The organism is Streptomyces sp. NPDC052773 (assembly GCF_044547145.1).
Classification (GTDB): Bacteria; Actinomycetota; Actinomycetes; order Streptomycetales; family Streptomycetaceae; genus Streptomyces.
Genome location: NZ_JBITZX010000006.1, coordinates 450,443 through 493,343, shown reverse-complemented (window position 1 = coordinate 493,343; position 42,901 = coordinate 450,443). Strand labels below are relative to the sequence as shown.

Genomic DNA, 42,901 nt, shown 5'->3' with positions numbered 1-42,901 from the left:
GCCTTCTGGCAGCGGGCGAACGCGTTCTTCACCGCCCACGGCATCACCGTCGAGCGAGTCCTGACCGACAACGGCTCCTGCTACAAATCCAAGCTGTTCACCCAGACCCTGACCGCGGCCGGCATCGTCCACAAGAAGATCCGGCCCTACCGGCCGCAGACCAATGGCAAGGTCGAACGGTTCAACCGGACCCTGCTGGACGAGTGGGCCTACCTGCGGCCCTACACCAGCAACACCGAGCGGACCGAAGCCCTGGCACACTTCCTCCACACCTACAACCACCACCGCTGCCACACCGCACTCGACGGACACCCGCCAATCAGCCGCGTAAACAACGCTACGGGTCAATACACCTAGGTGACACCCCGACGAGAGCTCCACCCCGGCAGCGTCCATTGGTGGACCGAATCGGACCGGGACGACCCGGACCCGGAGTTCCACACTCACACTCGCCTCTACGCCGATCGGCGCCGCTGGCGACACGGCTGCGCCGATGATCTGCTGCGCGCCGTCGCCGACGAGGCGGTCATCGAGGCATCCTCACCAAATCCCGCGCGTACTCGACGACATATGCGGCGCTGCGCGCCGACCGAGCTAACTACTTGGGGAACGTCAACGTGCCTGATCCGGTGATCGAACGGCACTGGCGCTATGTCGGGTCCGGACACACACCCGGCACGGCCCTCATCGCAAATCGGCATTGCCGAGGATCTCGTTGCATCCCGCATTGCAGCTCGTGAGCAAGCCCATCTGCTCAGGGGCTGCCCATGACACACGTCAGCGCCCGCGAATGGGGCCGGGAACAAGCGAAGAGAGCGCCAGGGTGGAGTGAGGAGCGATGGCGTCGCATCGCCAGGATTCTGGGAGTCGAACTGCTCGAGGAGCTGCCGAGAGAACGACAACGCAAACGTCGATTGTGCGACGAATGAGAAGTGGGGGTGGGGCTGCGGATCCCATTCCAGTCCTGAACTGGGGCCGCATACCCACCCCCTCATGGCCACCAGTCCCTGAGCCACGGACACGGACAAGGCGACTCTCAGCCGTCCGTCCACTTGAGGACAAGGAGGTCCGGGTTGAAGGGGCGCCTTCCCCCTCCTCCGACCGGTAGAACGATCACTGCATGTAGCGCCTCACGGATGAGTGCCCGCTTCTGCGCCATGTCGAGTTCGCCCGAGAACCAACGCTCCCGCACGTTCGCCGTCACCTTCGATGCTCGTTGAACACGCAACGCGTGCTCGGTGCGCTCCTTACGCAACTCCTTGATGCGGACCTCCATCTTGTGGTTCTCGGGGAAGAACAGCTCGTCTGAGATCAGGTCCTCCTGCCACTTCTGGAGCATGGTCCGCTGCTTCTTCGTGAGTCGCTCCAGCTCCTCTGCCCCACTCCACTCGGCGTCGCCTTCCTGTTTGACAGCGGCGCGCTCCTCCAGCTTGGCCAGGACAGCCTCCGTAACGTACTCATCGACCTTCACGCCGTTCCGTCCGCTGCCGCCGCAACCACCCATGGAGCGGGCAGGGCACTGATAGACAAACCCGCCGGAGAGATCGGGCCGCGTACTCACACGCATGGGGGCGTTGCAGATCTGTCCATCTGGCTTGGGCTTGCCGCACCGCAGGATCCCCGTCAGCAGGTGAGAGGGCGTCCGGTAGTCCGTCACAGTCCCATCGGCTCTAACGTTCGACTTGATCCTCGCCGAAAAGAGGGCATCGATCGCCATCCATTCCTTCGGCGTGATGATTGGCTCCCACTGGCCCACTACGGGAATGCCATCGGCGTCCCGTACCAGCTCCCCGTTGTGACGTCGCCATCCGCACAGGCGGGGGTTCCAGATCGCTAGCTTCAGTGACCGTGCAGTCCATGGATTGCCGTGGACAGTCCGTACGCCTTCCTCGCGCCACTGCAAGAGGATCGAGTGCAGCGACTTCCCAGCGATCACGTCGCGGGCCGCTTGGGCTAGCCGCTCCGCCTCCTCAGGACGCAGCGTCCGCTTGTCGTCGTTCCAGCCAAAGGGGCGCTTACCACCCACTGGGATGCCCAACTCTGCCCGCCGACGGTGCGAGCGGCGCGTTCGGCGCCTGATCTTGCGCACCTCCGCCTTGGAGATGACGACGCCGAACAATCCCATCGACTCGACGTCCTCGTTGTAGAGATCCTTGAGTCCCTTAGCGTCCGCGTACACCCGGCCGTCTTCGTACGTCAGGGCGTCCACGAACCGTTCGTAGTCGCCCACCCGCCTCACCAGACGGTCGTCAGCGACGACGATCGCACCACGCACTGCCTGGCCGTCCGGCAAGCGGCCGGCCTTCAGTGCCTTGAGCATCGCTTCGAAGTCCGGCCGGACAAGGTCGGCCTTCGCTGCCGAAAGATCGTTGTCTGTGTAGTAGTGCACGATCCGGCATCCCACCGCGGCTGCCGTGTCGTCGTTGACCTTGTGCTGGTCCTCCACTCCGTGGCCGTCCCTTGTCAGGTCAGCCGAGATCCTGGCGTAGGCCACCACCGGGACTAAGTGATCGCTGCTGCTCACATCACTCCCGTAGTTCAGCGAGGAGTTCTTACACTGCACTAAGTGCAGCGCTATTACCAGCAGTACTCGGATAGAACCCGGCGGGCTACTGCGGCATCGGCGGCACGGGCGTCTCCTGCCCGATCGGCGTGGCGAAGGCCGAAGGCTGACAGCCCCGGCCGGCCCGGCTTCACCGGCTCGAGGGGAAGGCCGCCGACCTGTGAGGTCGGCGGCCTTCCCGCATGTCGGCGGACGGTCAGATGGTCTGGGTGTCGATCACGAACCGGTAGCGGACGTCGCTCGCGAGCACCCGCTCGTACGCCTCGTTGATCTGCTCCGCGCGGATCAGTTCGATCTCCGCGCCGATGCCGTGCTCGGCGCAGAAGTCCAGCATCTCCTGGGTCTCGGCGATGCCGCCGATCATGGAGCCGGCGAGGGACTTGCCGCCGTTGATGACGGAGAACAGGTTGAGGGAGACGGGCTCCTCGGGGGCGCCCACGTTGGCGAGGGTGCCCTGGGTCTTCAGCAGGGAGAGGTACGCGCCGAAGTCCAGCGGGGCCGAGACCGTCGAGACGATCAGGTCGAAGGTGCCGGCCAGCTCCTCGAAGGTCTTCGGGTCGCTGGTGGCGTGGTAGTGGTCGGCGCCCAGCTTCAGGCCGTCGTCCTTCTTGCGCAGGGACTGGGAGAGAACGGTCACCTCCGCGCCGAGCGCGTGGGCGATCTTGACGCCCATGTGGCCGAGGCCGCCGAGGCCGACGATCGCGACCTTCTTGCCGGGGCCCGCGCCGAACCGCTTGAGCGGGGAGTACAGGGTGATGCCCGCGCACAGCAGGGGCGCGGCCTCGTCGAGCGCGAGCCCGTCGGGGATGCGGACGACGTAGTTCTCGTCGACGACGATCTTCTGCGAGTAGCCGCCGTAGGTGGGCTCGCCGTCCTTGCCGATGGCGTTGTACGTGCCGATCATGCCGCCGCCGGTGCAGTACTGCTCCAGACCGGCCTTGCAGTTCTCGCACTCTCGGCAGGAGTCGACCATGCAGCCGACGCCCACCCGGTCGCCGACGGCGAACTTGGTGACGCCGGGGCCGACCGCGGCGACGACGCCCGCGATCTCGTGGCCGGGGACCATCGGGAAGATGGCCTCGCCCCAGCCCTCGCGGGCCTGGTGGATGTCGGAGTGACAGATTCCGGCGAACTTGATGTCGATCAGGACGTCGAACTCGCCGGGCTCCCGCCGCTCGATGGTGGTGCGCTCCAGCGGAGCCTTGGCGGAGGGGGCGGCGTATGCGGCGACAGTGGTCATGCCGGGGTTCTCTCCTCGTGGGGTCACTCGCGCCCGGCTGCCTTCTCACCGGACCGCTGGAGTGCGGTCCGGTTCGTTCCGGGCACGCTGACCAGCCTCGCGGAGCGCGCGGGGTTCACCCAGACCACGCTTTTGCGTACGTTCGCCGTGCGTACCACTGGCAGGGTCAGGCTCGTGTGCGTACGACCGTGAATACTGGACGTATGGACGAACAGCTCGAAGCCGCCGTATCCGGGCCCGCAGGCGGGTCCGCCGACGGCCCCGGGGCCGGTCTGGACCGGCGGGCGGAGCTGAGCGAGTTCCTGCGCACCCGGCGGGCCCGGCTGAAGCCGGAGGACGTGGGGCTGCCCGACTACGGGCGGCACCGCAGGGTCCCGGGGCTGCGGCGCGAGGAGCTGGCGCAGCTCGCCGGGGTGTCGGTGGCGTACTACACCCGCCTCGAGCAGGGCAACGGGCGCAACGTCTCCGCGGAGGTCCTGGACTCGATCGCCCGGGCGCTGCGGCTGAACGACGCCGAGCACTCCCATCTCATCCATCTGGCGAAGCCGAAGCAGAACAAGAAGCGGCCGGCGGGGCGCACCCAGCAGGTGCGCGGGGCGCTGGGTCAGCTCCTGGACTCGATGGACGGCGTCCCGGCGTATGTCGTGGGCCGGCGCTCGGACGTGCTGGCGTGGAACCGGATGGCGGCGGCGCTGTTCGGCGACTGGGGCGAGCTGCCGGAGCGGGAGCGCAACTGGGCACGGATGGTGTTCCTGAAGCCGGAGTACCGCGACCTGTTCGTGGACTGGGAGCAGAAGGCGTCGGACGTGGTCGGCTATCTGCGGCTGGACGCGGGCTGCCATCCCGACGATCCGCGGCTGTCCGCGCTGGTCGGGGAGCTGTCCGTGAAGAGCGGGGACTTCCGGCGGCTGTGGGCCCGGCACGACGTCAAGGAGAAGACGCACGGCGTGAAGCTGCTGCGCCATCCGCTGGTCGGCGAGCTGACGCTGTCGTTCGAGACGTTCCGCCTGGGTGACGACCCGGAGCAGTCCCTGGTGACCTATCACGCCGAGCCGGGCTCCCCGTCGGCGGACGCCCTGCGCCTGCTGGCGAGCTGGGGCGCCGACGCGGCGGCCTCGGCGCCGTCGGTCTGACCTCTCACACGAGGAAGACCCCGGCGCCGTCGGTGTGACGACGGCGCCGGGGCCCTCAGTGGGTCACTGGATCATTCGATCACTGGATCGCCTGTCGGCTACTTGCCGTAGTAGGCGTTGTAGATCGAGATCGTGGACTTGTTGCCCTTCTTGTCCGTGATCTTGGCGTGGAAGGAGATGGCCTTCCCCTTCGCCGGGTTCTTCACGGTGATCTTGCCGTTCTTCACCGTGAGCTTCTTCCAGGTCTGGCCGTAGTCGTACGAGGCGTAGACGTACAGCGACTTCAGGTTGGAGCCCTTGGCGGAGCCCTCCACGGTGACCGGGAAGGTGACCTTCTGGCCTGCGGTGACCTTGCCGTCCGCGCCCACGCTCGCGTTGAAGCGGGCGGTGGAGGCGGGCAGCTTGGCCAGGTCGGCGGGCTTCTTGGAGCGGAAGGTCCAGCTCGCGTCGATCCGCGTGGAGGCGGCGGCGACCTTGGTGGTGCGCTTGACCGAGGTGGTCAGCTTGTACGCGGCGTCGCCGGACGGGACCTTGAAGGACTTCTCACCGAACAGCGGGTCGTCGTGCGTGCCGACCTTGGTGCCGTTGCGGTACAGGGTCGTGTTCACCGAGGTGAACAGGGACGAGCCCGGGTTCTTCTTCGAGTCGGCGAACAGCGGCAGGTAGCCGTAGATCTCGTTGCCGTCCCGGTAGAGGCCGAACTCGCTGTTCAGGGTCGGGCCGAACACGGCCTTGTTGACCGTCTTCGAGTAGTCCTGGCCGGCCTTGAAGGACTGGTTCGAGGCGAGCGAGTAGAAGGCCTCGGAGATCGGCCAGCCCTCCGCGTCGACTCCGCCCTGCTGCTCGAACTGCAGGTCCCACTTCACGCCGCCCTGCGCGGACAGGTGGAGCGTGCGGGTGCCCGGCAGCTTCTGCGGGATGGCGATGGACGAGGCCGAGTAGCTGCCCGGCAGCCAGCCGACAGCGGAGATCGCGCCCTTCTTGCCCGGGGTCGGAGCGCCCATGGCGATCTTGACGTTCGCCAGGTCGGCGGCCTTGTAGTGCTTGGTGTAGCCGGTGGCGAGCTGCTTCACCTTGGCGCCGATGGTGGTGTCGTACTGCTCCTTGTCACCCTTGGTCCAGTGGCCGTCCCACTTCTGGGTCAGCGAGCCGTCGGTGATCTGCGGGCCGAGGTGGGCGGTGCGGAAGTTGGCGTAGGAGTCCAGCCACCAGCTGAACCCGTACGAGCCGTCGTTCGTCTCGAGCGTGTATTCCGGGGAGGCGAACTCGGACTTGGCGGCGGCGTCCGGCACGGTGATGTTGACCGGCTTGGCCTTGCGCGCGTCCAGTGTGACCGTGGTGTTCTTGGTGACGCTCAGCTTGGGCTGGGCGAGCCAGTCGGAGCCCTCGGGCTTGTTGGGGTCCTCACCCTCGAAGACGCCGGAGTTGAGGACGTAGCCGCCCTTGGGCACGCGGATGGTGACGGTGCCGTCCGGGTCGTACGGCATGTACCACTTGCCGCTGCCCAGGCCGGAGAGGCCGTCCAGGCTGGCCATGTAGTTCTTCGCCGGGTTCCCCGCGCGGTCCAGGACCTTCAGCGTGACGTCGTAGGACTCGACCTCCCGCTGCACGGCCGCCGCGGTCCGCACCGTCTGGCCGCCGCCCGTCGCCGTCACGTACGCCGAGTAGGCGCCGTCGACGGTGCCGCCGAGCTTGGTGTTCACGGTGAAGTCGACGGAGGCCTTGCCGCCCGCCGGGACGGTGACCTTGGTCGCGCCGAGGGTGAAGAAGCCCGCGGGAGCGGCCTGGCCCTTGGGGTTGGTGGCCTTGGACGACAGGTTCAGGGTGACGTCCGTCGTGCCGAGGTTGCGGTAGGTCAGCTGCTTGGTGACCGGCTTGTCGTCGGTGTGCGGCCACTGCTGCACGCCGAAGCTCACCGAGACCGGCTCGGCGACGATGGTCTGCTTGATCGCCTTGTCGACCTGGATACGGCCCGAGCCCTGCTCGAACGGCGTGTACGCGCCGCCCTTGGTGGACGCGGTCAGCGCGGCCTTGATCTCGGCGCCGGTCCAGTCCGGGTGCTGCTGCTTGAGGATGGCGGCGGCGCCCGCGACGTGCGGGGTGGCCATCGACGTGCCGGAGATGGTCAGGTAGCCGGCCGGCTTCTCGCCGACTTCCTGCGCGATGATGCTGCCCTTGGCCGAGGCGGCGGTGATGTCCACGCCGGGCGCGGTGACGTCGGGCTTGATCGCGCCGTCGCCGAGCCGCGGGCCGGTGCTGGAGAAGTCCGCCAGCTGGTCCTTGTCGTCGACGGCGCCGACGGTGAGCGCGGCGTCCGCGGTGCCGGGCGAACCGACCGACTCCGGGCCGGAGTTGCCCGCCGCGATGGCGAACAGGACGCCCTTCTCGGCGGACAGCTTGTCGACCGCCGCCTCCAGCGGGTCGACCTCCGGGGAGTCCGGGCCGCCGAGGCTCATGTTGATGACGTCGGCGCCCTGCGCGGCCGCCCACTCCATGCCGGCGAGGATGCCGGAGTCGTCACCCGAGCCGTTGTCGTCGAGGACCTTGCCGTTGAGGATGTCGGCGCCGGGCGCGACACCCTTGTACTTGCCGCCGGACTTGGCGCCGGTGCCGGCCGCGATGGACGCGACGTGCGTGCCGTGGCCGAACTTGTCGCCGGCGTCGGTGGCCGCGGTGAAGTTCTTCGACGCGACGACCTGGTCCTTGAGGTCCGGGTGGGTGGCGTCGACACCGGTGTCCAGGACGGCGATCTTGACGCCCTTGCCGTCGTAGCCGGCCGCCCAGGCCTTCGGGGCGCCGATCTGCGCGACGGACTTGTCGAGGGTGACCCGGCGGACACCGTCGAGCCAGACGTGCGCGATGCCGGCCGCGGTGCGGTCGCCGTTGGTCACCGCGTCCCACAGCTCGTGCGTGTCCGCGTACGGCGTCTGCACGGCGTCCGCGTTGAGGGACTTCAGGGTCCGGCGGAGAGTGCCCGCGTCCCGGACGTCGGCCTTCGTGGCGCCGGCGGCGCCCTGGTAGCCGACGATCACCTTCAGGCCCTTCCGCTGGGCCTTGCGGGTGGCGGACTTGTTCAGCTCGGTGACGTCGAACAGCCGCCGGTCGAGCTTGCCGGTGGCGACCAGGCGGGCCGCGTCGGCGGGTATGACGAGCGTGTGGCCGTCGACCTTGCGGATCTGTACGGGTATGTGCTCGCGCCCCTTGGCCGGCTGCACGCCGACGACCCGACCCTTGGCGTCCACGGTGACCCGGTCACCGGTGATCAGGGTGATGTGATGCTGGGATGTCAGCTTGGCGCTGCCATGAGCGGGTTGGACGGGCTTCGCCGAAGCCGGGGTGGTCAGTCCCGCGGCGAGGGCCACGGCGGCGGCGGTCGCGACCGCGGCGGCGCCCGCTCTCTTCACTTGTCTGCGCAAAACTCCCCCTGGAGTTGAGGTACCGGGCGAATTCCCCGTTCACCCGGCCGGGGGTGGTCCCGCACACACGCTCGTGCATCCCCCCGGAACTGGAAGTATGCCGGGGGGTGATCAGGCCCCTCAAGGGAGGGTCGTGTCACGAGTTCGCTATAAGAAACGCTCCGGGTCGGGCGCGTAACGGACGGTTCTTCAGGAGTTGTTCTCCTCGACCGTGATGGTTCCCTTCCGGATCGTCGCGAGCCGCGGGGCCTTCCGCGCCAGGGCGGAGTCGTGGGTGACCATGACGAAGGTCAGCCCCAGCTCCTTCCACATGCGTTCGAGTACGTCCATGATCTCGTCGCGGGTCGACTCGTCGAGGTTGCCGGTGGGCTCGTCGGCGAGCAGCACCTTCGGCTGCTTCACCAGCGCCCGCGCGATGGCCACCCGCTGCTGCTGACCGCCGGACATCTCGCCGGGCAGATGCCCGAGCCGCTCCCCCAGACCGACCGACGCCAGCGCCTCGGCGGCCTGTTCCCGTCGCGCCCGGGGCTTCAACCCGAGCGGTACGAGGGCGGTCTCGACGTTCTCCTGCGCGGTGAGGGTGGGGATGAGGTTGAAGCTCTGGAAGACGAAGCCGATGTGCTCGCTGCGCACCCGGGTGAGCCTGGCCTCGGGCAGCCGGGCCAGGTCGGTGCCGTCGAGGACGACCTCTCCGGAGCTGGGCCGGTCGAGGCCGCCCAGCATCTGAAGGAGTGTCGACTTGCCGCCGCCGGTGGGCCCCTGGATGACCAGCCGGTCGCCGTCGGGGATGGTCAGGTCCACGCCGGCGAGCGCGTCGACGGTCTCCCTGCCGCGCCGGTAGCGCTTGGTGACGGCCTTGAGTTCGTACATGGGTGTGCTCCTGGGAGGGCGTGAAGGGGGTGGTGGGCGTGGCCGTGTGGCGCTATTCGACGCGCCGCAGCGCGTCCGCGGGCCGCAGCCGGGACGCCCGCCAGGCGCCGAAACCGCCGGCGATCAGTCCCCCGGTCACCGCGAGGCCCATCGCGAGGGCGATGGTGGTGGCGCTGACCGGCGCGGTGAGGGCGACGTCGAGGGTGCGGGACGCCGTCTGCCGGCCGGGGCCGACCAGCACACGGCCGCCGCCCGCCCCGCCCATGCCGCCGCCGGTGCCTGCGCCCAGCTGCGCCCGGAGGGTCGGGCTGACCGCCGTCACCGCGTACGCCCCCGCCAGACCCAGCGCGATGCCGAGCGCGCCGCCGGCCAGTCCGTTGACCATCGCCTCGCCGGCCACCTGCCGGGTCACCCGGCCGGACCGCCAGCCCAGCGCCTTCAGCGTGCCGAACTCCCGCACCCGCCGGGACACCGCGGAGGAGGTGAGCAGCCCGGCCACCAGGAACGCGGCCACGAGCACCGCGAGGGACAGCCAGGTGCCGACCTTCGTGGCGAGGTCGGAGGCGGTGGAGAGGGAGCCGGAGACGGTCCCGGCGAGGTCGGCGGAGGTGGTGACCGTCGTACCCTCGATGTTCTTCCGGATCTGTGACTTCACCGCGTCGATCCGCTGGGAGTCGGTCGCCTTGACGTAGATCGTCGTGACCTTGTCCGCCGAGTCGCTGAGTTCCTGAGCCTGCTTCAGCGGGATGTAGAGGCCGGCCGCGGCGTCCCCGCTCTCCGGGGTGGCGATGCCGACGACCTCGAACGTCACGCCCTTGACGGTGACGGTGTCGCCGACGGCGAGCTTCTTCTCCTTGGCGTAGGAGGCGTCGGCGACGGCGACCTCGGCGTCGGTCTCGGAGGGCTCGAAGGTCCGTCCGCCGGTGATCTTCGAAGTGGTCAGCGGGCCGAGGGCCGGTTCGGTGACGTCGGTGCCGTAGACGGAGTAGGTGTTGACGTCGAAGTCGGCGCCGCCGCCCTGAACCCGTCCCTCCGGCTGGGTGGTCGAGGAGCCGCCGGGTCCGCTCTGCCGGCCCCCGCCGGGCTGCTGCTGGAACTGGCCCCGCGTGAACTCGCCGCTCACCTTGACGACCTGGAGGCTCAGCCCGCCCACCGCGTCCGCGACACCGTCCTGTGCGGCGACCTTCCCGACGGTGGAACTCGGCAGGGTCGCGAAGCCCTGGACCATCACCCGGTCGCTGCTCTGCTCCTCGCCGGAGCCCTCCTCCTCGGCGTCGAACCGGAACCGGGGCCGCTGGGCCTGCCCCTCCTCGGCGGGGTCGGCCGCCTTGGTGACGGTCATGTCGGTGCCCAGCCCGTACAGCGACTGAAGGACCTTCTCCTGCGCCCGGCCCATGCCGGAGGACACGGAGTCGACCACGATGACCAGCGCGATGCCCAGTGCGAGACCGGAGGCGACGACGAGGGCCGCCTTTCTGCGGCGGCGCAGTTCGCGCCTCAAGTAGGTGAAGAACATGCGCCGCAAGCTAGGAAGGGCGCGTGATGACGGGATAAGGCAGCGTTAAGAGCGGCATGAGAAGGCCGGAAACGCGCGGATGCCGCCTCCCCGGGAGGGGAAGCGGCATCCGAAGCGGCATCCTCGGGCCGGGTTGAGTCCGCGTCAGATCGCGGAGCCCGCCTTCCACTGCGCCCAGTCCATGTTCCAGCCGTTGAGGCCGTTGTCCGGGGCGATGGTCTTGTCGCCGGTGTTCTTCACGACGACGACGTCACCGATGATCGAGTTGTTGTAGAACCAGGCGCCCGGAGTGTTCGGGTCGTCGGCGCCCTTGGTGTCGGACAGACCCACGCAGCCGTGGCTGGTGTTCACGCTGCCGAAGATGGACTTCGCGCCCCAGTAGTTGCCGTGGATGAAGGTGCCGGACGTCGACAGACGCATGGCGTGCGGCACGTCCTTGATGTCGTACTCGCCCTTGCCGTCGTCGTCGGTGAAGCCGACCGTCGCGCCGTTCATCCGGGTCTCCTTGAACTTCTCGGAGATCACCATCTGGCCCTCGTACGTCTTGTTCTCGGGCGAGCCGGCGGAGATCGGGATGGTGCGGATGACCTTCCCGTCCTGCATGACCTTCATCTGCTTGGTCTCGGCGTCGACGACCGAGACCTGGTTGCGGCCGATGGTGAAGGAGACCGTCTTCTGCTGGACGCCGTAGACACCGTCGGCACCCTCGACGCCGTCGAGCGCGAGCTTCAGGGTGACCCTGGAGCCTTCCTTCCAGTACTCCTCCGGGCGGCAGTCCATGCGGTTGGCGTTGAACCAGTGGCAGGCGACCTCCTGGCCGCTGGTGGTGGAGACGGTGATGCCCTTCTGGACCTCCGCCTTGTTGGTGATCGCCTTGTCGAAGTTGATCGACACCGGCATGCCGACACCGACGGTGGAGCCGTCCTCCGGGGTGAAGCTGCCTATGAAGCTGTTGTCCGGGGAGACCGTCGAGAAGGAGGCGTTCTCGTGCGCCTCCCGCCCGTCGGAGTCCTTCGCGGTCACCGCGATCTTGTAGGTGGTCGCGCGCTCCAGCTGGGCGCTGGGCTTCCAGCTGGTCTTGTCCGCGGATATCTCACCGGCGACGGCCGTGCCGTCCGCGGTGGTCATCTTCACCTCGGTGAGCGTGCCCTTGCTCACCGTCACCGTGGCGGAGTTGTTGATGGAGGCGTTGTTGGAGCCGTCCTTGGGTGTGATCTTGATCTGAGCCTCGGAGGTCTTCTGCGCCGCCGCCTCGTCGACCTTGGCCTGCGAGGAGTCGTTGCCCTCGTTGCCGGAGGCCTCCTCACCGCCGGTACAGGCCGAGAGCACCAGCACACCGCCGAGCAGTGCGGACGCGACCGTCAGGCCCTTGCGCCGCTTACTGTTCGTCATCACACGCTTCTCCATCGTTGCCGATTCCCCAGAACCCCGAGAGTCCCCGTTTACAAGGTTTCAACGCTACGACCGGTTCGTCCCGTTCCACATTCCCTGGATGTGTGGGGCACACCACGTCCGCCGCCGGGCCGGCCGGGTGCGGGTGTCGGTCAGTGCGCCCCTTGAGACGAACGAACCCCGGGCGGCGGTTGCCCCCCGGGGTCACTATTTTTCCCGCGCTTTCCCCGGGCGCCCAGCCGCCCTACGTCTCGTTCGGGTCCTCTTCGTCGTCCTCGTCGGCATCATCCTCGTCGGCGTCCCACTCCGGCGCGTCCGGGTCGTAGTCGACCTGCTCGGCGCTCCAGGAGGCCTGCTGGAGTTCGATCCCCGGCACCTCGCCGACCAGGTCGAACGGGTCCACGAGATAGGCCAGGGCCTCCGCGGTGTCCTCCGTGACGGCACTCTCGGCGTGTACCCGCTCCTCGGCCGGCATATCCGGATCCTCGGCGATCCGGCGCTGCGCGGCCTTGGTGACCGCGTCGGCGTCCGCCACCTCGACGACGAGTTCCACGCGAAGCCGTACAAAACGCGATGTCTCTGCAGTGCTCATGCCCGGAGCGTACGGCCCGGGCGCCCGTGACTTTCCCGTGACCCGCGCCTTTCACTAACATCGCCCCACACGGCCAATTCGCCAGCGCCACAAGGGGATCGATATTCCGTGTCATCCGCTCGCCGTCCGTTGCTGACCGCCACCGCCGCAGGGACCCTGCTGGGCGCTCTGTGGTTCGTCCCCTCCGCCAACGCGACCTCGGACGAAGCGGCCAGACAGCAGGATTCGGCCACCCGGGCCGCCCAGGCCACGCAGACCACCCAGGCCTCCCGGACCTCGCAGTCCGAGCAGGCCGCGCAGTCGGACCAGGCCGCGCAGTCGGACCAGGCCGCGCAGTCCGCGGGGACGGCGCAGGACGGGGTGGTGTCGCTGACGACCACGTCCGAGGGCGAGACCCGGCTCGCCGACACCGGCAGCTTCGACAGCACGCCGTACGTCGTGGGCGGCACGCTCTCGCTGACGCTGGGTGCCGGTTTCGTGGTGTATTCGGTGCGCAGGGAACGTCTTGGGCTGTAGGTCCGGGAAGATAATCCGGCTTGACGTGTTCTTGACTCGCCCTTCATAGTCCGCTCATGAAGAGATCATCGGGCGCGCGACTGGGCGCCACAGCTGTTGTGGGCGCTCTGTCGCTCGCCCTCATCACGGGCTGCGGCTCGGAGTCGGACGACAAGAAGGACTCCGGATCGGGGTCGCAGGCCGAGGCCGCGAAGGCGCTCACCGCGGCGGAACTGAAGGACCTGATCGTCGCCCAGGGCGATGTGGACGGGTTCAAGTTCAGCGCCGTCAAGAAGGCCGACTTCCCGGCCGACAAGAAGGTCATCACGGGCGACGAGCAGTGCAAGCCGCTCGCGTACGTGATGAGCGGTCTGGCCCCGGGCGACGCCGCGGCCGAGACCAACACCATGGCGACGGAGGAGAAGTCGCCCACCGACACCGCCTCGAAGTCGCTGGACGAGCTGACCGAGGGCGAGCTCGAGGACGCGCTCGGCGACTCGATGAACCTGAACGTCACGGTGGTCGGCCTGTCGTCCTACGACGGTGACGGCGCCGAGAAGACGTTCAAGACCGTCTCCGACGCCGTCGCGGCCTGCGCCGGCGGCTTCACCGTCGGCTCCGGCGGCGAGGACCAGAAGTTCACCAAGGTCGCCGAGACGAAGGCCTCGGGCACCGGTGACGAGTCGATCGCGTTCGCCGCGACCGGCGACATGGACGGCCAGCCGGGCGTGGTGCACGGCGAGGTGGTGCGGCACGGCAACAACGTCGCCGCCTACTACACGATGAACATCGGCGCGCTGATGACCGGCAAGGAGTACGACGTGCCGGCCAAGCTCATCGACGCCCAGGCGGGCAAGCTCAAGTAACCACCCACTCATGGAAGGGCCCCGTCCGGTCTGCGGACGGGGCCCTTCGCGGTGCACCGGCGTCAGCGGAGCGGTCCGGTGACCTTCTCCACCGCCGCGACCAGCAGGCCCTCGCGCACGAAGGCGTCGGCCGCCGCGAGGTCGGGGGCGAGGAAACGGTCGGGGCCGGGGCCCTCGACGCCCGCCGCGCGGACCGCGTCCAGGACGGCCCGGGTCGCCGGGGCCGGGGTCAGGCCCTCCCTCAGCTCCACGGCGCGGGTGGCGGCGTACAGCTCGATGGCGAGGACGCGGGTGAGGTTGTCCACGGCCGTGCGCAGCTTGCGCGCCGCGGACCAGCCCATGGAGACGTGGTCCTCCTGCATCGCGGAGGACGGGATGGAGTCCGCCGACGCCGGTACGGCCAGCCGCTTCAGCTCGCTGACCAGCGCCGCCTGGGTGTACTGGGCGATCATCAGCCCGCTGTCCACGCCCGCGTCGTCGGCGAGGAACGGCGGCAGGCCGTGGCTGCGGTTCTTGTCCAGCAGCCGGTCGGTGCGGCGCTCGGCGATGGAGGCTAGGTCGGCGGCGGCGATGGCGAGGAAGTCCAGCACGTACGCCACCGGGGCGCCGTGGAAGTTGCCGTTGGACTCCACCCGCCCGTCGGGGAGGACCACGGGGTTGTCGACGGCCGAGGCCAGCTCGCGCTCGGCGACCAGACGGGCGTGCGCGAGGGTGTCGCGGCCGGCACCGGCGACCTGCGGGGCGCAGCGCACGGAGTAGGCGTCCTGGACCCGGGGGGCGTCGTCCTGGTGGTGGCCGGTGAGGCCGGAGCCCTCGAGGACGGCGAGCATGTTGGCGGCGGCGTCGCCCTGCCCGGGGTGGGGGCGGATGGCGTGCAACTCGGGCGCGAGCACCTTGTCGGTGCCGAGCAGGGCTTCGAGGCTGAGGGCGGCGGTGACGTCGGCGGACTTGTAGAGGGTCTCGAGGTCGGCCAGGGCCATGATCAGCATGCCGAGCATGCCGTCGGTGCCGTTGAGGAGGGCGAGGCCCTCCTTCTCGCGCAGCTCGACGGGGGCGATGCCGTGCTCGGCGAGCAGCTCCCCGGCGGGCCGTACGACACCGTCGGGGCCCTCGGCGTCACCCTCGCCCATGAGCGTGAGGGCGCAGTGGGAGAGCGGGGCGAGGTCGCCGGAGCAGCCGAGCGAGCCGTACTCGTGCACGACCGGGGTGATACCGGCGTTGAGGATGTCCGCCATGGTCTGCGCGACCTCGGGCCGCACGCCGGTGTGCCCGGAGCAGACGGTCTTCAGCCGCAGGAACATCAGGGCCCGGACGACCTCCCGCTCGACGCGCGGGCCCATGCCGGCGGCGTGCGAGCGGACGATGTTGCGCTGCAGCTGGGTGCGCAGCTCCTGGCCGATGTGCCGGGTCGCGAGGGCGCCGAAGCCGGTGGAGACGCCGTAGACGGGGTCCGGCTTGGCCGCCAGCGCGTCCACGATCTCGCGGGCCGCGGTGAGGGCGGCCACCGCCTCCTCGGAAAGCTCGACGCGGGCGCCGCCGCGGGCCACGGCGAGGACGTCGGACGCGGTGACGCCGGACGTCCCCACCACCACAGTGTGCATATCCATATTCAGGAGCGTACGCAGTGAATTCGAAAATGTCACCAGTGGGGGTGGGGTTCACCCCTTACTCACACGTCGCGCCCCCGGAACCGCCGCCGCTCGGTGCTCGCGTCCTGGGAGGGCTCGTCGGCGAGGCGGACGACGGGGTCGTCCGGGCCCTCCTGGCCCGCGACCACCGGCCGGGCCGCGCGGTCGGCCTTGGCGCGGTACTGCGCGGCGTCGGCCAGCCGGAACAGCCGACGGGCGGAGCGGACGGCGCCGATCGGCTCCTCGGTGGAGGCGACCCCGCAGGCGACGCCCTCGCCCAGCTCCAACTCGGCGGCCCTGCGGCACAGTTCATCGGCCACCTTCACCACGTCCTGCGCGGGCGGGCCGACCGCGAGCAGACAGAACTCGTCCCCGCCGAGGCGGGCGGCGAGGGTGTTGGGGAGCATCGCCCCGCACAGCGACAGCACCGACCCGAACCGCTCCAGCAGCCGGTCCCCGACGGCGTGCCCGAGCGTGTCGTTGACCCGCTTCAGCCCGTTCAGATCGCAGACCACGAGGCTGACGACCACTCCTTCCCTGCGATGCCGCTCCACCGCCTCGTCCAGCCGCATGTCGACGGCGCGGCGGTTGGCGAGGCCGGTGAGGGCGTCGGTGAAGGCGAGCCTCCGGGCCTCCTCCAGCCGCTCGGTCTGCGCGATGCCCGCGGCGACCACGGAGGCCAGCACGGTCGCGAAGTCCGCGTCGTCCCGGCCGAACACCGGCGCCCCGGCCGGGCGGGCGACATACAGCTCGCCCCAGGCCCGCCCGTGCAGCACGATCGGCGCGACGACACACGACCCCCGCCCGCGCCGGCGCAGGGCCGAGACCCGCTCGTGCACGAACCCGGCGCGGCCCTCGGTCGGCCCGTCGGCGGTCTCCACCCAGGCGTCCGGCTCACCCCCCGCGGCCCACTGCTCGTGCAGGAACTCGGCGATCTCCGCGAACTGGTGCACCGGATACGCCTCGTCCTCCGGGAACTCCGCCTCGTCCGGCGCCCGGTCCCCGACGTTCACCAGCACCCGCAGCCGCCCCAGCTCCCGCTCCCACACCGACAGCGCGGCGAAACTCCCGTCCAGCGCCCGGCACCCCCCCAGCGCCGCCGCCCGCCACGACTCCCGCGGAGTCCGCGCCGCGGCCATCCCCTGCGCCAGCGCGACGACGTCCGCGAGCCGCTTGTCCTCACCCATTGCTCCAGGCTAGGGAGGTTCGGCCCGTTGTGGGACGTTGAAGCTGCGCATGGAGTGATCACGGTGGGGGTGGGTGGGGGCGGTGGGGGCAGGCGCCCCTGCCGTCGGCTCAGCCCGGCGGGCCCCGCCGGGGGCCCGCTCCGGCATCGCCGGCCGGGCAAGCGGGGGCGCGGAGGCCGGTTGTCGCTCGCCCAGTCCGGGAGGCGAGGCGGACGCACGATGTGATTCGCCCGGCCCGGCAGGCGAGGCGGACGCCGCTCTCACTCACCCGAACCGGCGAGCCCCACCGACACTGGATCTCACTCACCCGAACCGGCCAGCCCCACCGACACTGGATCTCACCCACCCGAACCGGCAAGCGCGGTCGGCGCCCGGTCGCACTCGCCCGGCCAGGCAGGCCCGGTGGACGCCGGTTCTCATCCGCCCAGCCCGACAAGCCCGACCAACGCCCGGTTCGCACTCGCCCGAACCGGCAGGCCCGCTGGACACCTGATCTCACCCGCCCGAACCGGCAAGCCCGACCGACGCCGATCTCACCCGCCCGAACCGACCAGTCCGGCCAACACCCGGTCCGCACTCGCCCCGCCCGGCAGGCCCGGTGGGCGCCAGATCTCACCCGCCGGGCCCGGCAGGCCGGACCGACGCCAGATCTCACCCGTCCAGCCCGGCAAGCCCGACCGACACCGAAAGTCCCACTCACCCGAACCGGCCAGCCCGACCGACGCCCGATCTCACCCGCCCGAACCGGCCAGCCCGGCGGACGCCGGCTCTCACTCGCCCGGCCACTGGGGCTTCCGCTTCTCGTTGAAGGCGGCCACTCCCTCCGCTCGGTCGCCGGAGAACGCCACCGAGCGCCAGGCGGCGTCCTCGACCTCGAGGCCGGCGGGGAGGTCGAGGCCGTGGCCGAGGCGGAGGGCGCGCTTGGCCGCGCGCAGGCCGACCGGGGAGTTCGCGGCGATACGGGAGGCCAGGGACAGGGCCTCCGCGCGGTCGCGGCCCTCGTCCACCAGCACGTCGACCAGCCCCAGCTCCCGCGCCTCGGCCGCCTCCACCCGGCGCGCCGTGAAGATCAGCTCTGCCGCGCGGGCCGCGCCCACTCTCCGGGGCAGCAGCTGCGTACCACCACCCCCGGGGATCACCCCGACCGACACCTCCGGCAGGCCCACGACCGCCGTACGGTCCGCCACGATCACATCGCAGGACAGCGCCAGCTCGAACCCTCCGCCCAGCGCGAAGCCGTGCACCGCCGCGATCGTCGGCATCGGCAGCTCCAGCACGCCGGTGTACGCCCCGCGCGTGACCGGGCGCTGCCGGAAGAGGTCCGCGTCGGTGAAGGAGTTGCGCTCCTTCAGATCCGCGCCGACGCAGAACGCCCGCTCATGCGTCGACGTCAGCACGACCACCCGCACCTCCCGGTCGGCGGACAGCGCCGCGCACGCCCCCGCGACGGACCGCGCCATCTCGGTCGACACCGCGTTCATCGCCTTGGGCCGGTCGAGCGCCAGCTCCGCGACATGGCCCTCCTCATACCGCCGGACCAGCACGAACTCCCCGAACCGCTCCTCGCTCACAACGCCCTCGTTCACGACACCCTCCGGTTAACGCGGGTTAACAGCACTCCCACGATCATGGCAGCCCCGCCCCGCCGGGAAAAGGGCCGCCGACCCCGACTCGCCCCTGGTCCACCCCCGACCCCACCCCGACGCCTTTCTCAGGGCCGACACCCCGTTCGAGTGACATCCGGCCCGACTCCCGCCCCCGCACCCCGGGGAGCGCATAGCGTGCTCCGCCACGGCGCACCGGGGGCGCACTCATCGGGGAGGGATCGATCGCATGGCACGCGAAGCGAAGACCGACACGACGGGCACTACGGGGCCGAGGGACACGATGCGTGCGACTCCTGCGCCCAGCGCGCCACCTGCGACTCACTCGACTCGTGCGACCGGTACGACCGGTACGACCGGTACGACAGGCGGAACCCGTACGACGGTTGCGACCGGCACAACGCCCAGGACCTCCACGCCCCCGAGGGCCGCCGCGACCGCCGCCACCCCCAGCGCACCCGCGCGAACCCCCACCGCCAGGACGCCCGCCACCGCCGGGACGCCCGCCCCCAGCAAGACGGCCACCACTGCCAGGACGCCCGCCACCCACGGGACGCCATCCACCGCCAGGACGCCCGCCACCCCCAGGACGCCATCCACCGCCAAGCCTGCGGCCACCACCGGCACCCCCGGAACCAGCAAGCCTTCCCCCAAGCCCCCCACCCGCGGCCGCCACCGGCGCCCCCGCCCCCGCAAAGTGCTGCTCGCCGCGGGTGGGCTCGCCGTCGCCGTGGGGGTGCTGAGCCTCATACGGCTGACTCCGGACACGGGCGTGGTCGGCGGATACGACACCGCGCGGTCCGGCCCCAGCCCCGATCCGGCAACGGCCGACGGCAACGGCGTCGACATCGGCAGCGGCAGCGGCAGCGGCAGCGGCAGCGGCACGCGCACCGGTGACCCGGCGACGACCACGGCCACCACCCTCGCCACCCCCGAACACAGCGCCTCCGCGCCGTCCGCGCTGGGCGGGGCGGACGGCGCGGCCACCGGCGTGCCGATCCCCGTCGCGACCGCCTCCCCCACGCACATCGGCATCGGCGTACCCGGCACCACGACCATCCCGCAGATTCCGAACCCGCCCGCGCCCCCACGGGCCACGAACGCGCCCCCGGCCCCTCCCGGCACCGGCCCGCGGCCGAACCCCGAGTCGCCGACGAACCCCAAGCCGAAGCCGGACCCGACCACCGCCCCGGGCCCGAGCACCGGTGCCCCCACCCCGGATCAGCCGGACGAGCCGGGCCTGTGCCTGCCGATCATCGACCTCTGCCTGGACCAGCCGGGGTAGAGCAGGCCGATCCGGCCGCCCGCCCCCGGCGCCGCGCGCCCTACGCCGACGACCCGTCCCTCCGGGTCAGCAACCACGGCTCCACCACACCCAGCCCACGCACCGGCCGCTGCCACATCGGCTGGAGCGCGAAGCGGTACACCGGCGGCTGCTCGCCCTCCTTCTCCGCGGCGGCCGCGGCCTCCGCCGCCTCCGCCTCGGAGGCCGGGGCCTCCCCGGTGCGGATCAGCTCCTCGGCGAAGGCGCTGTCGACGAGCACGGCGTCCCGGGGCGCTATCGACGTCAACCGGGAGGCCAGATTCACCGTCGTACCGAAGACATCACCCATACGGGTCGTGACCGTGCCGAAGGCGATGCCCACCCGCAGCTCGGGCATGGTCGCGTCGTTCGCCATGGTCTCGATCAGCCGCAGCGCGATCTCCGCGGCGACCCCCGCGTCGTCGGCGGCGTACAGCACCTCGTCGCCGAGGGTCTTGATCAGCCGTCCGCCGCGCGCGGCGACCAGGTCGGCGGCCGTGGTCTCGAACGCCTCGACCAGCTCGCCCAGCTCCTCCTCCTCCAGCCGGCGGGTCAGCCGGGTGAAGCCGACGAGGTCGGCGAAGCCGACGGCCAGCCGCCGGTCGACCATCTCCTCGTCGTCGGCAGCCTGGACGACCCGGCCGGTCGCGGCGGCGAGCTGCCGCCGCCAGACGTAGACCAGGAACTCCTCCAGCTCGGGCAGCAGCAGTTCCACCAGGGGATACGTGACCTCGGTGCGGGTCATGCCGGGCTCGGGCGGCTCGGTCAGGCCCTCCAGGAAGGAATCGATCTGCCACTCGGCCAGACGGGCGGTGGTCTGGCCCGTCGACCGGGCCACCTGCACCGCCATCGCCTCGCTCAGCAGGCCCGCCTCGACCAGACCGGCGAGCCGGCGCAGCGCGAGGACGTCCGCCTCGGTCAGCGCCTTGGCCTGCCCGATGTCGGCGAAGCCCATCGCCCGCCAGAAACGGGAGGCCAGCTCCATGGAGACACCGGCGCTGCGGGCCGCCTGGAAGGGGGTGTAGCGGCGTTCGGCGCCGAGGATGAGCTGTTCGAGGCGGAGTGCGAGGGGGTCCTCGCCGGGGTCGGTGCCGTCGGGCGCTGGGTTACGACCCATGCCGGAGCCCGTGTCGTCGACGGTCACGCCTGTTGCCCTTCCGATCTGCCACGGTCAGGTATCGACCGGCCTCAACTCTACGGCAGATGTGCGCCAGCTCACTCCGTCGGGCTGAGCGGGGCGGCGCATCAAGTGGTGGGTTCCTCCTGTGTGCCGGGTGCGGGTGGTTTGTGGCTGATCGCGCCCACGCGGCGGAGCCGCACATCGATACAGGCCCGCGCCCCTTACCGGGGCGCCCCATCAGGCGGGTCGCAAGTGGACGATGTCTCCCGCGCCCACGGGCTCCTGCACGCCCTCCTTCGTCGCGATCACCAGCCTGCCGTCGCCGTCCACCGCGACCGCCTCACCGATCACCGACCGGTCCCCGGGCAGCTCCGCCCGGACCACGCGCCCCAGGGTCGCGCAGCCCGCCGCGTAGGTGTCCTGGAGTCCGCAGGCCGCCGGGTCGCCGCCGGCCGCGCGCCAGCGGCCGTACCAGTCCTCCAGGGCCCGCAGCATGCCGCGCAGCAGCGGATCGCGGTCGGTGCCGACGGCCCCGGCGAGCGCCAGGGACCCCGCCTGGGGGACGGGCAGCTCGTCCGCGCGGAGGGTGACGTTGACGCCGACGCCGACGACGACGCCGTCCGCGCCGGCCCGCTCGGCGAGGATGCCGCCCGCCTTGCGTTCCTCGCCGCCCACGGTCACCAGCAGGTCGTTCGGCCATTTGAGGGCCGTGTCGACGCCCGCCGTGCGGGACAGGCCGGTGGCCACGGCGACGCCGGTGAGCAGCGGGAGCCAGCCCCAGCGGGCCACGGGCACGTCGCTCGGCCGCAGCAGTACGGAGAAGAACAGCCCGGAGCGGGGCGGGGCCGTCCACTGGCGGTCGAGGCGGCCCCGCCCGGAGGTCTGCTCCTCGGCGACGAGGATCACGCCCTCGGGCGTGTCGCCCGCGGCGGCCCGGGCCACCAGGTCGCTGTTGGTGGAGCCGGTGCGCTGCACGACCTCCACGTCCGACCACAGACCGCCCTCGCGGACCAGTGCCCGGCGCAGCGCGGCGGCGTTGAGGGGCGGCCGGTCGAGGTCGGACCAGCGGCTGTCTCCTGATGCATCTCGCGGCGTCATGCAAGCCACCCTAGGTGTGGGAAACACCGCACTGCCGACCGGTGGGTCCCCCACTACTGTACGGATGAGTAACCGTCCCCCCTTTTGAGCAGGCAGGGAGCCGCATCCCGATGTCCGAGCCGGAAGAGATCGACATTCACACGACCGCGGGGAAGCTCGCGGATCTTCAGCGCCGCATCGAGGAGGCGACGCACGCCGGCTCCGCCCGCGCGGTGGAAAAGCAGCACGCCAAGGGCAAGCTGACGGCCCGTGAGCGGATCGATCTGCTGCTGGACGAGGGCTCCTTCGTGGAGCTGGACGAGTTCGCCCGGCACCGCTCCTCGAACTTCGGCCTGGACGCCAACCGCCCCTACGGCGACGGCGTCGTCACCGGTTACGGCACCGTCGACGGCCGTCCGGTGGCCGTGTTCTCGCAGGACTTCACCGTCTTCGGCGGCGCCCTCGGCGAGGTCTACGGCCAGAAGATCGTCAAGGTGATGGACTTCGCGCTGAAGACCGGCTGCCCGGTGATCGGCATCAACGACTCCGGCGGCGCCCGTATCCAGGAGGGTGTGGCCTCGCTCGGGGCGTACGGCGAGATCTTCCGCCGCAACACCCACGCCTCCGGGGTCATCCCGCAGATCAGCCTCGTCGTCGGCCCGTGCGCGGGCGGCGCGGTCTACTCGCCCGCGATCACCGACTTCACGGTGATGGTCGACCAGACCTCGCACATGTTCATCACCGGCCCGGACGTCATCAAGACCGTCACCGGTGAGGACGTCGGCTTCGAGGAGCTGGGCGGGGCCCGGACCCACAACACGGCCTCCGGCGTGGCCCACCACATGGCGGGCGACGAGAAGGACGCCATCGAGTACGTCAAGCAGCTGCTGTCGTACCTGCCGTCCAACAACCTCTCCGAGCCCCCGGCGTTCCCGGAGGAGGCGGACCTGTCCGTCACGGACGAGGACCGCGAGCTGGACACCATCGTCCCGGACTCGGCGAACCAGCCGTACGACATGCACACCGTCATCGAGCACGTTCTCGACGACGGGGAGTTCTTCGAGACGCAGCCGCTGTTCGCGCCGAACATCCTGACCGGCTTCGGCCGGGTCGAGGGCCGTCCGGTGGGCATCGTGGCCAACCAGCCGATGCAGTTCGCGGGCTGCCTGGACATCGACGCGTCCGAGAAGGCCGCGCGGTTCGTGCGCACCTGCGACGCGTTCAACGTCCCGGTCCTCACCTTCGTGGACGTGCCGGGCTTCCTCCCGGGCGTCGACCAGGAGCACACCGGCATCATCCGGCGCGGCGCCAAGCTGATCTACGCCTACGCCGAGGCCACCGTCCCGCTGATCACCGTCATCACCCGCAAGGCGTTCGGCGGCGCCTACGACGTGATGGGCTCCAAGCACCTGGGCGCCGACCTCAACCTGGCCTGGCCCACCGCGCAGATCGCCGTCATGGGCGCGCAGGGCGCCGTCAACATCCTGCACCGCCGCGCCATCGCCGAGTCGGACGATCCGGAGGCGACCCGCGCGCGCCTGATGCAGGAGTACGAGGACACGCTCCTCAACCCCTACGTCGCGGCCGAGCGCGGCTACGTCGACGCGGTGATCATGCCCTCGGACACCCGCCGGCACATCGTCCGCGGCCTGCGTCAGCTGCGCACGAAGCGGGAATCCCTGCCCCCGAAGAAGCACGGCAACATCCCCCTGTAACCCCTGGACCCGCGGACCCTGGGAGCGGTCATGAACATCAAGGTCGTACGGGGAAACCCGACCCCGGAGGAGCTGGCCGCCGCACTGGCGGTGGTCCGCGTCCGCGCCGCGGCGGCGGCCGCCCCGCCGCCCGGCGCGCCCACCCCCCGCGACTCCTGGTCCGACCCGTCCCGGATCGCCGCGCGCCGGCTGCCGCAGCCGGGCCCGGCGACCTGGACGCGCACGTACTGGCCGAGCTGAGGCCGAGGGCTCAGCGAAGGGCCGGAGCCAGGCCCTGGCCGAGGGCCGGGGCCATGTCCTGGCCGAGGGCCGGGGCCACGCCCTGGCCGAGGGCCGGGGCCACGCCCTGGCTCAGCACGTCCGCGACGGCTTCGGCCATCACCTCGAACCCCGTGTCGTTCGGGTGCAGGTGGTCGCCGAAGTCGTACGCCGGGTGCAGCCGGTCCGGGTCCGCCGGATCGGCCAGCAGCCGCTGGAAGTCGACCACGGCGTCGTACTCGCCCGCGCCGCGGATCCACTCGTTCAGCTCGTGGCTCACCTTCGCCGCGTGCTCTCCCCAGTGGTCGGACCCGCCGAACGGCGGCAGCGTCGCGCCGATCACCCGCAGGCCCCGCTCGCGCGCCTGCCGGATCAGCTCCCGGTGGCCGTCGACGAGCTCGGCGGGCTCCACGAGCGGCGCCGGATGGTAGGTCGGCTGCTCGTCCGTCTCGCTGAAGCCGATGTCGTTCACCCCGATCAGCACGACGAGGGTGTCCACGCCCGGGTGGTCGAGGACGTCCCGGGCGAGCCGGTTCACACCCTTCTCGCCGTACCACGCGGAGTCGTTGAGCAGCAGGTTCCCGCCGATCCCGGCGTTGAGGACGGGGCGTCCGGTGCGCCGGGCGAGCGCGTCGGACCAGCGGCGGTCGGCGCCGGGCGTGGACCCGAAGCCGTCGGTGAGGGAGTCGCCGAACAGGGCGACGCCGTCCGCGCGGCCCGCGTCCACCTCGACCGCGGACAGGACGTACCAGGACTCGGTGACCGCGTCGAAGCCCGCACCCGTGACGTCGGCGAGGAGGTCTCCCGGGCCGCGGTGGCTGCGGGTGAAGGCCTGTGCGTGGAAGGTGGCCGGGCCGGTGGCGGCGTCGAAGTACAGGGTGACGGCCATCGACTCCCCGGCGGCCACCGCGAGTTCGGCCGGGTCGCTCAGGATCTGCCCGCGGGCCGGTATCGCGACCTCGTGCGCCCCCGCGAAGGTGAGGCGCCGCAGCGAGCCGGGCTCGACGGCCGCACCGGACGCCGTACGGGCGACGGAGGCGCCGGCGAGGCGCAGCGGGGAGGTGCCGTACGCGTTCGACAGCCGGATCCTCACCCGCCCGCCGCCCGCGGTGAGCCGGACGGTCTGCCGCACGGACCGGCGCCAGAAGCCCTCGCGGGACCAGTTGGGGGTGAAGCCCTCACTGGGGGCCTGGGGTGCGGCGGTCCAGGCGGTGGTGAAGTTGTCAGCGCTCATGACACACGACCCTTCCAAACAGGACTGAGGTTCCTTTAGCTTAACGGAACTCCAGCCCCTTTTGGTGAAGTTGAGTACGCGTACTCAGGCGACGCCCCGGACCGCCGCCGGACGATGGCAGGCATGCTGTGGTCCGACCCGGAGAACGAACCGCCCCAGGAGCTGCGCGACATGCAGGCCATGCTGCGGCGGCTGGGCGTTCTCATGGCGCTGGCCATGGTGCTCGCGATGATCGTCATCGGGCTCGGGTGAGACCGGAGGGACAGGTGAACCGGGGCGGCCACGCCGTTAACCTGACGGCATGACCGATCAGCCGCGCCGCCGACTCGTGCTCGCCTCCCAGTCCCCCGCCCGCCTGGGCCTGCTCCGCCAGGCCGGGCTCGACCCCGAGGTGATCGTGAGCGGCGTCGACGAGGACGCCGTCACCGCCCCCACCCCCGCCGAACTGGCCCTCGCCCTCGCCGAGGCCAAGGCCTCCGTCGTCGCGGCGCGGCCCGAGGTCATGGGTGCCATCGTGATCGGCTGCGACTCGGTCCTCGACCTGGACGGCCAGGCCCTCGGCAAGCCCGGCGACCCGGAGGAGGCCACCGCCCGCTGGAAGTCCATGCGCGGCCGGGCCGGCACCCTCCAGACCGGCCACTGCGTCTACGACACCGCGAGCGGCCGCTACGCCTCCGCCACCGCCTCCACCGTCGTCCGCTTCGGCGACCCCACCGACGAGGAGATCGCCGCCTACGTCGCCTCCGGAGAGCCCCTCCACGTCGCCGGCGCCTTCACCCTCGACGGCCGCTCGGCCCCCTTCATCGACGGCATCGACGGCGACCACGGCAACGTCATCGGCATCAGCCTCCCCCTCGTCCGCAAGCTGCTGGCCCAGCTGGGCGTCAACATCACGGACCTGTGGACGTGACACCGGGCCGGTGACCCGCGGGGGCGGTCAGGCCCTGGCCGTCCCGCCCTCCGGCAGCGTGTCGGTGGGCCGCTCGGGTGAGGCGGAGTCCGACGTCCCCATGACACCAGAAGGCCTCATGGCGTCAGAAGGCCCCATGGCGCCAGAAGACCCCGTGACGTCAGACGACCCCGTGACGCCAGACGACCCCGCGGGGTCAGAAGGCCCCGCAGGGCCGGCGGCCTCCGCGGGTGCCGCCCCCCGCCCGTCGTACGTCATCAGCAACAGCACGATCAGCCCGAGCACCAGCACCATGAACAGGAACGCCGGCCACCCCACCAGCCCCCACACGAACGCGCCCAGCAGCCCGTGCACCACGGCCGCGCTGATCAGCAGGATGCGCCCGAGGCCGGCGGCGGGACGGTCCCGGAGGGCCACGAGCAGGGCCACGAGGCCGCACAGGGCGAAGTAGAGGCCGAAGACCACGCCGCCGATCTTCGACGAGGTCGCCATGACGTCGGGGTCGAGCCCGGCGAGGGACATGTCCTGACGGTCGACCACCACTCCGAGGAACCAGTTCAGCCCCGCGATGCCCAGGGCCTCGGCGAAGAGCACGACCGCCACGATCCATGCCACCGGCCTGCGCACCACGGTTCCACCCACCTTCGACCCTCGCCGGAGCAAGGCTGCTGTTACCCCAAGTACGTTCTGGACATCGCGAACGCTACTAACGGGTAAACCACGGGACAAGACTTCCGCGCGGAGCAAAGAACCATTGGGCCATTCGTAGGGACTCCACAAAGAAACAGAGTGGCCCGCAGCACCTGATGACAGAGACCTTGACCACAGCGGACGGCTAGGGTTTCCCGCAGGAGTCCTGCGTACCACGGTGCGACAAGGGATTTCGCGGGTCGAGCGAGCCTCGAATCACGCTCCGTGTGGGCAAGCTCACCATTGGGGACGGGTCGAAGTGCCGTGTCGGCAGTCCCTAAACTCGGCTTGTTTCAAGGAGGGAGCCTCATCGTGCGCAAGGTGCTCATCGCCAACCGTGGCGAAATCGCTGTCCGCGTTGCCCGGGCCTGCCGGGACGCCGGTATCGCGAGCGTTGCCGTCTACGCCGACCCGGACCGGGACGCTCTGCATGTCCGCGCCGCGGATGAGGCGTTCGCTCTGGGCGGTGACACTCCGGCCACCAGCTATCTGGACATCGAGAAGGTCCTGAAGGCCGCCAAGGAATCCGGCGCCGACGCCATCCACCCGGGCTACGGCTTCCTCTCGGAGAACGCCGAGTTCGCCCAGGCGGTCCTCGACGCGGGCCTGATCTGGATCGGCCCGCCCCCGCAGGCCATCCGCGACCTCGGCGACAAGGTCGCCGCCCGTCACATCGCCCAGCGCGCCGGCGCCCCCCTGGTCGCGGGCACCCCCGACCCGGTCTCCGGAGCGGACGAGGTCGTGGAGTTCGCGAAGGAGCACGGCCTGCCCATCGCGATCAAGGCCGCCTTCGGTGGTGGCGGGCGCGGCCTGAAGGTCGCCCGCACCCTCGAAGAGGTCCCGGAGCTGTACGACTCGGCCGTCCGTGAGGCGGTCGCCGCCTTCGGCCGCGGCGAGTGCTTCGTCGAGCGCTACCTCGACAAGCCCCGCCACGTCGAGACCCAGTGCCTCGCCGACAAGCACGGCAACGTGGTCGTGGTCTCGACCCGTGACTGCTCCCTCCAGCGCCGCCACCAGAAGCTGGTGGAGGAGGCCCCGGCCCCGTTCCTCTCCGAGGAGCAGGTCGCCGAGCTGTACCGCGCCTCGAAGGCCATCCTGAAGGAGGCCGGCTACGTCGGCGCCGGCACCGTCGAGTTCCTGGTCGGCCTCGACGGCACGATCTCCTTCCTGGAGGTCAACACCCGCCTCCAGGTCGAGCACCCCGTCACCGAGGAGGTCGCGGGCATCGACCTGGTGCGCGAGATGTTCCGGATCGCCGACGGCGAGGAGCTCGGCTACGACGACCCGGTCCTGCGCGGCCACTCCTTCGAGTTCCGCATCAACGGCGAGGACCCGGGCCGCAACTTCCTGCCCGCCCCCGGCACGGTCACCAAGTTCGCCCCGCCCTCCGGCCCCGGCGTCCGCCTGGACGCGGGCGTGGAGTCCGGCAGCGTCATCGGCCCGGCCTGGGACTCCCTGCTCGCCAAGCTCATCGTCACCGGCCGCACCCGCAAGGAGGCCCTGGAGCGGGCCTCCCGCGCGCTGGCCGAGTTCGAGGTCGAGGGCATGGCCACCGCCATCCCGTTCCACCGCAAGGTGGTCACCGACCCGGCCTTCGCGCCGGAGCTGACCGGCTCGACCGACCCGTTCACGGTCCACACCCGCTGGATCGAGACCGAGTTCGTCAACGACATCAAGCCGTTCACGGCGCCCGCCGACACCGCGGACACCGATGAGGAAGCCGGCCGCGAGACCGTCGTCGTGGAGGTCGGCGGCAAGCGCCTGGAGGTCTCCCTGCCCTCCTCGCTCGGCATGTCCCTGGCCCGCACCGGCCTCGCCGCCGGCGCCAAGCCGAAGCGGCGCGCCGCGAAGAAGTCCGGCCCCGTCGCCTCCGGCGACACCCTCGCCTCCCCCATGCAGGGCACGATCGTCAAGATCGCCGTGGAGGAGGGTCAGGAGGTCAAGGAAGGCGACCTCGTCGTCGTCCTGGAGGCCATGAAGATGGAACAGCCCCTCAACGCCCACAAGTCGGGCACCATCAAGGGCCTCACCGCCGAGGTCGGCGCCTCCATCACCTCCGGCGCCGCCATCTGCGAGATCAAGGACTGACCCGGACCGCGTCAAACGGTTCGGCCGCGCGCCCGGCGGGGGTTTCCCCGCCGGGCGCGCGGCGTTGTCCGGCGTACGTACGCGTCGTACGGCACGACAAGCGGTCACCCTGCGACGGACACGACCGCGGGAGCGGCACCCGGCCCGCAGGAGCGGCACTGCACACCGCGGGCCACGCCGGAGACCGCCCCGCCCGGACCGCCGCGCGCCTCACCGTCGCCGCAGATCGGCCACCCGCGCGCCTCGCTCCGCCCCGGGCGGCTGTTCGGTGCCCATGACCGTGGCCGCGCGCAGCTGACCACCGGGGACCTGGCCACGGCGAGGCCCCGGAACGGGTACGTCCCGGCGCTGCTGGCGCCCCGGCGCGTCACCTCCCGCGCTGCCGTGGCCCCCGGAATTTCCCGGGGCGCCGGTGCCCGCGACGGCGATCTGGACGCCCTGGTCGGCCAGGGCCTGGAGCTCGGTGGCCGCGCGGTCGTCGTGCGGCGGGGGCTCGTCGGTGACGAGGCGGGTGATGACGTCCGTCGGCACGGTCTGGAACATGGTGTCCGTGCCGAGCTTGGTGTGGTCGGCGAGGACCACCACCTCCGCGGCGGCCTGCACGAGCGCGCGGTCGACGGAGGCGGAGAGCATGTTGGACGTGGACAGCCCGCGCTCGGCGGTGAGCCCGCTCCCGGAGAGGAAGGCCCGGGAGACCCTGAGGCCCTGGAGGGACTGTTCGGCGCCGGAGCCGACGAGGGCGTAGTTGGACCCGCGCAGCGTGCCGCCGGTCATCACGACCTCCACCCGGTTGGCGTGCGCCAGGGCCTGGGCGACCAGCAGGGAGTTGGTCACGACGGTCAGCCCGGGGATCCGGGCGAGCCGGCGGGCCAGCTCCTGCGTCGTGGTGCCCGCCCCGACGACGATGGCCTCGCCCTCTTCGACGAAGTTGGCGGCGAGGTCGGCGATGGCCGTCTTCTCGGCGGTCGCGAGATGAGACTTCTGCGGAAAGCCGGACTCCCGCGTGAATCCGCCCGGCAGTACCGCACCGCCGTGCCGGCGGTCGAGGAGTCCTTCTGCCTCCAGCGCGCGCACGTCCCGTCGTACGGTCACTTCGGAGGTCTGGACGACGCGGGCGAGTTCACGGAGCGACACGGCCCCGTTCGCTCGCACCATTTCGAGGATCAATTGGCGACGTTCTGCAGCGAACACGAAACTGACAGTAACCCCAACGACCGTCTGCTTTCAGCAGTATGCGCCGAATAACAGAAGTTGTTCGCACAGGAGGGGCGGAAGTGGTATAGGAGCCCAATTCCGCCCCCTATGCCGCACGCACGGTCGGCAACTCGCTGTGACCAGCGGGGACTTGGTTTCGGCCGTCAGCCGCCGTCGCCCGCCTTGCGGGTGTGCAGCTGCCGGGCCACCTCGGCGATCGACCCCGAAAGGGAGGGGTACACGGTGAAGGCGTTCGCGATCTGTTCGACCGTCAGATTGTTGTCGACGGCGATCGAGATCGGATGGATCAGTTCCGAAGCGCGCGGCGCCACGACGACACCGCCCACCACGATCCCGGTGCCGGGCCGGCAGAAGATCTTGACGAAGCCGTCCCGGATGCCCTGCATCTTCGCGCGCGGGTTGCGCAGCAGCGGCAGCTTCACGACCCGGGCGTCGATCTTCCCGGCGTCCACGTCGGCCTGGGTGTAGCCGACGGTCGCGATCTCGGGGTCCGTGAAGACGTTCGACGAGACGGTCTTCAGGTTCAGCGGCGCCACGGCGTCGCCCAGGAAGTGGTACATGGCGATACGGCCCTGCATGGCCGCCACCGAGGCCAGCGCGAACACCCCGGTCACGTCACCGGCGGCGTACACACCGGGAGCCGTCGTCCGGGAGACCTTGTCGGTCCAGATGTGCCCGGAGTCCCGCAGCCGGACCCCGGCCTCCTCCAGCCCCATGCCCTCGGTGTTCGGGATGGCGCCCACGGCCATCAGGCAGTGCGTACCGGTGATCACCCGCCCGTCGGCGAGCGTGACCTCGACCCGGTCACCCACCCGCTTGGCGGACTGGGCACGCGACCGCGCCATGACGTTCATGCCGCGCCGCCGGAACACGTCCTCCAGCACGGCGGCGGCGTCCGGGTCCTCTCCGGGCAGCACCCGGTCCCGCGACGACACCAGCGTCACCTTCGAACCCAGCGCCTGGTAGGCACCGGCGAACTCGGCACCGGTGACACCGGACCCGACCACGATCAGCTCCTCGGGGAGCTCGGTCAGGTCGTACACCTGCGTCCAGTTCAGGATCCGCTCACCGTCGGGCTTGGCGTCGGCCAGCTCGCGCGGATGCCCGCCCGTCGCGATCAGCACCGCGTCGGCGACCAGCGTCTCCTCGGTCCCGTCGGCGGCCCGCACCACGACCTTGCGCGACCCGTCCAGGGCCTGCTGCCCCTCCAGCCGCCCGCGCCCGCGCATCACCCGGGCGCCGGCCCGCGTCACGGACGCCGTGATGTCGTGCGACTGGGCGAGCGCGAGCCGCTTCACGCGCCGGTTGACCTTGCCGAGGTCGACCCCCACCACCCGGGCGGGCGTGTCGATGTGCGGGGTGTCGTCCGCGACGATGATCCCCAGCTCCTCGTACGACGAGTCGAAGGTGGTCATCACCTCGGCCGTCGCGATGAGCGTCTTCGACGGCACGCAGTCGGTCAGGACCGACGCACCGCCCAGACCGTCGCAGTCGACGACGGTCACCTCCGCACCGAGCTGAGCGGCGACCAGCGCCGCTTCGTATCCGCCGGGTCCGCCACCGATGATCACGATCCGAGTCACGTACTCCATTGTCCCGCACGCTTCAAGATGCGACTGCCCCGGGGGCCCGCCCGGGGTACCACAGATGTCCCAGCAACAAAAGTGACGGCCGAGCCGACTGCCGTACCCTCTCCCCATGTCGCTCTACGCCGCCTACGCCGGCAATCTCGACGCGCGGCTGATGACGCGCCGCGCTCCTCACTCGCCGCTGCGCGCCACGGGCTGGCTGAACGGCTGGCGGCTGACCTTCGGCGGCGAACAGCTCGGCTGGGAGGGCGCCCTCGCCACGATCGTCGAGGAACCCCTCTCCCAGGTTTTCGTCGCGCTCTACGACATCGCCCCGATGGACGAGGAGTCCCTGGACCGCTGGGTCGGCGTGGACCTGGACGTCTACCGCCGCCTCCAGGTCCGCGTCCACACCCTCGACGGCGAGGAACAGGCCTGGGTCTACGTCCTCAACGGCTACGAGGGCGGCCTGCCCTCGGCCCGCTATCTGGGCGAAATCGCCGACGCCGCCGAATCCGCCGGGGCACCCCACGACTACGTCATGGAACTGCGCAAACGCCCCTGCTGACCAGGTCACAACGCCCCACCAGCCCCCGCGCCCCCACGTCTCGTCGGAAACGACAAGACAACGATCGCAATCCCGTGAGCTCTGTCATCTACGCGCGTAGGCAATGCTCGGCTACCCTCGACGGCGTGAACGCATCTCTTCTTCCGGACGACATCCAGGGCGACCCCTACGCCGCCGCCGACGCCGCCGCCGCGCGCCTGCGCGAACTCACCGGCGCCGAGTCCCACGACGTCGCCCTCGTGATGGGCTCCGGCTGGGCGCCGGCCGTGGACGCGCTGGGCGCTCCCGCAGCCGAGTTCCAGGTCACCGAGCTCCCCGGCTTCCCGCCGCCGGCGGTCGAAGGGCACGGCGGCAAGATCCGCTCGTACGAGATCGGCGACAAGCGCGCCCTGGTCTTCCTCGGCCGCACCCACTACTACGAGGGCCGCGGCGTCGCCTCCGTCGCGCACGGCGTCCGCACCGCCGTCGCCGCCGGCGCGAAGACCATCGTGCTCACCAACGGCTGCGGCGGCCTGCGCGAGGGCATGCGCCCCGGCCAGCCGGTGCTGATCAGCGACCACATCAACCTGACCGCCACCTCCCCGATCGTCGGCGCCAACTTCGTCGACCTCACCGACCTGTACTCCCCGCGCCTGCGCGCCCTGTGCAAGGAGATCGACCCCACCCTCGAGGAGGGCGTCTACGCGCAGTTCCCCGGCCCGCACTACGAGACCCCGGCCGAGATCCGCATGGCCCGCGTCATCGGCGCGGACCTCGTCGGCATGTCGACCGTTCTCGAGGCCATCGCCGCCCGCGAGGCCGGCGCCGAGGTCCTGGGCATCTCCCTGGTCACCAACCTCGCCGCGGGCATGACCGGCGAGCCCCTCAACCACGAGGAAGTCCTTCAGGCCGGCCGCGACTCCGCCGCCCGCATGGGCTCCCTGCTGGCCCAGGTCCTGGGCCGCCTGTAGGCCCGACGGGGTGCCGGGCACCCCCCACGCACGGCCGACCGCCAACGGCGGGAAGGGGACGTGCCGGGGGGTGTCCGCCCGCAGCGTCCGGCGTCCAGCACCGGTCACCCTGCGAGAAACGGCCCCGCCGGACCGAGGACGGACACCCCCCGGCACGGCCCCGGCCCCGAAACGCACCGCAGGCGCTACAGCAACCCCCACACGGCCGCACAGGCCGCCGCAGGCACAGGCACAGCCCCACGCACCCGCACAGGCCGCCGCAGGCACCCGAACGCACCCCCAACCGGCACCCGCCCCCACGACGAAGCAAGACGACCGAGAGGCGACCCGACGTGACGACCGACGACCTCATCGCCCGGGCCAAGGCATGGCTGGCCGAGGACCCCGACGCGGAGACCCGCGACGAACTCGCCAAGCTCATCGAGGCCCACGACGTCCAGGAACTCACCGCCCGCTTCAGCGGCACTCTCCAGTTCGGCACCGCCGGCCTCCGCGGCGAACTCGGCGCCGGCCCCATGCGCATGAACCGCTCGGTCGTCATCCGAGCCGCCGCCGGCCTCGCCGCGTACCTGAACAAGAACGGCCACACGAACGGCCTCGTCGTCATCGGCTACGACGCCCGCCACAAGTCCCAGGACTTCGCCCTCGACACCGCCGCCGTCATGACCGGCGCCGGCCTGCGCGCGGCGATCCTCCCCCGCCCCCTCCCCACCCCCGTCCTCGCCTTCGCCATAAGGCACCTCGGCGCGGTCGCCGGCGTGGAGGTCACGGCCAGCCACAACCCGCCCCGCGACAACGGCTACAAGGTCTACCTGGGCGACGGCTCCCAGATCGTCCCGCCCGCGGACACGGACATCGCCGCCGAGATCGCCGCGATCCCGTCCCTCACCACCGTCTCCCGCCCCACCGAGGGCTGGGAGACCCTCGACGACAGCGTCCTCGACGCCTACCTGGCCCGCACCGACGCCGTCCTCTCCCCGGACTCCCCCCGCACGGCCCGCACGGTCTACACGGCCATGCACGGCGTCGGCAAGGACACCCTCCTCGCCGCCTTCGCCCGCGCCGGCTTCCCCGCCCCGGACCTCGTCGCCGAGCAGGCCGACCCGGACCCGGACTTCCCGACCGTCGCCTTCCCCAACCCGGAAGAGCCCGGCGCGATGGACCTGGCCTTCGCGAAGGCCCGCGAAACCGAGCCCGACCTGGTGATCGCCAACGACCCGGACGCCGACCGCTGCGCCGTGGCCGTCAAGGACGGCGGCGACTGGCGCATGCTCCGCGGCGACGAGGTCGGCGCGCTCCTCGCCGCCCACCTGGTGGCCCGCGGAGCCCGCGGCACCTTCGCGGAGTCGATCGTCTCCTCCTCCCTCCTCGGCCGCATCGCCGAGAAGGCGGGCCTGCCCTACGAGGAGACCCTGACGGGCTTCAAGTGGATCGCCCGCGTCGACGGCCTGCGCTACGGCTACGAGGAGGCCCTCGGCTACTGCGTCGACCCAGAGGGCGTCCGCGACAAGGACGGCATCACCGCGGCCCTGCTGATCACGGAACTCGCCTCGGCCCTCAAGGAGCAGAACCGCACCCTGCTCGACCTCCTCGACGACCTCGCCGTGGAGCACGGCCTGCACGCCACGGACCAGCTCTCGGTCCGCGTGCAGGACCTGTCCCTCATCGCGGACGCGATGCGCCGCCTGCGCGAGCAGCCCCCGACCCAACTCGCCGGCCTGCCGATCACGAACGCCGAGGACCTCACCCAGGGCACGGAGAAGCTCCCGCCCACCGACGGCCTGCGCTACACCCTGGAGGGCGCCCGCGTCATCGTCCGTCCCAGCGGCACGGAACCGAAGCTGAAGTGCTACCTGGAGGTCGTCGTCCCGGTGGCGACCCACGCCGACCTCCCGGCCGCCCGCACCCGGGCGACGGACCTGCTGGCCGCGATCAAGCGCGACCTCTCGGCAGCGGCGGGCATCTGACACGAGGGGTGCCATGGGGAACCCAGGGGCTCTCCATGGCACCCACCCCGCACCTCACCGGCGCGGTGAGAAGGAGCGAGCGTGCGGTGGCAACCCTCCTCCCAGGCACCCACACCGCCCAGGCACCCACAGGGCCCGGGCATCCACAGGGCCCGGGCATCCACAGGCCCCTTCGGACTCAGCCGAGCCCGAGCAGCACCCCCAGCAGCACCGCCCCCACCACCGCCGGCGCCACGATCTCGTACGCCCACCGCACGGTGACCTGCCCCTGCGCCGCCTCGGCCGTCTCGTGCGCCTCCAGCAGCTCCCGCAGCTCGTCCATGATCTGGTCGGTCTGCGCCCGCACCGGCCCGTCCGGCACGGCCCCGCCACCCGGCACGGCCCCGCCACCGAACCCGGCGAGCCCCCCGAGCCCGCGCTCGCGGCCGGCACGGCCCCCGGCCGGCTCCACCGCCCGCCGGGCCTCCCGCCGCGCCGCCTTCTTCCGGGCCCGCAGGGACACCGGTATGGCCCACAGCTGGTACTTCCTGCCGGACTTGGCGACGACCTCGTTCGAATACCCGGACCGCAGCGAGGCGACCTCGCCCCAGGGCAGCACGACGACCCGGAAGGGGTTGCGGATCCGCAGCCGGTCGTCGTTCGCGGCGACGGCGGGCCGCAGCGTGAAGGCGGTCACGAGCGGCACCACCAGCAGCAGCGTCGCCAGCGCCAGCCACGGCGTGCGCCCGTCACCGGCGACCATCGCGTCGATGCCGAGCCACGCGGCGAGGCCGAGCAGCAGCACACCTCCGGCGATGCCCGCGGGCGACCGGTAGATCCGATCCTTGGACTCGGTGGTCGTCATGGCCCCGATTCTGCCCGACGCCACCGACAACGCCCACGGCCCGCCGCCCCAGCCACCACCCGCCCCCCCCCACCGCGCCTCGTCCGCCGACGCTCATCCGTGGCGCCGAGCCCCCGATCGAGCACGGATGACCGCCGGGGGGTGTACAGCAGCTACGCGCGTAGATATGCTCGTCTGGTGACCATGCCCACTACTGCCCCCGCCGCACACGCACTGAGTGACGTCACCGCGTCCGACAGCACGCTGCGCCGTTTCCTGCACGGGCTGCCCGGCGTCGACGCGGTCGGCCTGGAGGCGCGCGCCGCGTCTCTCGGCACCCGTTCCATCAAGACGACCGCCAAGGCCTACGCCATCGACCTGGCCATCTCGATGGTCGACCTGACGACGCTGGAAGGCGCGGACACCCCGGGCAAGGTCCGGGCGCTCGGCGCCAAGGCGGTCCACCCGGACCCCACCGACCGCTCCACGCCCGCCACGGCCGCGGTCTGCGTCTATCCCGACATGGTGGCCGCCGCGAAGGAGGCCGTGGCCGGCTCCTCCGTGAAGGTCGCGTCGGTCGCCACCGCCTTCCCGGCGGGCCGCGCCCCTCTCGAGGTGAAGCTGGCCGACGTCCGCGAGGCCGTCGCCGCGGGCGCCGACGAGATCGACATGGTCATCGACCGGGGCGCGTTCCTCGCGGGGCGGTACATGAAGGTGTACGACGAGATCGTCGCCGTGAAGGAGGCCTGCGGGACGGACGCCCGCCTGAAGGTCATCTTCGAGACCGGCGAGCTGTCGACGTACGACAACATCCGCCGCGCGAGCTGGCTCGGCATGCTGGCGGGCGCGGACTTCATCAAGACGTCCACGGGCAAGGTCGCGGTGAACGCCACCCCGGCGAACACCCTCCTCATGCTGGAGGCCGTCCGGGACTTCCGGGCGCAGACCGGCATCCAGGTCGGCGTGAAGCCGGCCGGCGGCATCCGCACCTCGAAGGACGCCATCAAGTTCCTGGTCCTGGTCAACGAGACCGTCGGCGAGGACTGGCTGGACAACCACTGGTTCCGCTTCGGCGCCTCCTCGCTCCTGAACGACCTGCTGATGCAGCGTCAGAAGCTGGCCACCGGCCGCTACTCCGGCCCCGACTACGTGACGGTGGACTGATCACCATGGCATCGGCATTCGATTACGCACCGGCTCCCGAGTCCCGCTCGGTCGTCGACATCGCCCCCTCGTACGGCCTGTTCATCGACGGCGAGTTCACCGAGGCGGCCGACGGCAAGGTCTTCAAGACGGTCAGCCCCTCCACCGAGGAGGTCCTCTCCGAGGTCGCCCAGGCGGGCGAGGCGGACGTCGACCGCGCGGTCAAGGCCGCCCGCAAGGCCTTCGAGAAGTGGTCGGCGCTGCCCGGCAGCGAGCGTGCCAAGTACCTGTTCCGTATCGCCCGGATCATCCAGGAGCGCAGCCGCGAGCTGGCGGTCCTCGAAACCCTGGACAACGGCAAGCCGATCAAGGAGACCCGCGACGCCGACCTCCCGCTGGTCGCCGCGCACTTCTTCTACTACGCGGGCTGGGCCGACAAGCTCGACCACGCAGGCTTCGGCGCGGACCCCCGCCCGCTGGGCGTGGCGGGCCAGGTCATCCCCTGGAACTTCCCGCTGCTGATGCTGGCGTGGAAGATCGCCCCGGCGCTCGCGACCGGCAACACGGTGGTCCTGAAGCCCGCCGAGACGACCCCCCTGTCGGCCCTGTTCTTCGCGGACATCTGCCGCCAGGCGGGCCTGCCCAAGGGCGTCGTCAACATCCTCCCGGGCTACGGCGACACCGGCGCCGCGCTCGTCGCCCACCCCGACGTGAACAAGGTCGCCTTCACCGGCTCCACGGCCGTCGGCAAGGAGATCGCCCGCACGGTCGCCGGCACCCGCAAGAAGCTCACGCTGGAGCTGGGCGGCAAGGGCGCCAACATCGTCTTCGACGACGCCCCCATCGACCAGGCCGTCGAGGGCATCGTCACCGGCATCTTCTTCAACCAGGGCCAGGTCTGCTGCGCGGGCAGCCGTCTGCTGGTGCAGGAGTCGATCCACGACGAGCTGCTCGACTCCCTCAAGCGCCGTCTGTCCACCCTGCGGCTGGGCGACCCGCTGGACAAGAACACCGACATCGGCGCGATCAACTCCGCCGAGCAGCTGGCTCGGATCACCGCGCTCGCCGAGCAGGGCGAGGCGGAGGGCGCCGAGCGCTGGTCCCCGGCCTGCGAGCTGCCGGAGAGCGGCTACTGGTTCGCCCCGACACTGTTCACGAACGTCACCCAGGCCCACACCATCGCCCGCGACGAGATCTTCGGCCCGGTCCTGTCGGTGCTGACGTTCCGCACGCCGGACGAGGCCGTCGCGAAGGCCAACAACACGCAGTACGGCCTGTCGGCGGGCATCTGGACGGAGAAGGGCTCGCGCATCCTGGCGGTGGCGAACAAGCTCCGGGCGGGCGTCGTCTGGTCCAACACGTTCAACAAGTTCGACCCGACCTCGCCGTTCGGCGGCTACAAGGAGTCGGGCTTCGGCCGCGAGGGCGGTCGGCACGGCCTGGAGGCGTACCTCGATGTCTGAGCGACTTTCCGTACTGAAGACCTACAAGCTGTACGTCGGCGGGAAGTTCCCGCGTTCCGAGAGCGGCCGGGTGTACGAGGTGACGGACTCCAAGGGCAACTGGCTGGCCAACGCGCCGCAGTCGAGCCGTAAGGACGCCCGGGACGCGGTGGTCGCGGCCCGCAAGGCGTTCGGCGCCTGGTCCGGCGCGACGGCGTACAACCGCGGCCAGGTCCTCTACCGCGTCGCGGAGATGCTGGAGGGCCGCCGGGACCAGTTCACGCGCGAGGTCGCGGACGCGGAGGGCCTGTCGAAGTCGAAGGCGGCGGCGATCGTGGACGCCACGATCGACCGCTGGGTCTGGTACGCGGGCTGGACCGACAAGATCGCCCAGGTGATCGGCGGCGCGAACCCGGTCGCGGGCCCGTTCTTCAACCTGTCCTCCCCGGAGCCGACGGGCGTGGTGGCGGTCGTCGCCCCGCAGGAGTCGTCGTTCCTCGGCCTGGTCTCCGTGGTCGCCCCGGTGATCGCGACGGGCAACACGGCGGTCGTGATCGCCTCGGAGCGGTCCCCGCTGCCCGCCCTGTCCCTGGGCGAGGTCCTGGCGACCTCCGACGTCCCCGGCGGCGTGGTCAACGTCCTGTCGGGCCGTACGGCGGAGCTGGCGGCGCCCCTGGCCGCGCACCAGGACGTCAACGCGATCGACCTGGCGGGCGCCGACGAGGCGCTGGCGAAGGAGCTGGAGATCGCGGCGGCGGACAACCTCAAGCGCGTGCTGCGTCCACAGCCTGTGGATTATTTCGCGACGCCGGGCATCGACCGCCTGACGGCCTTCCTGGAGACCAAGACGGTCTGGCACCCGACGGGTTCGCTCGGCGCGTCCGGCTCGTCGTACTGACGGAAGCCGCCCACAGCGCAGAGGGCCGCGTCTCCCCTCCGTCCAGGGGAGCCGCGGCCCTCTGTCCGTCGGCGCGGGTCAGCCCTGCACGCCGCCCAGCAGCCCGGCCGCCTGCCCCACCACCGGCAGACTGCCGACGGACGGAGGGCGCGGCGGCCGGCCGGAGTCTGGGTGGAGTCGTGTCGGGCCATCACTGCTGCCACCTTCTACCACTCACGGTGGTCCATCGAGCACAGAGGGTAGTTGACGTGTGACGCGTGCTTCAAAGCCGACCCTCGGGGTCGTTGACGGGCCGCCCGATGCCGCACACTGGTGACCCGTGAGTTCCCATCCGCCCATACCCACCCGCGTCGTGCTGCTCTGCGGCCCGTCCGGCTCCGGCAAGTCCCTTCTCGCGGCCCGCTCCGGCCTCCCGGTGCTGCGGCTCGACGACTTCTACAAGGAGGGCGACGACCCCACGCTGCCGCAGGTGGCGGGGAGCTCCGACATCGACTGGGACCACCCCGACTCGTGGGACGCGGACGCCGCGGTCGCCGCGATCGAGGAACTGTGCCGCACGGGTCGTACGCATGTGCCCGTCTACGACATCGCGCTGAGCGCCCGCACCGGCGCGGACGCGATCGACATCGGGCGGACCCCGCTGTTCATCGCGGAGGGCATCTTCGCCGCCGAGATCGTCGCCCGCTGCCGGGAGCTGGGGGTGCTGGCCGACGCGCTCTGCCTGAGCCGCGGCCCGGTGACGACGTTCCGCCGGCGTTTCCTGCGGGATCTGAAGGAGGGCCGCAAGTCGGTGCCGTTCCTGCTGCGTCGCGGCTGGCGGCTGATGCGCGACGAGCGGTCCATCGTGGCCCGCCAGACCGCGCTGGGCGCGTACGCCTGCGACAAGGACGAGGCGATGGGCCGGCTGGCCGCCGCGGCGGCCGGACGCTGCGCCACGGCCCGTACGGCGGCGTAACGCCACCGAGCGAACGGAACGCACACAGCGGAACGGGACTGGACGGACCCCCCGGCCCTCCAGTCCCGCTCCTGTGCTCCCCCGTGGATCCCCCCAGGATCCCCCGTGGTCCCCCGTGACCCCCGTGGTTCCCCTCCCGTTGGTGCTCCCCCGTGTCCCCCCGGGACCTTCAGGCGACGAGCTCCCCGAAGGCGTCCTCCTCGTCACGGCCGAGGCTGAGGACCTCGTCCTCGCGCAGCCGGCGCAGCGAGCGCCAGATGCTGGACTTCACCGTGCCGACACTGATGTCGAGGATCTCCGCGATCTCCGGGTCCGTGCGACCCTCGTAGTAGCGCAGGACCAGCATGGTGCGCTGGAGTTCGGGCAGCCGGGCGAGCGCCTGCCACAGGACCGCGCGCAGCTCGGTGCCGCGCATCGCGTCCGTGTCGCCGGGCGTCTCCGGCAGTTCCTCGGTCGGGTACTCGTTGAGCTTGCGCCGCCGCCAGGCGCTGATGTGCAGGTTGGTCATGGTGCGGCGGAGGTATCCGCCGACCGCCGCCTTGTCACTGATCCGGTCCCACGCCCGGTACGTCGAGAACAGCGCGCTCTGCAGCAGGTCCTCGGCCTCGAAGCGGTCGCCGGTGAGGTGGTAGGCGGTGGCGTACAGGGAGGCGCGGCGTTCCTGTACGTAGGCCGTGAATTCGGCCTCCGACAGCGAGCGGCGCTCCCCCGATTCCTCCCTGTACGCGGCTCCCCCGTTGGTTTCCCCCGTGAAACCGTCAACCACCGTCATGATCGCGGTGTGCTGACGCCCGGTGCCGCGAGCGCACCCCCGCCCGCTCACGGCACCGGACTTCTCGGAACCCCGGTGCGTGTGCACGTCGTGCAGACGCGTGATCACTGCGCTGGTGCTGGTGCCGTGCAGCGTGTTCATCTCGCGCCCCCCGTCGTGGACTTCCGGTGTTCGGTCTTGCTTCCGTGCTGGTGTCCACAACTCTGCCCGGGGGACTTCATCGCCGTGTCCGCCGACTGTCACAGAGCTGTCACAGGGGTGGGTCACGGAAGAACGGCGCGGTGACAGAGACGAGCGGTACGGCTACGCGGTTGCCCGAGTGTCGAATCCCGAACCGCCATGGGCCAGAATGAGGCCCGTGCCTTCCCTGTTGCTGATCGAGGACGACGACGCCATCCGTACGGCCCTGGAGCTCTCACTGACGCGCCAGGGACACCGGGTGGCGACCGCTGCCAGCGGAGAGGACGGTCTGAAGCTGCTGCGTGAGCAGCGGCCGGATCTGATCGTGCTGGATGTGATGCTGCCCGGCATCGACGGGTTCGAGGTGTGCCGGCGCATCCGGCGCACGGACCAGTTGCCGATCATTCTGCTGACCGCGCGCAGCGATGACATCGACGTGGTGGTGGGCCTGGAGTCCGGTGCCGACGACTATGTGGTGAAGCCGGTGCAGGGGCGGGTGCTCGACGCCCGGATCCGGGCGGTGCTGCGGCGCGGGGAGCGGGAGTCGAACGACTCGGCGACCTTCGGCAGCCTGGTGATCGACCGCGCGGCGATGACGGTGACGAAGAACGGGGAGGATCTGCAGCTCACGCCGACCGAGCTGCGGCTGCTCCTGGAGCTGAGCCGCCGTCCTGGTCAGGCGCTGTCCCGGCAGCAGCTGCTGCGGCTGGTGTGGGAGCACGACTACCTCGGCGACTCGCGCCTGGTGGACGCGTGTGTCCAGCGGTTGCGCGCGAAGGTGGAGGACGTGCCGTCGTCCCCGACGCTGATCCGTACCGTCCGTGGTGTCGGTTACCGGCTGGATCCGCCTCAGTGACGGACCGGCAAGGGGGTTTCCGCGGCTGGGCCGCGGCACGCAAGGGAGTTCTGTCCGGGCTGCGCTTCACCAGTCTGCGGCTGCGGCTGGTGGTGGTGTTCGGGCTGGTCGCGCTGACGGCCGCGGTGTCGGCGTCGGCGATCGCGTACTGGCTCAACCGGGAGGCGGTGCTCAGCCGTACCCAGGACGCGGTGCTGCGGGACTTCGAGCAGGAGATGCAGAACCGCGCGGGCGCGCTGCCGGAGCATCCGGGGCGCGACGAGTTGCAGCACACGGCGGGCCAGATGGCGGCCGGGGGCCAGCAGTTCACCGTGCTGCTGGTCGCCGAGGGCCACGACGGGCGGACGGTGTACGGCAGTTCGGGCGGCCTGAACGGCTTCTCGATCGAGGACGTGCCCGCGTCGCTGCGCGAGGCGGTCAACAAGGAGCAGCCGCTCACCTCCGGCAACAAGTCGCCGTACCACCTGTACTGGCAGCGGACCGTCGACGACGGCACCCCGTATCTGGTGGCGGGCACCCGGGTGATCGGGGGCGGGCCGACCGGCTACATGCTCAAGTCGCTGGAGCCGGAGGCCAAGGACCTCAACTCGCTGGCCTGGTCGCTGGGGATCGCCACCGGGCTGGCGCTGATCGGCTCGGCGCTGCTCGCGCAGGCCGCCGCGACGAC

At 71.1% G+C, this 42,901-nt stretch carries 39 protein-coding genes and 1 pseudogene (1 of these 40 only partly in view); 21 read left to right on the top strand and 19 right to left on the bottom strand.

Annotated elements, in window-relative coordinates; translation table 11 throughout:
• The coding region (locus ACIG0D_RS17325; protein WP_399801215.1) for an integrase core domain-containing protein at positions 1 to 357 on the top strand (357 nt) is incomplete at its 5' end.
• Positions 358 to 536: 179 nt separating this feature from the next.
• Positions 537 to 740 (top strand): replication initiator, encoded by a 204-nt coding sequence (locus ACIG0D_RS17320; RefSeq protein ID WP_399801274.1) that lies wholly within the window; start codon positions 537 to 539, stop codon positions 738 to 740.
• A gap of 296 nt (positions 741 to 1,036) precedes the next feature.
• On the opposite strand, the gene ACIG0D_RS17315 is transcribed toward ACIG0D_RS17320, so the two are convergent.
• Entirely contained in the window at positions 1,037 to 2,524 is a 1,488-nt protein-coding gene (locus ACIG0D_RS17315; protein WP_399801213.1) for a recombinase family protein, read from the bottom strand.
• A gap of 51 nt (positions 2,525 to 2,575) precedes the next feature.
• Here ACIG0D_RS17315 and ACIG0D_RS17310 point away from each other — a divergent pair.
• Positions 2,576 to 2,673, top strand: a pseudogene (locus ACIG0D_RS17310) (peptide-methionine (S)-S-oxide reductase); the annotation flags it as partial.
• Positions 2,674 to 2,759: 86 nt separating this feature from the next.
• Here the strand turns inward: ACIG0D_RS17310 and ACIG0D_RS17305 are convergent.
• Entirely contained in the window at positions 2,760 to 3,803 is a 1,044-nt protein-coding gene (locus ACIG0D_RS17305; protein WP_399801211.1) for an NAD(P)-dependent alcohol dehydrogenase, read from the bottom strand.
• A 203-nt stretch (positions 3,804 to 4,006) separates the two neighbouring features.
• Here ACIG0D_RS17305 and ACIG0D_RS17300 point away from each other — a divergent pair, with 203 nt between their 5' ends.
• Positions 4,007 to 4,936, top strand: a complete 930-nt coding sequence (locus ACIG0D_RS17300; protein ID WP_399801209.1) for a helix-turn-helix domain-containing protein — start codon at positions 4,007 to 4,009, stop codon at positions 4,934 to 4,936.
• 98 nt (positions 4,937 to 5,034) lie between these two features.
• Here the strand turns inward: ACIG0D_RS17300 and ACIG0D_RS17295 are convergent, their stop codons facing one another.
• From ACIG0D_RS17295 to ACIG0D_RS17275, 5 genes are all read right to left on the bottom strand, one after another.
• Positions 5,035 to 8,340 (bottom strand): S8 family peptidase, encoded by a 3,306-nt coding sequence (locus ACIG0D_RS17295; RefSeq protein ID WP_399801207.1) that lies wholly within the window; start codon positions 8,338 to 8,340, stop codon positions 5,035 to 5,037.
• Between the two features lie 201 nt (positions 8,341 to 8,541).
• Positions 8,542 to 9,222 carry an ABC transporter ATP-binding protein gene (locus tag ACIG0D_RS17290; RefSeq protein ID WP_399801205.1) on the bottom strand — a complete coding sequence of 227 codons (681 nt, stop codon included), beginning with the start codon at positions 9,220 to 9,222 and terminating at the stop codon, positions 8,542 to 8,544.
• 52 nt (positions 9,223 to 9,274) lie between these two features.
• Positions 9,275 to 10,738, bottom strand: coding sequence for an ABC transporter permease (locus ACIG0D_RS17285; RefSeq protein WP_399801202.1), 1,464 nt, complete (start codon positions 10,736 to 10,738; stop codon positions 9,275 to 9,277).
• Positions 10,739 to 10,882: 144 nt separating this feature from the next.
• Positions 10,883 to 12,130 (bottom strand): Ig-like domain-containing protein, encoded by a 1,248-nt coding sequence (locus ACIG0D_RS17280; protein ID WP_399801199.1) that lies wholly within the window; start codon positions 12,128 to 12,130, stop codon positions 10,883 to 10,885.
• Positions 12,131 to 12,374: 244 nt separating this feature from the next.
• On the bottom strand, positions 12,375 to 12,722 hold the full coding sequence (locus tag ACIG0D_RS17275; protein ID WP_399801196.1) for a hypothetical protein: 348 nt from the start codon (positions 12,720 to 12,722) through the stop codon (positions 12,375 to 12,377).
• 108 nt (positions 12,723 to 12,830) lie between these two features.
• On the opposite strand from ACIG0D_RS17275, the gene ACIG0D_RS17270 reads away from it, so the two are divergent.
• A complete protein-coding gene (locus ACIG0D_RS17270; protein ID WP_399801193.1) occupies positions 12,831 to 13,238 on the top strand; it encodes a cell wall protein in 408 nt (135 codons plus the stop codon).
• 56 nt (positions 13,239 to 13,294) lie between these two features.
• Positions 13,295 to 14,083: a hypothetical protein gene (locus tag ACIG0D_RS17265; RefSeq protein WP_399801190.1), complete on the top strand. Its 789-nt coding sequence runs from the start codon at positions 13,295 to 13,297 to the stop codon at positions 14,081 to 14,083.
• A 62-nt stretch (positions 14,084 to 14,145) separates the two neighbouring features.
• Here ACIG0D_RS17265 and hutH read toward each other — a convergent pair whose 3' ends face one another.
• The 4 genes from hutH to ACIG0D_RS17245 form a co-directional block, all read right to left on the bottom strand.
• On the bottom strand, positions 14,146 to 15,684 hold the full coding sequence (hutH, locus tag ACIG0D_RS17260; protein WP_399801271.1) for a histidine ammonia-lyase: 1,539 nt from the start codon (positions 15,682 to 15,684) through the stop codon (positions 14,146 to 14,148).
• 68 nt (positions 15,685 to 15,752) lie between these two features.
• Positions 15,753 to 16,898, bottom strand: a complete 1,146-nt coding sequence (locus ACIG0D_RS17255) for a diguanylate cyclase domain-containing protein (RefSeq protein WP_399801188.1) — start codon at positions 16,896 to 16,898, stop codon at positions 15,753 to 15,755.
• A gap of 770 nt (positions 16,899 to 17,668) precedes the next feature.
• On the bottom strand, positions 17,669 to 18,469 hold the full coding sequence (locus tag ACIG0D_RS17250; protein ID WP_399801268.1) for an enoyl-CoA hydratase/isomerase family protein: 801 nt from the start codon (positions 18,467 to 18,469) through the stop codon (positions 17,669 to 17,671).
• 354 nt (positions 18,470 to 18,823) lie between these two features.
• Positions 18,824 to 19,120, bottom strand: coding sequence for a hypothetical protein (locus tag ACIG0D_RS17245; RefSeq protein ID WP_399801186.1), 297 nt, complete (start codon positions 19,118 to 19,120; stop codon positions 18,824 to 18,826).
• 79 nt (positions 19,121 to 19,199) lie between these two features.
• Here ACIG0D_RS17245 and ACIG0D_RS17240 point away from each other — a divergent pair, with 79 nt between their 5' ends.
• On the top strand, positions 19,200 to 19,787 hold the full coding sequence (locus ACIG0D_RS17240; RefSeq protein WP_399801184.1) for a hypothetical protein: 588 nt from the start codon (positions 19,200 to 19,202) through the stop codon (positions 19,785 to 19,787).
• A gap of 40 nt (positions 19,788 to 19,827) precedes the next feature.
• Here the strand turns inward: ACIG0D_RS17240 and ACIG0D_RS17235 are convergent, their stop codons facing one another.
• The gene (locus ACIG0D_RS17235) at positions 19,828 to 20,949 is read right to left on the bottom strand and encodes an adenylate/guanylate cyclase domain-containing protein (protein ID WP_399801182.1); all 1,122 of its coding nucleotides are present in this window, start codon (positions 20,947 to 20,949) and stop codon (positions 19,828 to 19,830) included.
• A 213-nt stretch (positions 20,950 to 21,162) separates the two neighbouring features.
• Positions 21,163 to 22,023: a biotin--[acetyl-CoA-carboxylase] ligase gene (locus ACIG0D_RS17230; protein ID WP_399801180.1), complete on the bottom strand. Its 861-nt coding sequence runs from the start codon at positions 22,021 to 22,023 to the stop codon at positions 21,163 to 21,165.
• Between the two features lie 110 nt (positions 22,024 to 22,133).
• Here ACIG0D_RS17230 and ACIG0D_RS17225 point away from each other — a divergent pair, with 110 nt between their 5' ends.
• On the top strand, positions 22,134 to 23,717 hold the full coding sequence (locus tag ACIG0D_RS17225) for an acyl-CoA carboxylase subunit beta (protein ID WP_399801177.1): 1,584 nt from the start codon (positions 22,134 to 22,136) through the stop codon (positions 23,715 to 23,717).
• Positions 23,718 to 23,747: 30 nt separating this feature from the next.
• Positions 23,748 to 23,957 carry an acyl-CoA carboxylase epsilon subunit gene (locus ACIG0D_RS17220; RefSeq protein ID WP_399801175.1) on the top strand — a complete coding sequence of 70 codons (210 nt, stop codon included), beginning with the start codon at positions 23,748 to 23,750 and terminating at the stop codon, positions 23,955 to 23,957.
• A 10-nt stretch (positions 23,958 to 23,967) separates the two neighbouring features.
• Here the strand turns inward: ACIG0D_RS17220 and ACIG0D_RS17215 are convergent, their stop codons facing one another.
• Positions 23,968 to 25,209, bottom strand: a complete 1,242-nt coding sequence (locus ACIG0D_RS17215; RefSeq protein ID WP_399801173.1) for an SGNH/GDSL hydrolase family protein — start codon at positions 25,207 to 25,209, stop codon at positions 23,968 to 23,970.
• Positions 25,210 to 25,332: 123 nt separating this feature from the next.
• Between ACIG0D_RS17215 and mmpB the strand changes: the two genes are divergently transcribed.
• Together mmpB and ACIG0D_RS17205 are read left to right on the top strand one after the other, a co-directional pair.
• Positions 25,333 to 25,461: a morphogenic membrane protein MmpB gene (gene mmpB / locus ACIG0D_RS17210; protein ID WP_365758398.1), complete on the top strand. Its 129-nt coding sequence runs from the start codon at positions 25,333 to 25,335 to the stop codon at positions 25,459 to 25,461.
• A 49-nt stretch (positions 25,462 to 25,510) separates the two neighbouring features.
• A complete protein-coding gene (locus ACIG0D_RS17205; protein ID WP_399801169.1) occupies positions 25,511 to 26,119 on the top strand; it encodes a Maf family protein in 609 nt (202 codons plus the stop codon).
• A gap of 27 nt (positions 26,120 to 26,146) precedes the next feature.
• Here ACIG0D_RS17205 and ACIG0D_RS17200 read toward each other — a convergent pair whose 3' ends face one another.
• Positions 26,147 to 26,749 carry a hypothetical protein gene (locus ACIG0D_RS17200; protein ID WP_399801166.1) on the bottom strand — a complete coding sequence of 201 codons (603 nt, stop codon included), beginning with the start codon at positions 26,747 to 26,749 and terminating at the stop codon, positions 26,147 to 26,149.
• A gap of 372 nt (positions 26,750 to 27,121) precedes the next feature.
• On the opposite strand from ACIG0D_RS17200, the gene ACIG0D_RS17195 reads away from it, so the two are divergent.
• The gene (locus tag ACIG0D_RS17195) at positions 27,122 to 28,897 is read left to right on the top strand and encodes an acetyl/propionyl/methylcrotonyl-CoA carboxylase subunit alpha (protein ID WP_399801164.1); all 1,776 of its coding nucleotides are present in this window, start codon (positions 27,122 to 27,124) and stop codon (positions 28,895 to 28,897) included.
• 210 nt (positions 28,898 to 29,107) lie between these two features.
• Here ACIG0D_RS17195 and ACIG0D_RS17190 read toward each other — a convergent pair whose 3' ends face one another.
• A complete protein-coding gene (locus tag ACIG0D_RS17190; protein ID WP_399801162.1) occupies positions 29,108 to 30,052 on the bottom strand; it encodes a DeoR/GlpR family DNA-binding transcription regulator in 945 nt (314 codons plus the stop codon).
• A 203-nt stretch (positions 30,053 to 30,255) separates the two neighbouring features.
• Complete coding sequence (locus tag ACIG0D_RS17185; protein WP_399801159.1) at positions 30,256 to 31,704, bottom strand: NAD(P)H-quinone dehydrogenase; 1,449 nt, start codon at positions 31,702 to 31,704, stop codon at positions 30,256 to 30,258.
• 106 nt (positions 31,705 to 31,810) lie between these two features.
• On the opposite strand from ACIG0D_RS17185, the gene ACIG0D_RS17180 reads away from it, so the two are divergent.
• From ACIG0D_RS17180 to ACIG0D_RS17170, 3 genes are all read left to right on the top strand, one after another.
• Positions 31,811 to 32,248 carry a gamma-glutamylcyclotransferase gene (locus ACIG0D_RS17180; RefSeq protein ID WP_365761872.1) on the top strand — a complete coding sequence of 146 codons (438 nt, stop codon included), beginning with the start codon at positions 31,811 to 31,813 and terminating at the stop codon, positions 32,246 to 32,248.
• A 125-nt stretch (positions 32,249 to 32,373) separates the two neighbouring features.
• The gene (locus ACIG0D_RS17175) at positions 32,374 to 33,198 is read left to right on the top strand and encodes a purine-nucleoside phosphorylase (RefSeq protein WP_399801156.1); all 825 of its coding nucleotides are present in this window, start codon (positions 32,374 to 32,376) and stop codon (positions 33,196 to 33,198) included.
• A 332-nt stretch (positions 33,199 to 33,530) separates the two neighbouring features.
• The gene (locus ACIG0D_RS17170; RefSeq protein ID WP_399801154.1) at positions 33,531 to 35,165 is read left to right on the top strand and encodes a phospho-sugar mutase; all 1,635 of its coding nucleotides are present in this window, start codon (positions 33,531 to 33,533) and stop codon (positions 35,163 to 35,165) included.
• A gap of 178 nt (positions 35,166 to 35,343) precedes the next feature.
• On the opposite strand, the gene ACIG0D_RS17165 is transcribed toward ACIG0D_RS17170, so the two are convergent.
• Positions 35,344 to 36,009, bottom strand: a complete 666-nt coding sequence (locus ACIG0D_RS17165; protein WP_399801151.1) for a PH domain-containing protein — start codon at positions 36,007 to 36,009, stop codon at positions 35,344 to 35,346.
• A 183-nt stretch (positions 36,010 to 36,192) separates the two neighbouring features.
• Between ACIG0D_RS17165 and deoC the strand changes: the two genes are divergently transcribed.
• The 4 genes from deoC to ACIG0D_RS17145 all read left to right on the top strand — a co-directional run bounded on the left by deoC (position 36,193) and on the right by ACIG0D_RS17145 (position 40,426).
• Complete coding sequence (gene deoC, locus ACIG0D_RS17160) at positions 36,193 to 37,152, top strand: deoxyribose-phosphate aldolase (RefSeq protein ID WP_399801265.1); 960 nt, start codon at positions 36,193 to 36,195, stop codon at positions 37,150 to 37,152.
• 5 nt (positions 37,153 to 37,157) lie between these two features.
• Positions 37,158 to 38,594, top strand: coding sequence for an aldehyde dehydrogenase family protein (locus tag ACIG0D_RS17155; protein ID WP_399801148.1), 1,437 nt, complete (start codon positions 37,158 to 37,160; stop codon positions 38,592 to 38,594).
• Positions 38,587 to 39,471, top strand: a complete 885-nt coding sequence (locus ACIG0D_RS17150) for an aldehyde dehydrogenase family protein (RefSeq protein WP_399801145.1) — start codon at positions 38,587 to 38,589, stop codon at positions 39,469 to 39,471. Before ACIG0D_RS17155 ends, ACIG0D_RS17150 begins: the two co-directional genes overlap by 8 nt.
• 319 nt (positions 39,472 to 39,790) lie before the next feature.
• Complete coding sequence (locus ACIG0D_RS17145; protein ID WP_399801143.1) at positions 39,791 to 40,426, top strand: uridine kinase; 636 nt, start codon at positions 39,791 to 39,793, stop codon at positions 40,424 to 40,426.
• Positions 40,427 to 40,595: 169 nt separating this feature from the next.
• Here ACIG0D_RS17145 and ACIG0D_RS17140 read toward each other — a convergent pair whose 3' ends face one another.
• Entirely contained in the window at positions 40,596 to 41,339 is a 744-nt protein-coding gene (locus ACIG0D_RS17140) for a SigE family RNA polymerase sigma factor (protein WP_399801141.1), read from the bottom strand.
• A 217-nt stretch (positions 41,340 to 41,556) separates the two neighbouring features.
• Between ACIG0D_RS17140 and afsQ1 the strand changes: the two genes are divergently transcribed.
• On the top strand, positions 41,557 to 42,234 hold the full coding sequence (gene afsQ1 / locus ACIG0D_RS17135; RefSeq protein WP_166001883.1) for a two-component system response regulator AfsQ1: 678 nt from the start codon (positions 41,557 to 41,559) through the stop codon (positions 42,232 to 42,234).
• Positions 42,231 to 42,901: the 5' portion of an ATP-binding protein gene (locus ACIG0D_RS17130; RefSeq protein ID WP_399801139.1), read on the top strand. Its footprint extends 916 nt past the window's final position; only the first 671 of its 1,587 coding nucleotides appear in the window; the start codon lies at positions 42,231 to 42,233; its stop codon lies beyond the right edge, outside the window. The genes afsQ1 and ACIG0D_RS17130 overlap by 4 nt, the downstream gene beginning before the upstream one ends.

What these genes read in the sequence shown, in the direction of transcription:
- ACIG0D_RS17155 (WP_399801148.1), top strand. Translation starts at nt 37,158, where the DNA reads ATGGCATCGGCATTCGATTACGCACCGGCTCCCGAGTCCCGCTCGGTC.
- ACIG0D_RS17150 (WP_399801145.1), top strand. Translation starts at nt 38,587, where the DNA reads ATGTCTGAGCGACTTTCCGTACTGAAGACCTACAAGCTGTACGTCGGC.
- ACIG0D_RS17230 (WP_399801180.1), bottom strand. Translation starts at nt 22,023, where the DNA reads ATGACGCCGCGAGATGCATCAGGAGACAGCCGCTGGTCCGACCTCGAC.
- ACIG0D_RS17255 (WP_399801188.1), bottom strand. Translation starts at nt 16,898, where the DNA reads ATGGGTGAGGACAAGCGGCTCGCGGACGTCGTCGCGCTGGCGCAGGGG.
- ACIG0D_RS17185 (WP_399801159.1), bottom strand. Translation starts at nt 31,704, where the DNA reads ATGGAGTACGTGACTCGGATCGTGATCATCGGTGGCGGACCCGGCGGA.
- ACIG0D_RS17280 (WP_399801199.1), bottom strand. Translation starts at nt 12,130, where the DNA reads ATGACGAACAGTAAGCGGCGCAAGGGCCTGACGGTCGCGTCCGCACTG.
- ACIG0D_RS17275 (WP_399801196.1), bottom strand. Translation starts at nt 12,722, where the DNA reads ATGAGCACTGCAGAGACATCGCGTTTTGTACGGCTTCGCGTGGAACTC.
- ACIG0D_RS17205 (WP_399801169.1), top strand. Translation starts at nt 25,511, where the DNA reads ATGACCGATCAGCCGCGCCGCCGACTCGTGCTCGCCTCCCAGTCCCCC.
- hutH (WP_399801271.1), bottom strand. Translation starts at nt 15,684, where the DNA reads ATGCACACTGTGGTGGTGGGGACGTCCGGCGTCACCGCGTCCGACGTC.
- mmpB (WP_365758398.1), top strand. Translation starts at nt 25,333, where the DNA reads ATGCTGTGGTCCGACCCGGAGAACGAACCGCCCCAGGAGCTGCGCGAC.
- ACIG0D_RS17220 (WP_399801175.1), top strand. Translation starts at nt 23,748, where the DNA reads ATGAACATCAAGGTCGTACGGGGAAACCCGACCCCGGAGGAGCTGGCC.
- ACIG0D_RS17165 (WP_399801151.1), bottom strand. Translation starts at nt 36,009, where the DNA reads ATGACGACCACCGAGTCCAAGGATCGGATCTACCGGTCGCCCGCGGGC.
- ACIG0D_RS17140 (WP_399801141.1), bottom strand. Translation starts at nt 41,339, where the DNA reads ATGAACACGCTGCACGGCACCAGCACCAGCGCAGTGATCACGCGTCTG.
- ACIG0D_RS17285 (WP_399801202.1), bottom strand. Translation starts at nt 10,738, where the DNA reads ATGTTCTTCACCTACTTGAGGCGCGAACTGCGCCGCCGCAGAAAGGCG.
- ACIG0D_RS17305 (WP_399801211.1), bottom strand. Translation starts at nt 3,803, where the DNA reads ATGACCACTGTCGCCGCATACGCCGCCCCCTCCGCCAAGGCTCCGCTG.
- ACIG0D_RS17180 (WP_365761872.1), top strand. Translation starts at nt 31,811, where the DNA reads ATGTCGCTCTACGCCGCCTACGCCGGCAATCTCGACGCGCGGCTGATG.
- ACIG0D_RS17225 (WP_399801177.1), top strand. Translation starts at nt 22,134, where the DNA reads ATGTCCGAGCCGGAAGAGATCGACATTCACACGACCGCGGGGAAGCTC.
- ACIG0D_RS17215 (WP_399801173.1), bottom strand. Translation starts at nt 25,209, where the DNA reads ATGAGCGCTGACAACTTCACCACCGCCTGGACCGCCGCACCCCAGGCC.
- ACIG0D_RS17265 (WP_399801190.1), top strand. Translation starts at nt 13,295, where the DNA reads ATGAAGAGATCATCGGGCGCGCGACTGGGCGCCACAGCTGTTGTGGGC.
- deoC (WP_399801265.1), top strand. Translation starts at nt 36,193, where the DNA reads ATGCCCACTACTGCCCCCGCCGCACACGCACTGAGTGACGTCACCGCG.
- ACIG0D_RS17300 (WP_399801209.1), top strand. Translation starts at nt 4,007, where the DNA reads ATGGACGAACAGCTCGAAGCCGCCGTATCCGGGCCCGCAGGCGGGTCC.
- ACIG0D_RS17290 (WP_399801205.1), bottom strand. Translation starts at nt 9,222, where the DNA reads ATGTACGAACTCAAGGCCGTCACCAAGCGCTACCGGCGCGGCAGGGAG.
- ACIG0D_RS17190 (WP_399801162.1), bottom strand. Translation starts at nt 30,052, where the DNA reads ATGGTGCGAGCGAACGGGGCCGTGTCGCTCCGTGAACTCGCCCGCGTC.